We start from the raw sequence: 55,195 nt of genomic DNA, 5'->3' as shown, positions 1-55,195 counted from the left end.
GCCTGAAAGCGATCGATCGATTGCGATGTGGGGTGGAAGCCACTCCATGACAGGATATCGGAAAGGCCAAGGCATGGCGAACCGGCGCAAAGAGCCGCTTTCCAGAAAAATCTCATTTACAAGGTCTATGAACCGCCGGCGGTCTCGCTCAACTCGTTTCAAAGTTTGCGAACGAATATAAGCCCGGGGGATTCGTCGCTCCTTCAGCGCTAAGACAGCCTCCGCGATGGATCGAGGGTCGGGTGGAACTGTAAGCGAATATTCGTCATCGAGATAAAGGTCTCGACCACCATGGTTCGGGGTCGTGACAACAGGTAGCCCCGCGAGAAGATACTCTGTGCTGGCGAACATTGGTCCCTCTATTGCAGAGAGACAAATTCCCACGGCTGCACGATTTAGATGCATGTTCACATGAGCCGGCGCCAATCGAACAGGTTTGCCGGTGCTGTCAAACTCATTGATAAACACGTGACCCGGCGCGAGCTCCCTGTGCCGATTTACCCGCGCCCTTTCCGACTCCGTCGTGGATGACCCCACTGAATCACGATAAAAGACAAATGCACAACGCTCGATGCCAAGGGACAAGTCGTGGCGTTTCCACGAAGCCAGTTGCGCATTGTATATTGCATCAAATTCTACAGGGATGTCCTCGAGGGGCCTGAATATGTATTCGGATGTTGTTGAAGTCTTGTTGTGCAGGACGGCGGCCTCACCGGACTGATTCAAGAGATCAGCCTCGGCTTGTGTGTTGGATAGGAAGATTAGCGAGTGACGGGGGTTCCCAAGTCTATGCAGGACGGCATAGGTCCGGATCATTTTGACGCTGGAATTGTTTTCGATGGACCAGGTTGGCGAGATGAGAAACCAGGCACGGTGACTGCGTGGAAGGAGAGGCATGTGACTTGCCAATCCAAGGGGCGTACCGGACATTCCCGAATAGGATATGAACGGATCGTCCGACAGCAAACTTGCCTGAAGAGCAGGTTGCGACTTCGCGGAAGAGTACCACCCTTTCCGGAGATAGCGGCGATGACGCAACATTGCTCCGACAATCTCGGATGCGGTAGGAGGCCGATATCCGTGCTGCAGAGTCAACATGCGGCAATTACGCGGCCGACTTCAGCCGCTTCCCCTCAACGCAATCCCAGAACAGGCTGGCGATGTCGGCGCCGCCAAAGCGCTGCACTTCGCGCACGCCGGTCGGCGAGGTGACGTTGATCTCGGTCATGTAGTCGCCGATCACGTCGATGCCGACGAGGATGAAGCCGCGCTCCCTGAGCGCCGGTCCGATGCGGGCGCAGATCTCGCGCTCGCGCTCCGTCAGCTCGGTCTTCTCGGCGCGGCCGCCGACATGCATGTTGGAGCGGGAATCGTGCTCGGCCGGCACGCGGTTGATGGCGCCGACCGGCTCGCCGTCGATCAGGATGATGCGCTTGTCGCCCTTGCGCACGTCCTTGAGATAGCGCTGCACGATATAGGGCTCGCGGAACAGCTGGCCGAACATTTCGAGCAGCGAGGCGAGGTTGCGGTCGGCCTCGTGCAGATGAAAGATGCCGGCGCCGCCATTGCCGTAGAGCGGCTTGACGATGATGTCGCCGAACTCCTTGCGGAAGGCCGCCACTTCCTGGGGGTCCTTGGTGATCAGCGTCTCCGGCATCAGGTCCGGGAATTCGGTGACGAAGATCTTTTCCGGGCTGTTGCGCACCCAGGCCGGGTCGTTGACCACCAGCGTCTTCGGATGGATGCGCTCCAATATGTGCGTGGTGGTGATGTAATTCATGTCGAAGGGCGGGTCTTGCCTGAGCAGCACGACGTCCATCTCGGAGAGGTCGGTGCGCACCTTCTCGCCCAGCGCGTAATGGTTGCCCTTCTCGTCGCGCACCTGCATCTCCTCGATGCGCGCGAACACCTTGCCGCCCACCATCGACAGCCGGTCGGGCGTGTAGTGGAAAAGCTTGTGGCCGCGCCGCTGCGCCTCCAGTGACAGCGCGAAGGTCGTGTCGCCGGCGATCGACACGGTGGAGACATGGTCCATCTGGACGGCGATCTTCAACGGCATTTGCGGTCTCCGGGGAACTCAGACGCCCGATATAAGGAAATCGGCGGCGCCTGCCAATCGTGCTCGCTTGGTGCAGAGGCTCAGCGGTCGAAGACCAGCCTGGAGTAGCCGAGGAAGGACAGCGCCATCGCGACGATCGAGGCAAAGGCCAGTGCCGCCAGCGGCGGCAGGGCAGGCAGCGCGAAGAGCAGAGCGCAGTAGACCAGGTAATTGACGATGCTGGTGGCGATGCCGACGCTGCCATAACGCACGCCTTCCTGCGCGATGCCCCGGCTCGACGGCGCGAAGGTCAGATGGCGGTTGATCTGCCAGGTGACGCAGAGCGCGAAGCCGATCGACAGCAGGCGCGCCGCCATCGGGCCGAGCGGCGTGGCGGCAAGCAGCAGCCAGAGCGCCGCGGCGTCGGCGACGAAGCCGATGCCGCCGGCAAGGGCGAAGCGGACGAGGCGATCCACTATGCCGCCCGCGAGGCCTTGCCCGGTTCGCCCTTGGGCGAGGCCTGCCCGGATATCCCGCGCTCGGCGCGGCCGGAGGAAATCGACAGATAGAAGATACGCTTCTGCTCGGCCCGGCCGCGCGAGACGGAATCGAGGATCAGCCCGGTCATCATCGACAGCATGGCCAACAGCAGCATGCCGATCGACAGCACCCAGGTCGGCATGCGCGGCACCAGCCCCGTCTGCGCGAACTCGACCAGCACCGGGATCATCAGGCCGATGCTGGCCGCCAGGAAGAACAGCGCGAACGTGCCGAAGAAGCGCAACGGCTGCGTCTCCTTCACCAGCATGGCGAACATCCACAGTATCCTGGCGCCGTCGCGGAAGGTCGACAGCTTCGACGACGAGCCTTCCGGGCGGCGGCCGTAATCGAGCGCCATCTCGCTCACCGGCAGCTTGAGCTGCGAGGCATGCACCGACATCTCGGTCTCGATCTCGAAGCCGCCGGAAACGGCCGGAAAGCTTTTGACGAAGCGGCGCGAAAAGACCCGGTAGCCGGAGAAGATATCGGTGAAGTCGGTCCCGAACAGACCTTTGTAGAGGCGGTTGAAGATGCGGTTGCCGAAAGCGTGGCCGTTGCGGCCGGCATCGTCGCTCACGCCGCGCCTGGTGCCCACCACCATGTCGGAGCGTTCGGTCTGCAGGACGTTGATCAGCTGCGGCGCATCCTCCGGCGCATAGGTGCCGTCGCCGTCGGCCATCACATAGATATCCGCGTCGATGTCGGCGAACATGCGCCGCACCACATTGCCCTTGCCCTGGCGCGGCTCGCGCACGACGACGGCGCCGGCGGCGCGGGCTTTCAGCGCGGTAAGGTCCTTGGAATTGTTGTCGTAGACATAGATCGCGGCCGAAGGCAGCGTCTCGCGGAAGCGCCGCACGACGTCGCCGATCGTCAGCTCCTCGTTGTAGCAAGGCAGGAGCACGGCGATGACCGGCTCGTGGCGGACTGCATGCGGCATGTCTGTCTCCGGACGCCCGATCCAGCCTCCGGCCGTGCTCATGCCGGCCCTGTCGAGCCGTTTTACTATTTATTGAAGCCGTTAAGGCTAGGTTTAAAAACCGATCCTCTCCCTTCAAAGGCCACCGCAATGGGCACAGCCGAGACCGGCGCCGCCGCCTGGAAATCCGATCTGGCGCTGGCGCTGCTTGCGGCCCTGCTCGCATTCGCCATCGATGCATGGGCCGGGCTTGGCCAACTGACCGACGCCGGCGGCGACAACGACAATCTGCTGCGCCTCGTCGAGGTCCGCGACCTGCTCGCCGGCCAGGGCTGGTTCGACCTGCACCAATACCGGATGGGGCTGGAAGACGGCTTCGTCATGCACTGGTCGCGGCTGGTCGACGCGCCGATCGCCGCCATCGCATTTGCGGCCTCGGCGCTCACCGGCAGCAGGCCGCTCGGCGAGGACGTGGCGCAGGTGATCTGGCCGGCGCTGCTCTTCTGGTCGACCTTGTTCTTCACCGCCCGCGCGGCGCGCAGCTTCGGCGGTGGCGGCGCGGTGCTGCCCGCCATCCTGATCGGCGCCGCCGGCTATTATTTCATCGGCATCTACGACCCCGGCGCGCTCGACCACCACAACGCCCAGCTGACGCTCACCATGGCGAGCCTCGCTTTGCTGCTCGAGGCGCCCTCCCGACGCTGGGCCGCGTTGTTGTCCGGCCTCTGCGCCGCGCTGACGCTCGCCGTCGGCATGGAAACCGTGCCCTATGTCGCCACCATCGGCGTGTGCGTGGCGCTGCTGTTCGTCGCCGATCCAGGCGGCGAACGGGCGATCGCCCGGAATTTCGGCCTTGGCTTTGCCGGTGTCGCGGCGCTTGTCTTCGCCGTCACCGTTCCGCCTTCCGCATGGGGCGTGGCGCAGTGCGACGCCTTCTCGGTCGCGCAGTTTGTCATCGCGGCCATTGCCGGCGCGGGGCTTGCCGCTATCGCCTCCGTCGAGCCCGCCGCCGGCAGCTGGCCGCGCAGGCTGGGGTCGCTTGCGCTTCTGGGGGTCGTGCTCGGCGTGGTCGTGGCGGTGCTGTTCCCGCAATGCCTCTCCGCGCCTTATGCCTCCCTCGATCCGCGCCTCAAGGAACTGTGGCTCGACCATATCGACGAGGCCCAGTCGCTGTTTGCGCTGCTTGTCCGCGATCCGGCTCGCGTGGCGGCGCGTTACGCGACGCCGCTGGTCGCGATCGTCCTGATGGCACGGCCCTTGCGCCGCGGCGGCTGGCGGCGGCAGGACAGCCTCGTTGCGGCACTGCTCGTCGTCGCCTTCGCGGTCGGCGCGTGGCAGGTGCGCGGCACCACCTTCTCGATCGCCTTTGCCGTCGTTCCGTTGTCGGCCTGGATCGCAAAATGGCGGGCGCGGGCCGAAGCCAGCTCCTCGCTCGGCGTGGCGCTGCGCCTTGCGGCCGTCTGGCTGGTCTCGATCAACCCGGTCTGGACGGGCGTCGCCGCGGCCGCCTCGGTGGCGTTCGAGAAGGGCAAACCCATTGCCGACGGCGGCGCCATGGACAAGACTTGCCAGAAGAAGGCCAGTTTTGCGCCGCTCGGCGGCATGGCCGATACCACCGTGCTGACGATCTCCAATCTCGGAGCGCCGGTCCTCGCTTATAGCGGCCATCGCGTTTTCGCCGGCCCCTATCACCGCAACGTCGCCGGCAATCTCCTGGCGCTGGACGCCTTTCTCGGCTCGGCCGATGACGCGCGGGCAATCGTCGAGGCGCATCGCGTCGGCCTCGTCGCCATCTGCCCCGGCAATGTCGAGACCCTGATCCTGACCCGGAAGGCGCCGCAGGGTTTCCTTGCCGGCCTGCTGCGCGGCTCCGTGCCGGACTGGCTCGAGCCGATCGGCGAGAAAGGCAGCCCGATCGAGCTCTATCGCCTAAAGCAAGCTGGCTAAAGCAATTCCCGAAGGTGCGAAACGACGTTTGCTGCGCAATTGCATCCCAGAAGAGACCGTTCGATACTTATATTAGCAATTATGCATAAATGAATATTGGAGGTGGGGCTGCCATTTCTTGTCCAAAGCTGAGCCGGCGACGTGCCAAGCAGCTTCTGGACGATGGAAAAATCGATTTTCCGATACTTTTCCTAAACGCTTTGCTGCCACTCTGGCCATAAATACCGACATCAGAACAGAGGCATGATGCAAACGACGTTTGGCACCGGCCAGCCAGGCAAGGAAAATACGGATCTGGCCTTCACGGATTCGTTGACCGGGCTCGGCAACCATCGTCGCTTCTTCGACAAGGTCGATCGCCTGATCAGCGACCGCGCCGACGATCCCGCGCCCTTTACCGTCGGCATCCTCGACCTCGACGGCTTCAAGCCGATCAACGACCTGTTCGGCCACAAGGCCGGCGACGACATCCTGATCCAGGTGGCGATGCGGCTGCGCGCTTCGATGGATGGCTATTCCACCGTCTGCCGCATCGGCGCCGACGAGTTCGCCTACCTCTATCCGATGGTGTTCTCGGAGGAGCAGGCGGCCGAGACGTCGCGCATGCTGATCGAGATATTGTCGGCGCCCTATGATGTCGGCGAGCGCACCGCAAGGCTTTCGGCCTCGGTCGGCTGCTCGCTGTTCTATTCCGGCGACGAGACCACCGAGATCCTTCTCAACAAGGCCGAGACTGCGCTCTATCACGCCAAGCGTTCGGGCCGCGGCCGCGTCGTCGTCTACACCCGCGAGATGGAAGAGGCGGCCAAGCGCGTCACCCGCATCGAGCAGGCGCTGCGCCGCGCCGTCTCGGCCGGCGAGGTCGAACCGCATTTCCAGCCGATCGTCGATTTGAGCAGCCGCCGCACCATCGGCTTCGAGACGCTGGCGCGCTGGACGGACCGCGACCTCGGCGTCGTGCCGCCATCCGTCTTCATCCCGATCGCCGAGGAACGCGGCATCATCGGCCCGCTGTCGCAGCTGGTGCTGCGCAAGGCGGCCGAGGCGGCGCGCAGCTGGCCGAAGGAGCTGTTCTTGTCCTTCAACCTGTCGCCCTCGCAGCTCGTCGACCAGAACACCGGCCTGCACATCCTGGCCATCCTCGACCGCACCGGCTTCGATCCGCGCCGGCTGGAGATCGAGATTACCGAGACTGGCCTGATGAACGATCCGGCCTCGGCCGAGAAGATCGTCGAGGACCTGCGCCGCGTCGGCATCCGCGTCTCGCTCGACGATTTCGGCACCGGCCAGTCGTCGCTCGGCCGCCTGCGCGAGTTCCATTTCGACAAGCTCAAGATCGACCGTGCCTTCGTCTCCTCCATCCTCGACGACCGGCCGTCGGAGCACATCATCCGCGCCATCCTCGCCATGTGCGAAGGGCTCGGCATGGATGTTGTCGCCGAAGGCATCGAGGACGAAGCGCAGGCCGACCGCCTCGTCCAGTTCGGCTGCGCCGGCGGGCAGGGCTATCTGTTCGGCAAGCCGGCCGATGCCGACGCCACGCTCGGCTATCTGCGCGATTCCTATCGCGGCGCGCTGCACGCAAAGGCGATCTGACAAGTTCCCCAGCACAGGGGATTTTGACCGATCGGCTCTGTTTGCGTTGATCGCATGCGCTGGAGATTGGCCGAAACGCCCATCGCGATCGTCATTCCAGGGCGGAGCAGGAGCGAAGCTCCGTCGCGAAGACCCTGGAATCCATGCCGTTACCATCGCCAAGGATCGCAACGGAGCAGAACTTTTGCACCGTGGCGGCGCTTCCAAGTCACGGAATGGATTCTACGGTCTGCGCGCGTCGCTTCGCTCCTTGCTCCGCCATAGAATGACGAGGTTGGGGCGGCTTCAACCAATCCCCGGCGTTTGTGCTGATTTCACGGAAATGAACGGAAAATCTTGCACCAAGACAAACGGCAACCTTTCAAATCCCTATGTCGGGGAACTAGAGCTTTCCGGCTGTTCGGAAGACCGGCCGCCGCCTGCGGCGCGTCGATCATTTGTCGGACATAAGCTACCGAAACCGCCATTTCGTCCTTGCTCCCGGGCCCGGCGTGGCTAGGATGCGCGCCGGCAAAACGGGAGAACGGATCATGATGCCATCGGCGCGTTTCGCCGACCTCGACGGCGCCTCGGTGCTGATCACCGGCGGCGGTTCCGGCATTGGTGCTGCGCTTACCGAAGGCTTTGTGCGGCAGGGCGCCAAGGTCGCTTTCATCGACATCGCCGACGAGCCAAGCACCGCCCTTGCCGACCGGCTGGAGAAGGAGCTTGGCCGACGCCCACTCTACCTCAGCGCCGACCTGCGCGATATCGCGGCGCTGCGCGCCGCCGTTGCCAAGGCGGCCGAGGCGCATGGCGACGTCACGGTGCTGGTCAACAATGCCGCGCTCGACGAGCGTCACGCAGTGGAAGACGTCACCGTCGAATTCTGGGACAACAACCTTGCGATCAACCTGCGCCCGCATTTCTTCACCGCCCAGGCCGTGGCGCCCGGCATGAAGCGGGCCGGCGGCGGCTCGATCATCAACTTCACCTCCACCTCCTATCTGATCAACCACCCCGATATGCCGGCCTACACCGCGGCCAAGGCGGGCATACTGGGCCTGACGAAAGGTCTCGCCGGCAAGCTCGGCGCCGACCGCATCCGCGTCAACGCGGTGGCGCCAGGCTGGGTCATTACCGAACGGCAACGCAAGCTCTGGGTCACTGACGAGGCGCTCGCCGCCCATGTCGCCAAGCAGTGCATCAAGGATGTCATGCAGCCCGACGACATGGTGGGCACGGTGCTGTTCCTGGCGTCGGACGCCTCGCGCATGCTGACTGCCCAGATGCTGATCGTCGATGGAGGTTTCCTGTGAGCCCGGCACCAGCGGTCGCTGCGCTCGACTGGGGCACGACCAGGCTCAGGGCTTGGCTGCTCGACGGCTCGGGCAAGGTGCTTGCCGAGCGGCGCGGCGATGACGGGTTGATCACCGCCCGCGAAAAAGGTTTTGCCAAGGTGCTGGAAGGCCATCTTGCCGCCATGGGCGCGCCGGAGGCGCTGCCGGTCATCATCTGCGGCATGGCCGGTTCCCGGCAGGGCTGGATCGAGGCGCCTTACGTCACCGTGCCGGCGCCGATCGGCGCGATCTTGCGCGGCGCCGCCCGCATCGAGGCGTCGGGCCGCGACATCCGCATCGTGCCCGGCCTCGCGCAGCGGCTGGCCGACGCGCCCGACGTGATGCGCGGCGAGGAAACCCAGCTTGCCGGCGCCGGTTTGCCGGCAAAGGGACGCCACCTCGTCTGCATGCCCGGCACGCATTCGAAATGGGTCGCGGTCGCGGACGGCGCGGTCACGGGCTTCGGCACCTGGCCGACCGGCGAATTGTTCTCCGTGCTGGCAACGCACTCGATCCTGAAACACTCGCTGGGCGAGCATCCCGCTCCGGTTGCCGCGGGCAGCCAGTTCTTCCGGCAATGGTGCGAGCGGGGTTTGGGCGAAGGCGGCGATGTCACCTCGAAACTGTTTGCCATCCGCGCCGCCGGGCTTCTGCAGGATCTGCAGCCCACTGACGCGGCGGCCTGCCTGTCCGGGCTTCTGATCGGCGGCGAGATCGCCTCGGCAAGGCGTCGCTATGGCGCTAGCGATGCGCCGGTGGCGCTGATCGCCTCCGGCGCACTGGCCGAGCTTTATGGCGCAGCGCTGGGCCTCGCCGGCCTTGCCTTTCGCAGCGTGGACGCCGATGAAGCGGTGCGCGCCGGCCTCGTCGAAGCCGCGCGCGAGAACGGCATGATTGGAGGCGCTTCATGAGCCAGACCGCACCCTTCCCGAAACTGAAGTGCGGGCTTGTCGCCATCCTGCGCGGCCTGAAGCCGTCCGAGGCGGTGGCGATCGGCCGGGCGGTCCACGATGCCGGCATCGAGGCGATCGAAGTGCCGCTCAATTCGCCGGAGCCGTTCCTCTCCATCGCCGATCTGGTCAAGGCGCTGCCGAAAAGCGCGCTGATCGGCGCCGGCACGGTGCTGACGGCGACGGACGTCGATGCCTTGCACAAGGCCGGCGGCAAGTTGCTGGTCAGCCCCAACATCGATGCCGAGGTCATGGGCCGCGCCATGCAATACGGCATGGTGACGATGCCGGGCGTGTTCACGCCGACCGAAGCCTTCCAGGCGATCCGCCTCGGCGCCTCGGCGCTGAAATTCTTCCCGGCAAGCGTGCTTGGATCGAGCGGCATCGCGGCGATCCGCGCCGTGCTGCCGGCAACGACGCTTGTCGGCGCCGTCGGCGGCGTTTCCGACAAGGATTTCGCCGGCTACAAAGCGGTCGGCGTCAGTATCTTCGGGCTGGGATCGAGCCTCTACAAGCCGGGTGCGAGCGTCGAGGACGTGGCGCAGCGCGCCCGCGCCGCGGTCGCCGCCTGGGATAAAGCTTTCGGAGTGGCGTGATGAATGGCGTTTCGGTTTTTTCCGACCATATCTGCGAGCTCGGCGAGGGTCCGAGCTACGATCCCGCCACCGACACGCTGTTCTGGTTCGACATCGTCAACGGCAAGCTTCTGGAAAAGCCGCTCGCCGGCGCGCTGAAAGTGCATGATCTAGGCGTCATGGCCAGCGCCATTGCGGTCATCGACGCCGACCGCCAGCTGATCGCCACCGAGGTCGGCCTGCAAGTCCGGGACGTCAAGACCGGCAAGCTGACGCTGCACACGCCGATCGAGGCCGACAATCCGCTGACGCGCTCCAACGATTCCCGCGTTCATCCCTGCGGCGCCTTGTGGACCGGCACGATGGGCAAGGACGAGCAGAAGGGCGCCGGGTCGATCTACTGGTTCTTCAAGGGCGAATTGCGCCGGCTGTTTTCGGGCATCACAGTCTCGAATTCCATCTGCTTCTCGGAGGACGGCAAAATCGCCTACTACACCGACACCGCGACCGGGCTTCTGATGCGCGTTGCCTGCGATCCGGCGACCGGCCTGCCGGCCGGCGAAGTGAAAGTGTTCGTCGATCATCGCTCCTCGAAAGGCTATATCGACGGTTCGGTCGTCGACCGCGACGGCGTGCTGTGGAATGCCGTCTGGGGCGGCAAGGCGGTTAAGGCCTATGCGCCAGACGGCACGCTGTTGCGCGAGATCGCCATGCCGGTGACGCAGGCCTCCTGCCCCGCTTTTGTCGGTTCAAAGGCCGACCGGCTGGCGGTGACCTCCGCCTGGAAAGGCAAGGACGAGAAGCAGCGCGCGCTCGACCCGCAGGCCGGCATGACCTTCCTGCTCGACATTCCAGTCAAGGGGCGCTTCGAGCCGCCCGTGCTGATCGCATAATTCCTCGACACAGGGGTTTTGAAAGCGTCCTGGTTGTCGGCAGGCAAGGTTTTCACCGTTCATTCCATGAAATCAGCGCAAACGCCGGAGATTGGCCGAGCCTCTCAACTCGTCATTCCAGGGCGAAGCAGCCGCGAAGCGGCGTCGCGGAGACCCTGGAATCCATTCCGTGACCTCGGCCGAAGGGCGCAGCGGAACAGAATTCTGCACCGTGAGCGGCGCTTCGACGTAACGGAATGGATCCTCGGGTCTGCGCGCGTCGCTTCGCTCCTTGCTCGCCCGTGGATGACGATCGTGATGGGGGTTTCGGCTAATCTCCAAGGCCGCTCCCCAAGGCAAACATAGCCCGCGGTCGAATCCGTGCTGGGGTATTGGGAGCAATCTTCGCCGGAGTGTTCCATCCGGAATTGCATCAAGACAAGAGATGCGGCGGCCGGCTTACTGTCGCGCAATCGCCTCGGTTCGGTCGGTTTCCCGCAAGCCGGCCACTTCGGGCATGCGATGGTACGCGCCTGATTTCCCGGAGCTTTCGATGCCGCAGCCGACCTTGATCCTTGTCTACGAACCGGAAACGGCCTGTTTCGACCGGCTGGTCGCCCAGGGTTATCCAGCGGAGCGCGCCATCGAGATCTCGTCCTATCTGGCGCAGTCGACCGACTTGGCGCCGGAATTCAACCAGCTTGCCGAGGCTTGCGAAAGGCGCGGCCTCGCCTTCAGGCCTGTCGAGCTCGACAACGCGGCGCCGGTTCTGGCGGGGGCCGATCCGGCAACGACGCTGGTCTGGACGCTTACCGACGGTATCGCCTACTTCCGTGGCGGCGCAGCGCCGGCGCTGGCGCGACTGAACAGGCTGCGCACCGTCGGCGCCGACGATTCGCTGTTCGCGCTCTGCCAGGACAAGCTGCGTTCTGGCGCCGTGCTCGGCGCGCTCGGCCTGCCGGCGCCGCAGGCCGGCCTGGCGCGCAACGGCGAATGGCTGGTCGAGCCGCCGGCCTCGCCCAAGGGCTGGTTCGTGAAACCCAACCGGCTCGGCGCCAAGATCGGCATCTGGCCGGATTCGCGCGTCAGCGATCTCGGCCACGCGCTGGAGCTTAGCCGGCGTGTTTTTTCGCATTATCACGACGATGTCGTCGTCCAGCCCTATGTCGCCGGCCGCAACGTGCGGGCGAGCTTTCTTGGGTTGAAGGAAGAAACCGGCGTCGAGGCTTTGGGCATATTCTTCGTCGGTTCCGGCGGCGACTTCCAGACCATGGCCGACTCGATGGCACTCTATGGCCAGACCGGTCAGGCGGCGAAGGATGCTGGCACCTATGCCGAGCCGGAACTTGAGGCCGTGGGCGCCAGTCAGCCTGAGGCGGATCGAAAAATCCGCGCCATCGCGCAGAAGCTGATAAGCGCTCTGGGCCTGGGGGACGTCTTTTCCGTCGACTTCAGGGTCGAGGCCGACGATACCGTGCACCTCATCGAGTTCGAAGTCTGCCCCGGCCTGCCCTGCTTCGATTTCCGCGACTATTGCCGAAAGCAGTGGGGCATGGAACTCGCCGATGCGATGGCGGAGACGGCGGCCAACCGGCTCTTCGGCTAACAGGTTGAAGTCGTGACCTTCATGATTGGCTGAGCCCTAACGACTTCGTCATTCCAGGGCGGAGCAAGGAGCGAAGCGACGCGCGCAGACCCTGGAATCCATGCCGCTACCTTGGCCACGGAGTGCAGCGGAGCAGAATTCTGGACCGCAGCGGCGCGTTGAAGTCACGGAATGGATCCTCGGGTCTGCGCTGCGTCGCTACGCTCCTTGCTCCGCCCGTGGATGACGACAGCTGGGCGTTTTCGGCAATCTCCAATGTAAGCCGCGCAGCAACAGCCGATCTGCCTGCTTTGCCGAACCTAGACGCCCTCGACCAGCACGATCTCGCCATCGGCCACTTTCTGGCGGATGGCGGCGGCGCGCTGGTAGTCCGGCGAGTGGTAGCAGTCATGCGCCACGGCCAGCGATTCGAACTCGATGATGACGTTGCGGGCGCGCCCCGGCCCTTCGGCCTTTTCGTGCTCGCCGCCGCGCGCCAGGAACTTCGCGCCAAAGCGGTCGAAGGCGAGCTTCGCGGCGGCGACATAGTCCTTGTAGCCTTCGGCGTCGCGCACATCGACACGGGCGATCCAATATCCCTTCGGCATTCTTTTTCTCCTGTTTGTTTTTCGCGAAAGAGGGCCGGTCCTCAGGCGGATTGCATTTCGGCGAGGATCGCCTCGGCCGCGGCGCGGCGGTCAGGCGCGGCGACGATCGGCCGGCCGACGACAAGGTGGCTGGAGCCGTTGCGGATCGCCTGCGCCGGCGTCACCACGCGTTTCTGGTCGCCATGGGCGCTGCCGGCCGGCCGGATGCCCGGCGTCACCACCGCCAGATCGGGTCCGACGATGCGGCGCACCGCCTCGGCCTCCTCAGCCGAGCAGACGATGCCGCCCATGCCGGCATGCAGCGCCTGTTCGGAGCGCCTGAGCACCAGCGTGTGCGGGTCGTATTCATAGCCGGCGTCGATCACGTCCTGCTCGTCCATCGAGGTCAGCACCGTCACGCCAAGCAGGCAGAGCTCGCTGCCCCTGGCCGCCTCGACAGCCGCTCTCATGGTTTTTGGATAGGCATGCAGCGTCAGCATCGTCATGCCCATCTTGACGATGTTCTCGACGCCCTTGGCGACCGTGTTGTCGATGTCGAGCAGCTTCATGTCGAGAAACACCTTCGTGCCGCCGCTGGCGAGCTCCCGCGCGAAGTCCAATCCGCCGGCGAAGGCGAGCTGGTAGCCGATCTTGTAGAAGGAAACGGCGCCTTCGAGCTCGCGCACCGCCTTCTCGGCCTCTTTCAGCGTCGGCAGGTCCAGCCCAACGATCAGCCTGTCCCGCATAGTGTCGGCCTCCGCGAAATTGATCACGCCTCGATCCGGGTGGACAGCATGCGCGAGGTTTCGATCAGTGTACGGCATAGGCGCTCCATCGATTGCTGTAGTCTGGCGTCCCTGAATTGTCCGTCCTCGGCGAAGGCTTCGCCGGCCTCGGAGACCGAGCATTCGGGCGTGATCACCTCCATCTGGCAGCGCACCAGCACTGCGCGCAGATGGTTGATGCAACGTATGCCGGCGAACTTGCCCCCTGAGGACGAACAGAGCCCGACAGGCTTGCCGGCAAGCGGCCTAAACGTATGGCTGCCCTCGCGCCGTACCCGGCTCACCCAGTCGATCGAGTTCTTGAGCAATGGCGGGATCGAGCCGTTATATTCGGGCGTCGCGATCAGCAGCCCGTCATGCGCGGCGATCTGCCGGCCGAGCTTGATGGCGTTTTCGGGGATGCCTTTTTCCTTTTCCAGGTCCTCGTCCATGATCGGCAGAGGATAGTCGCCGAGCGAGATGCGCGTCACCTCCGCGCCCTGCATGGCTAGTTCCTTCTGCGCCACGTCGGCGGTCCGGCCGCTGAAGGCGCCGGTCCGGACCGAGCCGGCGAAGACGAGGATTCTTGGGATCACGGGCATTGCTTCGCAAAAGGCAGTGGGGAATAGGCATTAGGAGAGTGGTTTCCTGACTATTCCCTACTGCCTACTGCCTTATCCCTCCCTTCGGTAGATCCACAGCTGCGTCGGCGGGATGTTGCGGAAGATGAAATCGAAATGCTCGACCGTGTAATCGCCGCGCCCGGCTGGGATCGGCGACAGCGGGCCATAGGTCAGCTGCACGATCGGCCGTCCGGCCGGAATGCGGTCGAGCAGGCTTTCGATATAGGCGATGCGCTGGGCGACGGGGAAATTGAGCAGCGGCACGCCGGAGACGACCGAATCGAACACCATGTCGCGCTTGTCGCCGAGCGTGGCATTGAGATTGAAGGCGTCGCCCTCGATGACGTTGACGCCGGGATAGAGCCCGCGCAGATGGCGCACGAAGTCGGTCGAATATTCGACCGCGTAGAGGTTTTCGGGCTTCACGCCCTGGGCCAGGATGGCGCGGGTGATGACACCGGTGCCGGGCCCGACCTCGAGCACCGGCAGGCCCGATCCCGGATTGACGATCGACGCCATCTTGCGGGCGGTGACGGAACTGGTGGGAACGATCGAGCCGACCGTTTTCGGCTTGTCGATCCAGCCTTTGAAGAACTTAAGCTCGTCGTCGAATTTTTCGGCCAGCGCTTTGCGCAACCCGGGACTACGTGCCATCACGAGCTCTCCTCAATGCTCAGCCTCCCGCTCCGCTACTTAGCAGGTGGGTGGGACAAGGCAAGGCGTCAAGCTGGCATAAGGTGTTGATGACGCTTGGGCACCGGATCGCCCCGATGCCGTGCGAAATGCGCGCCTGCGGCAATCAGTTTTCGCCGAACGACTCGAAGAAGTCCTTCATGCGCGCGAAAAAGCCGCTCGACTGGGGCGAATTGTCCTTCGAGGAGATCTGCTCGAACTCTTCCAGCAGTTCGCGCTGGCGGCGCGTCAGGTTCTGCGGCGTCTCGACCGCCGTCTGGATGTAGAGGTCGCCGACATTGGGCTGGCGCAGCACCGGCATGCCTTTGCCCTTCAAGCGGAACTGGCGGCCGTTCTGCGTGCCTTCCGTCACCTTGACCTTGGTCTGGGTGCCATCGAGCGTGGTGACCTCGAAGGAGCCGCCAAGGGCTGCCGTCGTCATCGAGATCGGCACCTTGCAATAGAGATCGGCGCCGTCGCGCTGGAAGAATTCGTGCGGCTTGACCGCCAGGAAGATGTAGAGGTCGCCGGGCGGTCCGCCGCGCAGGCCCGCCTCGCCCTCATTGGCCAGCCGGATGCGGGTGCCGTCCTCGATGCCGGCCGGGATGTTGACCGACAGCGAGCGCTCCTCGGTGACGCGGCCCTGGCCGGCGCATTTCGGGCAGGGGTCCTTGATCGTCTGGCCACGGCCCTGACATTGCGGGCAGGTGCGCTCGATCGAGAAGAAGCCCTGCGTGGCGCGCACCTTGCCGTGGCCGTGGCACATGGAGCAGGTCACCGGCTGCGTGCCGGGCTTGGCGCCGCTGCCGGAGCATTCCGAGCAGGAGATCGAAGCCGGCACGCGGATCTGCGCCGTCTTGCCGGAGAAGGCTTCTTCCAGCGTGATTTCCATGTTGTAGCGCAGGTCGGCGCCGCGCTCGCGGCCGCCCGACGAACGGCGCTGGCGGCCGCCCATCATGTCGCCGAAAATATCCTCGAAGATGTCGGCGAAGCCGCCGGCGCCGAAACCGTGCGCTGCGCCGTTCATACCGCCCTCGAAGGCGGCGTGGCCGAAACGGTCATAGGCGGCGCGCTTCTGCGGGTCCTTCAGCGTCTCGTAGGCTTCGTTGATCTCCTTGAACTTGTGCTCGCAGGCGTGGTCGCCGGGGTTGCGGTCGGGATGGAACTGCATGGCGAGCTTGCGGAAAGCGCTCTTGAGTTCCTTGTCGTCGGCGCCTTTTTGCACGCCCAGCGTTTCGTAGAAATCAGCTTTCATTTTTTCCCGCTGTCCGGATGCTCAATGTCTTCAAGCATTGTTGGCGACGTTTGCCGGCACGTTCTTGGATTTAGGAGCGATGTTTCCCGGATGCTAGTACTAAGCCGGGCCGCTCTGGGTTTTTCTGTCACTTTTTCGACTGGGGTTGCAAAAAAGCCCGGCCTTCCGCCGGGCTTTTCGCATGATCCGCCGTCGGCCGGCTCAGGCCGACTTCTTCTTCTCGTCGTCTTCGTCGATTTCCTCGAAGTCGGCATCGACCACGTCCGAATCCTTGGCGGCGTCCGCCTTGGCGTCGGCTTCGGCCGCTTCCTTCTGCGAGGCCTCGTACATGGCCTGGCCGAGCTTCATCGACACTTCGGCGAGCGACTGCGACTTGGCCTCGATGTCGGCCGGGTCGTCGCCCTCGGCTGCGGTCTTCAGCGCGGCGATCGCATCCGAGATCGCGGTGCGATCAGCCTCCGAGACCTTGTCGCCATAGTCCTTCAGCGACTTCTCGGACGAATGCACCAGCGCTTCGGCCTGGTTGCGGGCCTCGACGAGGGCACGGCGCTTCTTGTCCGCGTCGGCATTGGCCTCGGCGTCCTTCACCATCTTCTCGATGTCGGCGTCGGACAGACCGCCCGAAGCCTGGATGCGGATCTGGTGCTCCTTGCCGGTGCCCTTGTCCTTGGCCGAGACGTTGACGATGCCGTTGGCGTCGATGTCGAACGTGACCTCGATCTGCGGCACGCCGCGCGGGGCCGGCGGAATGCCGACGAGGTCGAACTGACCGAGCATCTTGTTGTCGGCCGCCATCTCGCGCTCGCCCTGGAAGACGCGGATCGTCACCGCCGACTGCGAATCCTCGGCGGTCGAGAAAGTCTGGCTCTTCTTGGTCGGGATCGTGGTGTTGCGCTCGATCAGCCTGGTGAACACGCCACCCAGCGTCTCGATGCCCAGCGACAGCGGCGTCACGTCGAGCAGCAGCACGTCCTTGACGTCGCCCTGCAGCACGCCGGCCTGAATGGCGGCGCCAAGCGCCACGACCTCATCCGGGTTGACGCCCTTGTGCGGCTCCTTGCCGAAGAACTGCTTCACGATCTCCTGGATCTTGGGCATGCGGGTCATGCCGCCGACCAGGACCACCTCGTCGATCTCGCCCGCCTTCAGGCCGGCATCCTTGAGCGCCGCCTTGCAGGGGTCGATCGTGCGCTGCACGAGATCCTCGACCAGGCTTTCGAACTTCGCCCGGGTGAGCTTCATCGTCAGGTGCTTCGGGCCGCTGGCATCGGCGGTGATGAAGGGCAGATTGATCTCGGTCTGCGTCGTCGACGACAGCTCGATCTTGGCCTTTTCGGCCGCTTCCTTGAGGCGCTGCAGCGCGAGCTTGTCGGCCTTGAGGTCGATGCCCTGCTCCTTCTTGAACTCGGCCGCCAAGTACTCGACAAGGCGCATGTCGAAGTCCTCGCCGCCGAGGAAGGTGTCGCCATTGGTCGACTTCACCTCGAAGACGCCGTCGCCGATTTCGAGCACGGAAATATCGAAGGTGCCGCCGCCAAGGTCATAGACGGCGATGGTCTTGCCGTCCTTCTTCTCCAGGCCGTAGGCAAGCGCGGCGGCCGTCGGCTCATTGATGATGCGCAGCACCTCGAGGCCGGCGATCCTGCCGGCGTCCTTGGTCGCCTGGCGCTGGGCGTCGTTGAAATAGGCCGGAACGGTGATGACCGCCTTCTCGACCTTCTCGCCGAGATAGGCTTCCGCCGTCTCCTTCATCTTCTGCAGGATCATGGCCGAGATCTGGCTGGGCGACTGCTTCTTGCCGCCGGCCTCGACCCAGGCGTCGCCATTGTCGCCCTTGACGATCTTGTAGGGGACAAGCTTCTTGTCCTTCTCCGTCACCGGGTCGTCATAGCGGCGGCCGATCAGGCGCTTGACCGCGAAGATGGTGTTTTCCGGATTGGTGACCGCCTGGCGCTTGGCCGGCTGGCCGACGAGACGTTCGCCGTCGCTCGAAATGGCGACGATGGAAGGCGTCGTGCGCGCGCCTTCAGCATTCTCGATCACCTTGGGGTCCTTGCCATCCATGATGGCGATACACGAGTTGGTGGTGCCGAGATCGATACCGATAACTTTTGCCATTGTTCTAATCTCTCCTCTAAGCAGGCTCTCTGGACCCTTCAAAAGGCGTTCCGACGAAAGCCCCTGTTCACAAGAAATCCCGTCATGGTCCCCGCTTTTTAGGGCTGGACGGCTGGCGCGTATATAAGAACAGGCGACACAAGGCGCAAGCATCCTGCGCAAGCTGTCCATCGTCTCGGCAGCGAGCCGGAAGAGACCCGCAGCGCTCTGCGCCCGAGCCGGTCTGAGGTCGATCTATCTCACTGTTCCAGCTTGGTTTTTTTGAAACGGCGTCGCTTAGGGCACACAGATCTGCCGACCGCGAAGGTCAGGACTTGCTGTTTCGGGCGTGACTTTCGGTCGCGAAAGAGCGGAAAACCAGCACTGCGGCGACGCTTCGCGCATCCAGCGGCAAGCTGTGGGGAGCGCCTGGCGCTCGGGCAAACCCCTGCCGGGCGCGTGGCCCGGCAGGGGTTGCGGACTTCAAGCAATTCCACGAAAAGCCGCAGTGGTTTTCCGTTCGGAATTGCGTCAAACAGAACCTAGAGCCCGTTGTCCTTCAGGATCTTGGCGGCGTTGTCCTTGGTGATCTTTTCCGTCGGCAGGGTGATGGTCTTCTCGACCTTCTCCCCTTTCAGGAACTTGATCGCCTGACGCAGGCCCTCGGCGCCCGGCGTCACATAGGTGAAGGTCGCGGTCAGCTCGCCCTTGTTCACCATCTGCACGCCTTCGTTGGGCAGGCCGTCGATGCCGATGAACTTGATGTCCTTCTCGCGCCCGACATCCTTGGCCGCGAGATAGGCGCCATAGGCCATCGGATCGTTGTGGCCGTAGACGAGATCGATCTTCTCGTTGGTCTTCAGCGCGTTGGCCATGATGTTATAGGCCTGGTCCTGCTTCCAGTCGCCCGACTGCTGGTCGAGCAGGTACTTGATGCCCGGCTCCTTGTCGGTGAATTCATGGAAGCCGTCATGGCGGTCATGCGCCGGCTGCGTGCCCATGCCGCCCCAGATCTCGACGACGTTGCCGGCCGCCTTGCCCTTGCCGCCCAGGAGCTCGACAGCATATTCGCCAGCCGCCCGGCCGATCAGCTTGTTGTCGCCGCCGACGAACTGCGTGTAGTCCTTGGTTTCGACATTGCGGTCGAGCACGAAGACCGGGATCTTGGCGTCGATCGCCTGCTGCACCACGCCGGTCAGGCCGGCCGATTCCTTCGGCGAGACCAGCAGCGCGTCGACCTCCTGGCGGATCAGGTTCTCGACGTCGGCGACCTGCTTTTCGGTCTTGTCCTCGCCGTCGGTGATGATCAGCTCGACCTCCGGGTGCTTGGCGGCTTCCGCGATGATGTCCTTGTTGAACTGGGCGCGCCAGGGTTCGATGGTCGTCACCTGCGAGAAGCCGATCTTCCACTTCTTGTCCTGGGCAAAGGCATGGTTGCCGGAAAAGAGCGCGGTGGTCGTCACAAGCGCCGCCGCGAAGGTGGCGAGCTTCAGCATATCACGTCGTTTCATGGTCCTGTTTCCTCCGGATTATAGAGACGAGGTCTCCTGTGACGGCCGCTTTGCCGCGGCCGTTTCCTTTTGCGCCGCCCGTCCGCCGGGCAGGCGCAGATAGCTGAGAAGATCGCCGGCGTTGCGCTCCTGCACGAGCACGGTGCCGATGATGATCGCCCCCTTCAGCACCAGCTGAAGGTTCGAATTGATGTTGTGCAGCTGCAAGATGTTTGACAGCAGGCCGAAGATCAGCACACCGCAGAAGGTGCCGACCAGGCTGCCGCGCCCGCCCATCAGGCTGGTGCCGCCGATGACCACGGCGGCGATGGCGTCGAGCTCCAGTCCGGCGCCGGCATCGGGCTTGCCTTGGCGGTATTGGGCCACGTAGAGCACCGCCGCGATGCCGGCGAGCAGGCCCGACACCGCATAGGTGGCGATCTTGACGCGCCCGGCGGCGATGCCGGAAAGCCGCGCCGCCTCCTCATTGCCGCCGATGGCGTAGACATAGCGGCCGAAGGGCGTGAAGCGCAGCACCGCGCCGTAGATCACGACCGCGCCGAGGAAGAACAGGCCCGGCATCGGCACGATGCCGAACACCAGCGAGCGCAGGATCTCGAAATCGGCGGTGGCGTTCGAGGCGGTATAGACCGGCAGCACCGCGTTGTTCTGACCGGCGGTGAGCCTGGCGATGCCGAGCGCCGTCACCATCATCGCAAGTGTCACGATGAAGGGCTGCAGCCGGCCGGCGACGATGATGAAGCCGTTGATGGTGCCGAACAGAAGGCCGACGCAAGGCGCCACCAGCAGCACGCCGAGCACGCCGAACTTGGCCTCGACCTGCGGCAGCAGGTACCACAGCGAAAGGCAGCACAGGATCACGCCGGCGACGCCCGGAATGATCAGCCCGCGCGCCTTGTCCAGCCGCGCGTCGCGCCCGGCTTCCGCCCCGGCGCGGGATTTCTCGATGTTGAGCAGGATGAAGCGGGTGGCCAGTACGCCGAGGCAAAGCGCCGCCAGCGCGGTCGTCGGCACGCCGAGCGCCGCCGACGGTGTGACGCCCGGCACGGTGAGCAGCATGGCGCAGACAACCGAGCAGATCGCCATCAGCGAGCCGACGGAAAGATCGATGCCGCCGGTCAGGATCACCGCCGTCATGCCGGTGGCGATGAGGCCGGTGGTCGACACCTGGCGCAGCACGTCGAGCAGGTTGCCGTAGGACAGGAAGATGTTGTTGCCCTTGGAGCTGATCGGCGAGCCGAACACGCCGATCAGGAAGATGGCGATCAGCCCCCAGTAAAGTTTGGTGCGGGAGACAAGGCTGATGAGGTTCATGCGGCTGGTCTCGCTGCCCGTCTTGGTGTGGCAAGTCTTGGCGCGGCAAGCCGCATGATCGCCTCCTCGCTGGCCTCGGCGCGGGACAGGATTCCACGCTGGCGGCCCTCGGCCATGACCAGGATGCGGTCGGCCAGATGCAGAAGCTCGGGCAGTTCGGAGCTGATCACGGCAATCGCCAGCCCGTCGCCGGCCAGCTTGAAGACGAGGTCGTAGATTTCGCGCTTGGCGCCGACATCGATGCCCCGCGTCGGCTCGTCGAGCAGAAGCACGCGCGGCCGGGTCGCCAGCCACTTGCCGATCACCACCTTCTGCTGGTTGCCGCCGGACAGCGTGCCGGCGGCCTGCTCGATGGTTTCGCAGCGTATGCCGAGCGCGCCGACCGCGTCGCGTGCCAGGCCGCGCTCGCCGGAGCGCGAGCGCAGGCCGAAGCGCGCCAGCGCGCCGACCAGAGGCAGCGCGACATTGTCGGTGATCGAGGCTTGGAGATGCAGGCCTTGCGTCTTGCGGTCCTCAGTCACCAAAGCAATGCCGAGCCGGCGGGCCTCGCGCGGCGAGCCGATCTCGACCGGCACGCCGTCGAGCCGAATCTCGCCGCCGGTGCGGCCGTCGCTGGAGCCGAAGATCGCCTCCAGGATCTCGGTGCGGCCGGAACCCAGCAACCCGCCGATGCCGAGGATTTCGCCGGCCGCAAGGTCGAAGCTGACGCCGTCGATCATCGTGCGCCAGCCATGCCGGTCGGGCTTCGACAGCGACAGGTCCCTGACCGAGAGCACCGCTTCGCCGCCGGGGGTGCGCTCATGATCGGAGGAAGCGAGAAGGTCGCGCCCGACCATGGCCGTGATGATGGCGTCTTCGTCCAGCCTTGCCATGTCCCGCGTCAGCACGTGGCGTCCGTCGCGCAGCACCGTCACCCGGCTGGCCAGATGCATGACCTCGTCGATGCGATGCGAGATGTAGACGATCGCAACGCCGCTTGCCGCGAGCTGGCCGATGATGCGGAACAGTCTCTGGCACTCGGCCGGCGACAGCGCCGAGGTCGGCTCGTCCATGATCAGGATGCGCGCCGACTTCGACAGCGCCTTGGCGATCTCCACCAGCTGCTGCTCGCCAACCCTCAGCGTGCCCACACGTGCCTCGGGATCGAGCTCGATGCCGAGACGCTGCAGCAACGCGCTGGCAGCGCGGCTGCTCGCCTTGCGGTCGATGACTAGCCCGGCGATCAGCTTTTCGCGGCCGAGGAAGATGTTGTCGGCGACGCTGAGCTCGGGGACGAGGTTGAGCTCCTGGTGGATGATGGCGATGCCGGCGTCCTCGGCGTCGCGGACGCCGGTGAAGCGGACTGCCTGACCGTCGATCGCCACGGCGCCTTCGTAGTCGGTATAGACGCCCGACAGGATCTTCATCAGCGTCGACTTGCCGGCGCCGTTCTCGCCCATCAGCGCATGCACCTCGCCGGGCCTGAGGTCCAGGCTCACATCGGACAGCGCGGCGATGCCGCCGAACCGCTTGGAAATGCCGGTCGCGCTCAGGACGACGGTTGGACCGTCGGCGGCCGCATTGCCAGTCGTGGTGGAATCAACGCGCTGCATGGCAAAGGACGGCCTCCCTCCGTCGTCTTCGATTGTTTGAACGCTAATCTAAACGTTTCGAATGTGTCAAGCGCATATCTGGTTGCTGAGGATTGATGCATTTCAATTCTTGCGAAAAAAGCCGGGTTTGCGTAGGTTTGGCCAAATAGGGGCAGTTAAACGTTTCGAAAATGACGGTGTCAGGGCGGAAAAAACAGCGGAAATCCACGGCGCCGACCATGCTGCATGTGGCTGAGGCGGCGCGTGTGTCCGTGGCCACCGTATCGGCAGTGCTCAACGGCACCGCCACCGTCAGTCCGGAGCTTACCCAGCGCATCGAGCAGGCTATCCGCGACATCGGCTACAAGCGCAACGCCATTGCCCGCAGCCTCAAGATGGGCACCACGCGGACCATCGGCCTGACGGTGCCGCATATCACCAACCCGTTCTTCACCGATGTCGTTTCGGTCATCCAGCAGGCGTTCGACCGCGCCGGCTATGCCGTGATGCTGTGCTGCACGGACGAGGACCTGAACACGCAGGACGACCAGATCCGGCTGCTGCTCGACCGCATGGTCGACGGGCTGATCGTAGCGCGCGTCGGCGACGGCGGTATCCTGAAGGGCATCGTCGGGGACGCCAACGTGCCGGTGGTGCTGCTCGACCGCCTCTGCGAAGGCGTCGACACCGATGCGGTGGTGCTGGACAACCAGCGCGCCGTGTTCGACGCCGTCACCTATCTGATCCATCTCGGCCATCGCCGCATCGGCTATATCACTGGCGCCTCCGACATATCCCCCATGCATGACCGCATGATCGGCTACCGCGAGGCGCTGCAGGCTGCCGGCCTGCCCGTGGCGGAGGAGCTCATACGCTCCGGCAATTTCCACGAGATCGACGGCTATAACGCCACAATGCAGCTGCTTTCGCTGCACGACCGGCCAAGCGCGATCTTCTCGGCCAACAATCCGATGGTGATCGGCACCATGAAGGCGATCCGCGACATCGGCCTCAGCTGCCCCGAAGACATTTCGGTCGCCTGTTTCGACGATTTTCCCTGGTCGGACGTGTTCGTGCCGCAGCTGACCACCGTGGCGCAGCCGGTGCAGGCGATCGGCGAGCAGGCGGCGAACCTCCTGCTCGACCGGCTGGCCGGCAACAGGGAGGCGCCGCCGCGCAAGCTCGTGCTGAAGGGCCGGCTGATGATCCGCAATTCCTGCCGGCCGCTGGGCGCGCTCGCGCAGAGCGTCAGCGCGTAAATCCGAAGGAGCTCTCGCCTAGCAGCTGCAGCCTTGGAAAGATGCCCCGGCCGCCGGCGACCACACGGGTGCCTTTGCCGATCACCGTCTTGGGGTCCGCTTTCAGCACCGTGCCGCCGGCCTCTTCGACCAGCAGCATGCCGGCTAGGCAATCCCAGGCGTTCATGTGCTCCTCGAGATAGCCGAGCAGCCGGCCGGCCGCCGCATAGGCAAGCATGAGCGCTCCGGAAGCATTGCGGTAGAAGACGCCGCCCTCGCCCATGATCAGGCCGATGAGAATGACGACATTCGTGGTGGAGGCGCGGTTGGAGAGCCCGGTGCCGACGGCGCCGTCGGAAAGCGACGCCGCATTGCTGGCCTTGATCGGCTTGCCGTTAAGGAAGGCACCGCCGCCGCGGCGGGCGTAGAACGTTTCGTCGGTCGAGGGTTCGTGGATAACGCCGACGATCGTCTCGCCATCCCTGGCACAGGCGATCACCACGCACCAGGCGGGAATCCCGCGCACGAAATTGGCGGTGCCGTCGATCGGGTCGATCACCCAGACATGTCCGGTTGTTCCGGTCACCGCCGCGTGCTCCTCGCCGACGATGCCGTCTTGCGGATAGGCCTCGGCGATGGCCGCGCGGATGAACAGCTCGACCTCGCGGTCGGCCTCGGAAACCAAGTCCTGGTGGCCCTTGCTCTCGACGGCCAGGTTGTCGAGGTCGCGAAAATATTTCAGCCCCAGCTCGCCGGCGCGCCGCGCCAGGTCGATGGCAAGATGCATGCGGTCGTCGAGATCATGGGTCATGTGCAGGCTCGCGCGTTGGCGGTGAGCCTGCCCTTAACAGATGGGTATGTCAGAAGCCATGGCGCCGTCAGGCCGCCTTCGACATCGATTTGTGCACGTCAGCGAGGATCTCGAAGGAGCGCACGCGCGCCGCATGGTCGAAGCACTGCGCCGTCACCATCAATTCATCGGCGCCGGTGCGGCTTATGAAGGCGTCGATGCCTTGGCGCACCGTCTCCGGCGAGCCGACGACGGCGCAGGACAGCGCCTGGGCAAGCATGGTTTTCGCCGCAGGATCGAGGTCGCGGTCGTAATTCTCGACCGGCGGCGGCAATTGGCCGGGCCGGCCGCTGCGCAGATTGACGAAGGCCTGTTGCAGCGAGCTGAACAAAAGCTTCGCCTCGGCGTCCGACGGCGCGGCGAAGACATTGAGGCCGAGCATGACATAGGGCTTGTCGAGTTGCGCCGACGGCTGGAAGCGCGTGCGATAGACCTCCAGCGCATGATCGAGCTCGGCCGGGGCGAAATGCGAGGCGAAGGCGTAAGGCAGGCCGAGAAGGGCTGCGAGCTGCGCGCCATAGAGGCTGGAGCCGAGGATCCAGACCGGCACGCTCTGGCCCTCGCCGGGCACGGCGCGGATGCGCTGGCCTTCCTCGGCCGGCTGGAAATAGCCCATCAGCTCGACGACGTCCTGCGGGAAATTGTCGGCGCTTTCGAGATTCCGCCGCAGCGCCCGCGCGGTCAGCATGTCGGTGCCTGGCGCGCGGCCGAGGCCGAGATCGATGCGGCCGGGGAAAAGTGCGGCCAGCGTGCCGAACTGCTCGGCGATCACCAGCGGCGCATGGTTGGGCAGCATGATGCCGCCGGCGCCGACGCGGATCGACTTCGTCCCGCCGGCGACATGCGCGATCACGACGGACGTCGCCGCGCTCGCAATGCCCGGCATGTTGTGGTGCTCGGCCAGCCAGTAGCGCCGGTAGCCCAGCCGCTCGGCATGGCGGGCAAGGTCGAGCGAATTGGCAAGCGACTGCGAGGCGGTGCTGCCTTGCGTGATCGGCGACAGGTCGAGAACCGAAAGGGCCGTCATTGGTCAGGTCTCCACGATGCGTTTTTCCCGCAGTCTCGCCTCGAAGGCAGCGCGGTCGGGAATGACGATGGCGAGCTGGCTCTCCAGCACGCCGGCGAGCTCAGCGGCCGTCGCGATCTCGCGCTGCTCGCTGCGGCCGCCGGCATGATGTGTCGACAGCCGGTTGTTGCGCAGCGCATAGCGCCGGTCGGGCAAGGCGAGCGCGGCCACCAGCGTGGTCAGGAAATGCGAGCTCGGATGCGTCGACAGGAAATGGCTGCCGACCAAGTAGTCGACCTCATAGGCCTGGCTCATGTCGAAGCGGTAGAGCGTGCGCCAATCGCTGCCAATGCCTGCTTGCAGGCGAAGATCGTCGCCGGTCTCGACGATGCGGAAGGCCTCGTGCGGTGTCTGCTGCACCAGCCCGGGCTCAAGCAGCAGCGGCGCCGTCAGCGTCAGGCCGCCGAAGCCGACATCGGCAATATAGGTGCGGCCGCCGAGCTCGACGCGCAGCAGCATATGGCTGCGCGCGGTGACGGCATCGTCGGGCTGGCGCCACAACACGCGCGCCGCCAGCCCGCTGGTCGTGAAGCCGAGCGCCTTCAGCGCATGCATGAAGATGAGATTGTGCTCGAAGCAATAGCCGCCGCGGCCCTGGCCAAGAATCTTGTCCTGCAGCGAGGCGATGTCGAGCCCGACGGAAACGCCCATCAAGGCGTCGATGTTCTCGAACGGGATCGCCTGCGGGTGAGTTGCATGCAGCGCCTGCAGCGTGGCGAGCGAAACGTCGGTCGGCCCGTCATAGCCGATGCGGGCGAAATAGCCATCGAGATCGAAGTCGCTCATTCAGGGGCAGGTCCGGCTTGACCGGCCCGATATAGGCACTGCCCGCCAACGCCGCAAATAACGGCCACGCTTTGCGATTGGGCCACATGCCAATGCATGTCGCCCGGAAGTGCGCAGCGGTTCTGGGACCCCGATGAAACAGGTCCCCAGAGCGCGTCGCCCGAATCCAGTTCAGCGCGACGTGCTTCAGGCCGGTTTGTGATTGTTTTCGGCCGGCTCTTCCTCGATGGCCATGGACTGCTGCGCCGCCAGGAAGTTGCCGACATGGCTCAGGCCCTCGAAATGGTCGCAGAAGACCTTGATGACGACCAGCAACGGCACCGCCATCAGCGCGCCGACGAAGCCCCACAGCCAGGACCAGAAGGCGATGGCGATGAAGATCGCCACCGCATTGATCTCGAGGCGCCGCCCGACCACCGTCGGCGTCACGAACTGGCCTTCGATGATGTCGCACAGCACCACGAAGGCCGGCGCCAAGAGCGCATAGGCGATCGTGTCGAAGCTGATCAGCGCGATGATGGCGACGATCACGACCGTCATCAGCGCGCCGACATAGGGCAAGAAATTCAGCAATGCCGCCATCGCCCCCCAGACGAGCGGGTTGGGCATGCCGAGCCCCCACAAGCCCAGCCCGATCACCGTCCCGAGACTTACATTGATGATGGAGACCGTGAGCAGATAGTGCGAAATCTCGCGCTCAACGTCATAGACGATGCGCAGCGCCCGCTTCTTCTGCGTCATGCTGGCGAAGGATTGGACGATCTTCTCGTAGAACAGCGTGCCGGAGGCGAGCAGGAACAGCGACAGCACGAAGACGATGGTGATCGCGGTGCCTGCTTCCAGGATGTTGCTGGCCGCCGTGGACAGGATGCCGGAAGGCGCTACCGCGACCCGCTGAAGGCCGGGTTCCTGAGATGTCTCCGTCAGCGCCTCCAACTGATGTGAGAGGTCCGTCATTCGTTCGAGCGGCCGCTTGAACGGCGCCAGCCGCTCTGTGAGCTGCTGGCCGATCGAATAGCTGTTGTTGATGAGGTCGATGACCGGACCGCTGAGCAGATAGCCTGCGGCGGCGAAGACGAAGATCGAAAGCAGCACCAGCAGCGTCGCCGAGACAACCTCAGGGATGCCGTGCTTGCGCAGCAAACGCACGATCGGCGTCAGCGTCAGCGCCAGCAGAAAGGCGAGTATCACCGGCATGAAGAAGGCGCGCGCGAAGTACAGGGCCGCCGCCGTCATCAGAATGAAGATCCCGATCACCAGCGACCGCATCAGGCGGATATCGGCGCGCGCACCGGCGCGCGCGTCATGGCTTTCGGCAGCGCTCGCGTCCGAAGCGATCGGCTCGGTTTTCATCCGTTCCCTCAGGAGCACCGCAACCGGTGCAATCGCCGGGAAAACGTGCCCGCCACGCCAAGGTTCCCCTAGCAGGTCCTTGGGCGGCCGCTGTTCAGGCTACCGGCGCCCCGATGGCGGGCGCGGTTTTGGCCGTCTCCTTGCGCACGATCGGCGCCACCCTGGTGCCGTAAAGCTCGATAGCCTTCATGATCTTGGCGTGCGGCATGGTGCCGATCGCCATCTGCAGCAGGAAGCGGTCGTTGCCGAAGATCTTGTGCTGGGCGACGATCTTTTCCGCCACGGCCTCAGGATTGCCGACGAAGAGGGCCCCACTGGGACCCCGCGCGTGATCGAAATGCGCGCGCGAGGTCGGGCCCCAGCCGCGCTCGCGGCCGATGCGGTTCATCACCTCGGCCTGCGGTCCGTAGAAATCGTCGGCCGCCTGTTCGGTCGTCTCGGCGATGAAGCCGTGCACGTTGATGCTCGTGGCGAGCCTGGCCGGATCGTTGCCGCCGCGCCGCGCCGCCTCGCGATAGATATCGAACAACGGCGCGAAACGCGCCGGCTCGCCGCCGATGATGGCCAGCGCCAGCGGCAGGCCGAGCACGCCGGCGCGCGCGGCGGATTGCGGCGTGCCGCCGATGGCGATCCAGACCGGCAGTTTTTCCTGCAACGGACGCGGATAGACGCCGCGGCCGTTGATCGGCGCGCGCAGCTTGCCCTGCCACGTCACTGTCACCTGGTCGCGGATAGCGAGCAACAGGTCGAGCTTCTCGGCGAAGAGCTCGTCATAGTCCTCGAGATTGTAGCCGAACAGCGGGAAGGATTCGATGAAGGAGCCGCGCCCGGCCATGATCTCGGCGCGGCCGCCGGACAGAAGGTCGAGCGTCGCGAATTGCTGGAAGACGCGCACCGGATCGTCGGAGGAAAGCACCGTGACCGCGCTGGTCAGACGGATGCGCTTCGTGCGCTCGGCCGCCGCGGCCAGCGCCACCACCGGCGCCGAGGCGGCATAATCTGGACGGTGATGCTCGCCCAGGCCGAACACGTCGAGGCCGACCTGGTCGGCCAGCTCGATTTCCTCGATGAGGTTGCGCAGCCGCTCATGCGGGCCGATCGCGCCGGGGCCCGGCTCCGGGCTGACATCGGCGAAAGTGTAGAGACCGAGTTCCATCTGGTTGCGTCCTCAATGTTCATGTCGGCATTTGTTGTCGGCGCTAGAGGTAACCATCCGCCGTTCTGCCCGCCAGACGCGCGGTCTGTGAACAGTGCATCGCGCTGCCGGGCCGTATCCCTGCGGCAACAAGCCCGGATTTTTCATGGCTGCCATACCGTTTTGGCGCTTGAACTTAGCGCTTTCACGCGTATGTAAGCGTCGCGAATAGACTGCAGGGAAGTACACTTGGCTATCTACAGGGAAAAAGACATTTTCGAGCGGCGCAATGCCGCGAACGAGGCAAAGAAGGCGCTGCTCGAGCGCTTCAAGGCAAAGCCGGCGGCGGATGATCCGACAGTGCTGGCTCGCCAGGCCGAACGCAAGGCGATCCTTGAGGCCCGCGCCATCCGCGAGGCGGAAAAGGCAAGGCTGAAGCAGGAAAAGCTGGCACGCGAAGCGGCCGAGAAGGCCGAGCGCGAGGCGATTGCCGAAGCGGCGCGTCTCGCGGCGGAAGCGGCGGCGGCCGAAGAGGCCAAGCGCCGCGAGGCCGAGGAATCCGAGCGCATCGCTTTCGAGCTTGCCGATGAGGCCGCGCGCAAGGCCAAGCGTGACGCACGCTACGCCGCCCGCAAGGCACGTGTCGGCCGTACGCCTCCGGGCTTCTCCGCCCGCTAGGTTTGGATTCGTTGGAAATTAAGTCAGGGTCGCCGAAAGCGGCCCTGAATGCGTTTGTGCTACGGATAGTAGGCTAGGCGACCAGTTTAAGCCCGACGATGCCGCAGACGATCAGGCCGATACAGGCGAGCCGGACGATCGTCGCCGGCTCGCCGAGCAGCCAGATGCCGAGCAGCGCCGTGCCGACGGTGCCGATGCCGGTCCACACCGCATAGGCCGTGCCGACAGGCAGCGTCTTCAGCGCCAGCCCGAGCAGGCCGAGGCTTACGATCATCGAGGCGATGGTGAGAAGGGTCGGCAGCGGCTTGAAGAAGCCGGCGGTATATTTGAGGCCGACGGCCCAGCCGATCTCGAACAGGCCGGCGAAGAAAAGAAAAATCCAGGACATCGAAGACACTCCGTCATTCCAGCATCGCCTGAGATGCTTGGCGGCGGGTCGTCCCGGCCGATTTTCGGGGAAGCGAGGTCGTCCTCGCCCTTTGATATGGAGTAGCCTCGATCAACAAAACACCGGCAGCATTGTCATGCCGCCGGTTCAAAGTCAGCATTGAGCCGGGTCGACCGAATTCGGCCGCTTACTTTTCCTTGATACGCAACGCCTTGACCGGCGGCGCCTTCGGAGCCGGGGCCGCGGCGGGCTTCTTGGCGTCCTTCTTCGGCTTGCGGGCTTCCTTGCCCGCCTTCATCGCACCTTTAGCCATGATTCGCTCCTCCGATTGTGGACGTGCGAGTGAAACAAGAGAAATGCCCGGCTGCAAGAGGCTGTGCCGCTTTGCGAAGCCGGTCGACCGGCTGTCAACCGATTTCCGGGCACAGCGCGGTTCGAAACCTCGCAGGGGCTGGTGCATTGTCTGTGAGGCGGGCCGCTAGGCTCGGGCGCGGGGCAGCTCGGAGATCGGATGGCAGGACATAGCGGGTCGAGACGGGTGATCTACGCCGCGCTCGCCGGCAATTTGGCGATCGCGGCGACCAAATTCGCGGCGGCCGCCCTCAGCGGTTCGTCCGCCATGCTGTCGGAAGGTGTGCATTCGCTGGTCGACACCGGCAACGGCGCGCTGCTCCTCCACGGCATGCGCCGCGCCGCACGGCCGCCCGACCGCACCCATCCGCTCGGCCACGGACGCGAGCTCTATTTCTGGAGCTTTATCGTGGCGCTTCTGGTGTTCGCGCTCGGCGCCGGCGTCTCATTCTATGAAGGCGTCATCCACATCATGGCGCCCGAGCCGTTCGTCGACGCCAAGGTCAACTACATCGTGCTTGCCCTTTCCTTCGTCTTCGAAGGCAGCTCATGGCTGTTAGCGCTGAAGGAGTTCCGGCAGCAGAAGGGCAAGCAGGGCTGGCTGCAGGCCGTGCAATCGAGCAAGGATCCCAGCGTCTATACGGTACTGTTCGAGGACAGCGCCGCGCTGCTCGGGCTGGCAGTCGCTTTCGCCGGCATCCTGTCGGCCCAGCTTCTGGAAATCCCCGAGCTCGACGGCCTCGGCTCGATCGGCATCGCCATCATCCTCGGCGCGACCGCCATCTTCCTGGCGCGCGAGAGCAAAGGGCTGCTGCTGGGCGAACCTGCCTCATCCGAAGTGCAGAAGAAGGTGCTGGCGATCGTCCAGGACGATCCGGCGGTGCAGCGCGCGAACGGAATCCTGAGCGTCCATATCGGGCCGGAGGAAATCGTCGCGGGCTTGAGCATCGAATTCGAGGATCATCTCAGCGCGCCCGATATCGAGGCCTGCGTCGAGCGCCTGGAAGCCAGGCTCAAGAAGGAAATGCCGCAAATATCGAGGCTCTTCGTCAAGCCGCAAGCAACTGGCACATGGGAGCGGCGGCGCAAGGCCATGGCCGAGACCTCGGAGGAGGGATAGGTTTTGACAACGCGAACTTGTCAGGAGGAAGGCTATGAAGATCGACGGCGGATGCCATTGCGGCGCGATCGCCTATGAGGCGGAGGTCGATCCGGAAAAGACCTCGATCTGCCACTGCACCGACTGCCAGCAGCTGACCGGCACGGCCTTTCGCGTGACCGTCGGCGCGCCGGAAGAGCATTACCGGATTACCAAGGGCACACCGAAAGTCTATATCAAGACCGGATCCAGCGGGGCCAAGCGCGCGCAGGGGTTTTGCGGCGAATGCGGATCGCATCTTTATGCGACGTCGGTTGGCGATGGACCGAAAATCTATGGCATTAGGGTGGGCACGGCGCGCCAGCGCGACCAACTGGTGCCGAGAAGACAAGTCTGGCACCGCTCGGCGTTGCATTGGCTGCCGGAGTTTGAAGGCATGGCGACCATCGAGGAGCAGTAGCACTGTCGGATCGGCCCGTTGACGGAAGCCTCGGCGATTGGCTGACTGTTTCGCGCCTTCGTCATCCTCGGGCATGACCCGAAGATCCATGCCGTGACCGATATGAGGGGCTCGGCGGAGCAAAATTCTTAGCCGTCTCAATGGCTTAGCGTCACGGCATGGGATTCCAGGGGCTGCGCGCGTCGCTTCGCTCCTTGCTCCGCCCTGGAATGACGAAGTGATCGGCGTTCCAGCCAATCTCCAAGGAATGCGACCTCGCCAGCGAAGGAAGAATCGGTCTTCCATCGTCGGCGTCGAGCGACTACTCGTCGCCTTCGACGACGCGCAGCCTGAGCTGACCCGTCTTGGAGTCTGCTACCCGCGAACCGCCTTCGGCCTTTGGCGCGGCACCTCGCGCGGCCTCGGTCTCGCCTTCCGCGAATTCCAGCGCCTCGATCTTCTGGCCGCGCTTGGTCACCTTCGACGTCGACACCAGGATGTCGTCGATGTCGCGCGCCGCCTGGCCGAAATGTGTCTGCAGCCGACGTACCCGCTCGTCGACCCGCGCCACATCCTCCATCAGGCGGATGACCTCGCCCTGGATCAGATGCGCCTGCTCGCGCATGCGGGCGTCCTTGAGGATCGCCTGGATCACCTGGATCGACAGCATCAGCAGCGAGGGCGAGACGATGACGACGCGGGCGCGATGCGCCTTCTGCACCACCGCCTCGAAATTCTCGTGGATCTCGGCGAACACCGATTCCGACGGCACGAACATGAAGGCGGTGTCCTGTGTCTCGCCCTGGATCAGGTATTTTTCGGCGATATCGCGGATATGCACCTCGATGTCGCGGCGGAAAGCCTGCGCCGCCGCCTTCTGCATGGCCTCGCCCTCGGCGGCGCGGATGGCGTTCCACGCCTCCAGCGGAAACTTGGCGTCGATGGCGAGTGACGGCGCGCCGTTGGGCATCCGCACCAGGCAATCGGGCCGGCTGCCGTTGGAGAGGCTGGCCTGGAACTCGTAGGCGCCGTGCGGCAGGCCGTCGGCGACGATCGCCTCCATCCGCGACTGGCCGAAGGCGCCGCGCGTCTGCTTGTTGGAGAGGATCGCCTGCAGCTGCACGACCTGGCCGGCCAAGGACTGGATGTTGCCTTGCGCGGTGTCGATCACCGCCAGCCGCTCCTGCAGCTTGGCCAGGCTCTCATGCGTCGACTTGGTCTGCTCGGCCATGGTCTGGCCGAGACGCCCGGTCATGGCGTCGAGCCGTTGTCCGAGCGACTGGGTGAGCTCGGCCTGCCGCGCCCCGAACACCTCGGCGATCGCCCCCATGCGCCCCTGCATCTCGGCCTGCGCTTGCATGATGTCGGCCATCCTCGCCTCAGCATCGCGGGCATGGTCGGCGGCTTCGGCGGCCGCCGCCGCGCGTGCCCCGGCCGCGCGCCACAAGGCGACGACGAGCGCCACGGACAGCGCAAGCAGAAGGATCGCGCCGAAAGCCAGCGCCTGGCCAAGCGTCACGGTCGTGGCGCCAAGCCGCGCGATGGGCTCGGAAAGGACGGAGGTCATGTCGTTCATTTGGGCAGCATAACCGATTCGGCCTCCTGGCACAGATCAAAACGTGAACAGGTCGAAGATGCCCCGGTTGACGCTTTTCAAGCGAGGTCTTAGGTGAGACGCCATGTCGATCAAGCCGCTCATCATCCTTCCCGATCCCGTCCTGCGCCAGGTTTCCAAGCCGGTCGAGCGCGTCGATGCCGATTTGCGCAAGCTCGCCGACGACATGCTGGAGACCATGTATGACGCGCCGGGCATCGGCCTCGCGGCGATCCAGGTCGGCGAGCCGCGGCGGCTGCTGGTCATCGACCTTGCCAAGGAAGGCGAGGAGCCTCAGCCGCATGTCTTCATCAATCCGGAAGTGCTGGAAAGTTCCGACCAGCGGTCCGTCTATGAGGAAGGCTGCCTGTCGATCCCCGACTATTACGCCGAGGTCGAGCGCCCGGCTTCGGTGCGGGTGAAGTATCTCGACCGCGACGGCAAGCTGCAGGAGATGCAGGCGGAAGGCCTGATGGCCACCTGCCTGCAGCACGAGATAGACCATCTCAACGGCGTGCTGTTCATCGACCACATCTCGAAGCTCAAGCGCGACATGGTGGTGCGGAAGTTCAAGAAGCTCGCCAAGGACAAGGCGCCGGGCAAGATGGTGGGCTAGGCGACGCCTTTCCGCGCCTGAAAGAACCCTGGATCATGATACCAGCGAAGGTTTCGATGGGCGACACCCCGATCAGCAACATTCCTGAACCTGGCCCAAAGCCACAAGTCTCCACATGGGATGCGATCCGCAGCGCATTCGTGTCTGAAGACGCGATCAGCGACGAATTTGCCGATATGATGAATGAGATCGAGGCTCAGAGGAAGCGCGATTTCGGCCGCGATTTCGACGATTGATCGAGATTCGCGAAAGCAAGCGCCAAAGCGGGCGGTAGGAAGAGGAGCACATCCGTCATGCCGCTTCGCGTCATCTTCATGGGCACGCCGGATTTTTCCGTGCCGACCTTGCGCGCCATCGCCGAGGCCGGCCATGAGATCGCGGCCGTCTACACCCAGCCGCCGCGCGCCGCCGGCCGGCGCGGGCTGGAGCTGACGCCCTCGCCGGTGCAGCGCGAGGCCGAGCGGCTGGCGCTCGACGTTCGGACGCCGGCATCGCTGAAAAGCGAGGCCGAGCAGCAGGCTTTTGCCGGCTTGCAGGCCGATGTCGCGGTGGTCGTCGCCTACGGGCTGCTGCTGCCGAAAGCCGTTCTGGACGCGCCAAGGCTGGGCTGTCTCAACGGCCATGCCTCGCTTTTGCCACGCTGGCGTGGTGCTGCTCCCATCCAGCGCGCCATCATGGCCGGCGATACCGAGACCGGCATGATGGTCATGAAGATGGAAGAGGGTCTGGACACCGGGCCGGTGGCAATGGTTGAAAAAGTCGCCATCGCGCCCGACATGACAGCCGGCGAATTGCATGACCGACTGATGGTTCAAGGCGCCTCGCTGATGGTTGAGGCGCTCGCGCAGTTGGGGATAAATTGTCTGACATTTACCCAACAGGCAACGGTAGGGGTGACCTACGCCCGAAAGATCGATAAATCGGAGACACGCGTAGACTGGACGCGGCCTTCTGGCGAAGTCCACAATCACATTCGCGGCCTCTCGCCCTTTCCGGGCGCGTGGTGCGAGGTCGACATTGGCGGCCGCATGGAGCGGCTGAAACTGCTTCGCTCGACGCTCTCGGATGGCGTCGGCGAGTCGGGAGGAATTCTCGATGACCGGCTGACGGTCGCCTGCGGGACAGGCGCGGTCAGGCTGGTCGAAGTTCAACGGGCGGGCGGAAAGCCTGCCACTGCGCAGGAGTTTTTGCGCGGAGCCAAGATCGAAAAAGGAACGAAACTCACATGAGCATGATGTCGATACGCGCGGCGACGCCGCGGGATCGCGAGGCGATCCGCCTCGTCGAAGAACATGCCTTTGGCCAGCAGGCGGAAGCCGGCCTGGTCGACGCGCTTGTCACCGGCGGCGATGCTGTCGTCGAGCTGGTTGCAGAGGAAGACGGGCAGGTCGTCGGCCATATTCTTTTCTCGCGACTGTTCGTTCAGAACGGCACCAAGCAGTTCGCCGCCGTCGCGCTGGCGCCGCTGGCGGTCGAGCCGTCGTTCCACGGCACCGGCATCGGCGGCGCGCTGATCCGCGAGGCGCATGTCCGCCTCAAGGAAGCCGGCGAGATGCTGGCAGTGGTGCTGGGCGATCCGGTCTATTACGGCCGCTTCGGGTACGCCCATGCGCGCGCCGCGGGATTCGAGAGCGAGTATCAGGGCGAGGCGCTGCAGGCGCTGGCCTGGGGCGACGCGCCCGAGACCGGCAGGCTGGTCTACGCTTCCGCCTTTACCGCTTTAGCCGCCTAGGCGAGCGGCAAGCGCCGCAGCATGCCGCGTTTTCGGCTCGATATCGAATATGACGGCAGCCAATTCGCCGGCTGGCAGCACCAGGCCGACCAGCCCTCGGTGCAGCAGGCGATCGAGAAGGCGATCGAGAAGTTCTGCGGCGAAGAGGTAAGAATACGTGCCGCCGGCCGCACTGATGCCGGCGTGCACGCCACTGCGCAGGTCGCCCATGTCGACCTGGCCAAAGCGTGGTCGGGCGACAAGGTGCGCGACGCCGTCAACGCGCATCTGCATGCGGCCGGCACGCGTGTCGCCATCCTGAAAGCTGCCGTCGTCGCCGACGGTTTCGACGCGCGGTTTTCCGCCACCGGCCGGCATTATCTTTATCGCATCCTCAACCGCCGGGCACCGGCGGCGCTGGAAAAGGGCAAAGTCTGGTGGGTGCCAAAGCGGCTCGACGCCGAGGCCATGCATGAGGCGGCCAAGGTGCTGCTCGGAAAGCATGACTTCACCACCTTCCGCTCAACCCAGTGCCAGGCCGAAAGCCCGGTCCGCACGCTTGATCGCCTCGACGTCAGCCGCGATGGAGACTTCATCGAGCTGCGCAGTTCGGCGCGCTCTTTTCTGCACAACCAGGTTCGCTCTATGGTCGGCTCGCTGAAGCGCGTCGGCGACGGCTCCTGGAGCGCCGCCGATCTCAAGGCGGCGCTCGAAGCGCGCGACCGCGCCGCCTGCGGCCAGGTAGCGCCGCCGGACGGGTTGTTTCTTGTCGGGGTGGATTATCCGGAGACAGAGACGGCCAAGTGAAAGCCTCTCATTCTGCCAAAGACGCGAGGAAATTGTTTCAGCTTCGAACTTGTGCTGGAGACGGGAATTGTCGGCGTCGGCGCTGCCCCTCATCGCCCTGCCGGGCACTTCTCCCCGTATAGTGACGGGGAGAAGGGGCTGGCCGCAGCGCCGGCTTCCTTCCTGCACCGTTAGCAATTGGCGAAGCCGCGGATGACAGCGCCCCTCTCCCCGTCACTCTACGGGGAGAGGATGCCGGCAGGCAGGTGATGGGCAGCGCTGACTTTGAATGGTGAAAAACGAGGGTGGATTCAATCCGAAGCGACTGTTCTGGAAACAGCCGCCCCCGCTGCAACGTCAACCCGTCGTGCCGTCCGGTATGTCGATGCCGAGCAGCGCCTGCAGGCCGAACAGGACCAGCAGCGAGGCAACGAACATGCCGATGAACACGGCCGTGCCCACCGCGGCGCCTTTGCCGATGGTTGTATTGGTCATGCGCCAGGTCAGCACCATCGACAGGGCGAACAGCGCCAGCGACACGAGACTGCTGACCTCGCTGGCGGAAGGCAGGAGCAGCCTGAGCAGCGCCGAGGGCAGCATCAGCCAGGCGATGATCGCCGACGCCCAGTTGGACGCGACGACATAGTGGACGAAGCGGCCGCCGATGCCGGCGCGGGGCGCCACCAGCGCAAGCACCACCAGCGGCAGCACCCAGGAGCCGATATCGACGGTCGCCAGCCTTACCAGCATGCCGAGGCGCCCGGCGAAGGCATCGGGGTCGCCGACCTCATTGGCTATCCCGACCCAGCCGACGATCAGCGCCGGCGCCGCCACGACGATGGCAAAGAAGGAATTCCAGAAACCGTCGGCCGAAAGGTCGAGCAGGCGCAGGCCATCAGCCTTGCCGAACATCAGCCGCCAGGCGCCGGCCAGCGAAGCATAGGTTTCGTCTGCCGAAAGCATGGTCACGAAAGGCCTTGTCCGAACCAGTCTTCGATAAAGCGTTCGTAGATTTGCGTCAGCGTCTCGAGATCGGCAAGCGCGACGCGCTCGTCCACCATATGCATGGTCTTGCCGACCAGCCCGAACTCGACCACCGGGCAATAATCCTTGATGAAGCGCGCGTCCGACGTGCCGCCGGAGGTGGAGAGCGCTGGCCTCTTGCCGACCACCGCCTTGACCGAACCGCTCAGCGTATCGATCAGCTTGTCGTCGCGGGTGAGGAAGACATGGCTCGGCCGGTCGCGCCAGACAAGCTCGTAGTCGACCGGCGCCTTCTTGCCCGGCCGGTATTTCTTGCGCCCGGCGGCCTGGTCGAGCCGGTTGTGGATCTCGGCCTGGACCGATTCGGCGTCCCAGGTGTCGTTGAAGCGGATGTTGAAAATGGCCGTCGCCTTCGCCGGGATGACGTTGGTCGCCGCATTGCCGACATCGATCGACGTCACTTCGAGGTTGGTCGGCTGGAAATCCTTCGTGCCCTTGTCGAACACCGGATGGAGCAGCGCGTCGACAAGACCGATCAGGCCATGCACCGGATTGTCGGCTAGCTGTGGATAGGCGGCGTGGCCCTGGCGGCCGTTAACGGTCACGCTGCCCGACAGCGAGCCGCGCCGGCCGATCTTGATCATGTCGCCGAGCGCATCGGGATTGGTCGGCTCGCCGACGATCGAGGCGTCCCACTTCTCGCCCTTGGCCGCTGCCCAGTCGAGCAGCTTGGTGGTGCCGTTGATGGCCGGACCTTCCTCGTCGCCGGTGATCAGCAGCGACACCGAGCCTTTCGGTCCGCCATTCTGCGCGACATGGCGCGCCACCGCGGCGATAAAGCAGGCGATGCCGCCCTTCATGTCGACGGCGCCGCGGCCGTACATCTCGCCATTGGCGATTTCGGCGGCGAAGGGCGGATGCGTCCAGGCCGCCTCGTCGCCCACCGGCACCACATCGGTATGGCCGGCAAACATCAGATGCGGGCCGTTGCCCGAGCGCCGCGCATAGAGATTTTCGATGTCCGGCGTGCCGTCTTCCGAGAAGATTGGACGCTCGACCGAGAAGCCGAGCGGCTTCAGCATATCTTGCAGCGCGGCAAGCGCGCCACCCTCGGCGGGCGTCACGGACGGGCAGCGGATCAGGGCGGCAAGATTCGCGGCGGGATCGGTAGGCAATGTCATGGGCAAAGCGATAGTCGAAAGCGTTTGTCGTGTCACGGTGGCAGATGATCGCCGCTCATGCCGCCGACAATATGGTTTTCATGACGGTAAATGCATGTCGCCCGCAAGTGTGCGGCAGTTCTGGGAGAACGACATGCCTAATAGTAAGGTGGCGGCCAAGCGAGGACGAGTGCATGGCCCGTGACACGAGGACGATCGCGATAGCCGGCGCCGGCAGCATCGGCTGCTATGTCGGCGGCTGCATGGCGCTCGCCGGACGCAAGGTCGTCTTCCTCGGCCGCGGCCGTGTCGTCGCGGCCATGCGCGAAAGCGGGCTGCGCGTCAGCGATCTTGATGGCCGTGAACGCGGCATCGAAGCGCAAGCGATTTCGGCCACCGACGATCCGGCGGCAGCGCTCCCCGATGCGGATGTCATCCTGGTGACGGTGAAGAGCGGCGCGACCGGGGAGATGGCCGGGCTGGTCGCCGCCCACGGACCCCCTGATGCCGTGGTGGTCAGCCTGCAGAACGGCGTCGACAATGCGGACAGACTGCGCGCCGCGCTTCCTGGACGGCGGGTGCTGACCGGCATGGTGATGTTCAACGTCGTCCTGTCGCCCGATGGCGAGGCGCCGTTGCGTGCGCACCGCGCCAGCCAGGGCGAGGTGATGATCGACCACGGCGTCGACGGCCTTGTCGATCTGCTCGACGTCGACGGGCTTGCCGTCGAAGCGCGCGCCGACATGAAGGCGGTGCAGTGGGGCAAATTGCTGATGAACCTCAACAATGCCCTCGTCGCGCTTTCCGACCTGCCGCTGGCGAAGCAATTGGCCGACCGAAGCTGGCGCGTCATCCTGGCCGGCCAGATCGACGAAGCGCTCGCCGCTATGCGAGCGGCGGGCATAGCGCCTGCGCGCATCACCGGCCTGCCGCCATCGCTGCTGCCGAAAGTGCTGCGGCTGCCCGACTGGCTGTTCGGGCTTCTGGCGCGTCGCATGCTTGCGATCGACCCTCAAGCGCGCTCGTCGATGTGGGACGACCTGAAACGCGGCCGCCCCACCGAGATCGACGAATTGCAAGGCGCGATTATTCGCCTGGCCAGGCAAACAGGCATCCCGACGCCGATCAACGAACGCGTCACCGCGCTGTTGCGTCAGGCGGAAGCGGAAAAGCGCGGTCCGCCCGGTCTCGGGCCGGAAGCGGTCGGCGGCGGTCGTCGATCAGCGTGATCTTCTGCCAGATCTTGCGCGACAGGTTGGAGCTAAGATTCTCGATATCGTTGACGGCATTGACGACGACATCGTCATTGACCGATTGCGCGAACAGCGCCGCGATCTTGCCGGCGATCGACAGCATTTCGGAGCAATAGTCGAGATAGCGCGCCAGGTCGGCCGCATCGGTGATGCGGGCGGGCGAGTGCGAGGTCGGCTTGAAATCGGCCGACAAGGTTGCCGGATCCTTGGTCAGTTGATGCATGTCGATGACATGGATCAGCGAGCGCAGCCCGTGCAGCTGCCGGAAAACCTTCTTGCGCTTGATCCGCTCCTCGGTGCGGATCAGTGCCAGCAGCCCGAGCGCCGCGAGGATGACCGTGTTGATCGTCGCCTCGATGCCTTGCATCGACTGCACGGCATCGTCGGCGCCTGAAATGCGGTCGAGCGGCAGGATGGTGCCGACGAACAGGAACATCGCCACGCCGGCGACGAAGGCCGCGACGATAACGCCGCGCAGCCACCAGATCGGCGCTTCCAGTTCCTTGGCGGCCTTGGCGAGGTCTTGCGACAGCGACACCAGTTCGGCGGCAACGGCGCGCAGGCCCCTTTCCGGGAAACGCTCCGCGACCCGCTCCTCCAGCCTTTGAGCGGTCTCGATGATCCGCGCCGGGTCGAGCGTGCGATAGCGCATGCGACCTCAGCTATCGCCCGGCGCGTTGGTGCGCCTGCCGTAGCGGTTCGGTCCGGGATCGCTGCGGAAACAGGAAAGGATGATGAGCAGGATGGGACCGATGATGAGCGAGATCAGTGCAAAATAGGTCGGCTTGCCGAAATCATGAAAGCGCTTCGCCGTCACCGCGAAGGTGGCCCAGGCCGAGATCAGCAGCACGCCCCAGCACATCATGGCCCAGTTCTGGCTGGCGGTCGTGTTCAGCTCCACCCGCGCGAACTGATAGAACGGGAAAAACTGGACAAGGACCAGCAAAATCCCGGCCAGCGCATAGGCGACCGGGCTCAGCCGCCCCGAAAGGCTGAAGAACAGCCAGAGGAATTGCGATCGTTCAGCCAATGGCGTCCGCTCCGTCGTGGAGGATCAATCGCGCAGCAATTCGTTGATCGAGGTCTTCGACCGGGTCTTGGCGTCGACGCGCTTGACGATGACGGCGCAGTAGAGGCTCGGGCCCGGCTCGCCATTGGGCAGCGGCTTTCCGGGCAGCGATCCGGCGACGACCACCGAGTTCGGCGGCACCTCGCCGTAAAAAACCTCGCCGGTGGCGCGGTCGACGATCTTGGTCGACTGGCCGATGAACACGCCCATGCCGAGCACCGAGCCTTCGCGCACGATGCAGCCTTCGACCACTTCGGAGCGGGCGCCGATAAAGCAATTGTCCTCGATGATGGTCGGGCCGGCCTGCATCGGCTCCAGCACGCCGCCGATGCCGACGCCGCCGGAAAGATGCACGTTCTTGCCGATCTGGGCGCAGGAGCCGACCGAAGCCCAGGTATCGACCATGGTGCCGGTATCGACATAGGCCCCGACATTGACGAAGGACGGCATCAGCACGGCGCCCGGCGCGACATAGGCCGACCGGCGCACGATCGAGGACGGCACGGCGCGGAAGCCTGCCTTCTCGAAATCGACGGCGCTCCAGCCGTCGAACTTGGACGGCACCTTGTCCCACCACACAGCCTGGCCGGGACCGCCCTTGATGATCTCCATCGGGTTCAGCCGGAAGGAGAGCAGCACCGCCTTCTTCAGCCACTGGTTGACGTGCCACTTGCCGTCGTCCTGCCGTTCGGCGACGCGGGCGACGCCGCGGTCGAGCAGGTCGAGCGCCGACTGGATGGCGTCGCGCGTCTCGCCGCGCGTCGCGGTCGAAATCGCGTCGCGCTCCTCGAAGGCCTTCTCGATGGTTCTTTCGAGGCTCGCCAGATCGGGCTTCGACATGATTTCGCTCCATTACCAAGCTGTTAAGGGGCCACGCCTTAACCTGTTTAAAAGTCGCGCGGACCCTATGTTAAGGCTCAATGGGGGTCAATCGCGCCTGCGGCACCGGACGGCGCAAGTGAAGGAATTGGACGGGTGGATTCGATGACTCCCATGGAAAAGGCAGGGTGGACACCGCTGCCGCATTCGGACGAGGATCTGGAGCGCTCGAAAGGCGTGCCGGATACCCCGCAGACGCGTGCCGAGACCTACCGGCTGGCCTGGAACGATCCCGAGTTCATGACGCGTCGCGAATTGCGCGCCGTGCGGCTGCAGCTCGAGCTCCTGAAGCCGGAAATGATCCTGGCCGAACGCGGCATTCATTCGACCGTCATCCTGTTCGGCGGCGCCCGCCTGCCGGAACCCGGCGGCGAAGCCTGGGCGGCCAAGAACGAGACGCAGAAGAAGAACCTCGAGGCGAACAGCAAATATTACGAAGAAGCGCGCAGATTCGCGCGTCTGTGCTCGCAGCAGTCGGCCACCTCCTATTATCGTGAATACGTCGTCGTCACCGGCGGCGGGCCCGGTGTCATGGAGGCCGGCAACCGCGGCGCCGACGATGTCGGCGCGCCGTCGATCGGCTTGAACATCGTGCTGCCGCACGAGCAGGCGCCCAACGCCTATGTCACGCCGGAGCTGTGCTTCAACTTCCACTACTTCGCCGTCCGCAAGATGCATTTCGTCATGCGCGCCAAGGCGGTCGCGGTGTTTCCGGGCGGCTTCGGCACGATGGACGAGTTCTTCGAGACGCTGACGCTCATCCAGACGGGACGCATGGAGCGCGTCCCAGTCATCCTGTTCGGCAAGGCGTTCTGGCAAAGGGCGATCGATCTCGATTTCCTCGCCGAGCAGGGCACGATCTCGCCCGGCGACCAGGACATCATCGATTTCGTCGACACGGCCGAAGAGGCCTGGGAGATCATCCGCCGCTTCTACAAGCTTTAAGGGCGGGAAGACAAACCTGCCCGGTCTGCCTACGCCGGCAGCTCGACCAGCCAGCCATTCGAGTGCGCGAAACGCACGATGGCCGCCCGTGAGTGCAGCGCGAGCTTCTCGGTTGCCCTGGTGCGGTAGGTCTCGATCGTCTTTATGCTGAGGTTGAGCTTGGACGAGATTTCCTTGTTGCTGTAGCCGAGCGCCACCAGCTGGATGACCGACCGTTCCCGTTCGCTGAGATTGCCGGGATCGCCCTGGGTGGCGCCGCGCGGGCTCAATATACGCGCGGCGAGCGCCGGATCGACATAGTTGTCGCCGGCCAATACGCAGCGGATGGCCTGCAGCAGGTCCGTCGCCGTCGACCGCTTGACCACGAAGCCGCGGCCGCCGGCCGCAAGCACCTGGCGCAGGCAGCCTGGGTCCTCATGCGCCGTCAGCGCTATGCAGCTGACCTCGGGAAAGCGTTCGCCAAGCCGTTCGATCAGCGTGACCCCGTTGACGCCGGGAAGCGATATGTCGACCACGGCGACATCGGGTAACGTCTTGCCGATCCCTTCAAGTGCATCCTCGGCGTTTCCGGCCAGTCCGACGATCGTCAGATCGTCCTGGCTATCGATCATCGCGCCGACTCCCGAGAGGATGATCGGATGGTCATCGACCACGAATATGCGCCTGCAGCACACCTTAACCTCCATCAGTCTGCCAGAGGCCCTGTCACGCGGAAAGGGTCCTCTTGTCCTTGATGGTCTAGGCAACTGGCCCGCCTGGCGCGGGACGCCCGTCTGTTCTGGCGGCCTGAACGGCCGCAACGGGTAAGCCATCCCCCGCCTAACCCAATGAAGCCGGACTGTAAGCCACCGCTAATGTCCGGGATGTGCAGCGCTTCACGTAACCCCACCTGACGCCAAGATGCCGTTTCAGACTTGTTCGCGTCTTGTCGGCCGGACCGTCGATCAGCCGGCCAGAGGCACATCGGCGTAAATGGTGGTCCCCTTGCCCCTGGCGGTTTCAACCGACAATTTGCCACCGACCAGCGCCAGCCGCTCCCTCATTCCGGCAAGGCCCAAATGGCCCGGACCGGGTTCGGCGCTGGCGTCGAAGCCGCGGCCGTCATCCTCGATCGTCAGGCGTATCCGATCGTCCTGGATGTGCGCCGTGACGCTTACGCGGCTCGGCGCGGCATGCTTGCCGATATTGGTGAGCGCTTCCTGCGCAATGCGGTACAAAGTGAGCGCGATCTCGGCAGGCGGCGGGCTCGACAGGGCTTCAAGATCCATCTCGCATGCAATGCCAAGTTGACCGCAAAGCATGGTGGCCAGGTCCTCGACCGAAGCTCTGAGGCCTTGGTGATCGAGGTCCGCGGGTCGCAGGCTCCAGGCGGCGTCATGCACCCTGGCGCTCAGCTGGTCGATAAGCATCGCGGCGCGCTCGAGGCGGACGTCCATCTCCGGCGAGCCGGCGCGAACGATGTGCAATTCGAGCGCGACGCTGGCGAGCAGCTGGCCAAGATCGTCATGCAGCTCGCGCGACAGGCGCAGGCGCTGCTCTTCCTGCACGGCAACCAGATGCCGCGCCAGACCACGGCGCTTTCCCGAGCTTTCACCTTTGCCGGTGTCGATGCCACCCTCCACCGTCAACGCCGCGCCCGCGAGAAGAGGCACAAGGTTGATACTCCGCGCAATATACACCCGGCATACGCCTTTATGCCTGTCAGTTTTTTCCCGATTGCTTCAACTTTTCCTGACACGGGGGTCAGCAGAAAAACCGGCCGCACCTGCCGATCAGCCCGAATTCATGGGCGCTATTTCCGCGTGCATCCTTAGAGCGTCCTCCCGGTCACCTTGAACTGGCCGGGAAGCTCAACACCAACCAAGGAGAACGTCATGAGAAAGATCATCCTGGCCGCGGCCGTGCTGTCGGCTCTGACCGGTTCGGCATCCGCATTTTCGGTCGGTAGCGGCAACGGCAACGGCAACGGCAATGTCGGCGTCGGCAACGGCAATGGCAACGGCAACGCCAACACCGGCGCCTTCAACGGCAACTTCAACGGCAATGGCAATTTCGGCTTCGGCAACGGCAACGGGAACGGCAACGCCAATATGGGCGCCTTCAACGGCAACTATAACGGCAATCTCAATGCCGGCGCCGCCAACGGCAACGGCAACGGCAACGGCAATTTCGGCCTCGGCAACGGCAACCTGAACGGCAACGGGAACTGGGGCATCGGAAACGGAAGCGCCAACGGCAACGGCAACGCCGGTGTCGGCAACGGCAACGGAAACGGCAACGGGAACCACTAGTCCCCCAACCGCCGGCGTCGCCAAGCTTCAGCTTGGAAAGACGCCGATGGCTCTGGGACCGTCGAGCCAAGCGCCCGTCCCCCGCGCAAGGCTACCGCGACATGTCGCCGGCGGTCCCAGTCCTTTTCGCCCAATCCTTTTTGAAACAGATCCCAATTTCAAAAGCTAAGCCATGGAAGGAGCTCGCAGATGAAACGCTACGTCATACCGGCGCTATGCCTGGGGTTGTTGAGCGCAACCGCGGCGAAGGCTGACACCACGACCGGCAGCCAGGCCTTCGGCATGTCGGCCGTCCAGGGAGCGGTCGGCAAATACGGCCAATCCATCGGCGCGAACGTCAAGGGCATGAACCCGCTCGGCAATTTCGGCGGCAATGTCGGCTACAAGAACAGCGGTACGGGCAATGTCGGCGCCTTCAACAGCGGCACCGGCAATGTCGGCGCTTTCAACGGCAACAACAACACCTCGCCGACAAGCGGCAACGGCAACATTGGCGCTTTCAACGGCAACTCCAACACCGGCCAATACAACGGCAACAGCAACATCGGTGCCGGCAATGGCAACTTCAACGGCGGCAGCTTCAACGGAAACGGCAATGTCGGCGCCTTCAACGGCAACTCCAACGGCCGGGGAAACCGCTGATGACCGGCTTGAGCTCATCCACCCGGCCTCGCAGGCGCCGGGTGGCGGCGAGGCTGCTTGACGGCAACGGCCTCGCGCTGGGCACGCTGCTTGCCGCGTTCCTGGCCGCCGACGCCTCGACCCTTGTCAGGATTGCCGACCTTCCAATCGGGGCCGGTGTCGCCAACGGTCTTGGCAATACCGGAAATTTCAACGGCAACGGAAACTCCGGCAACTTCAACGGCAATGGCAACAGCGGCAATTTCAACGGCAACGGCAATGCCGGAAGTTTCAGCGGCAACTTCAATGGCGGCAGCTTCAACGGCAACGCCAATTGCGGCAATGGCCATGGCAATGGCTATGCGTCGGACGGCAATGGCAATAGTACGAGAGCAGCAGGCAATCCGGACCTGTGCCGGTTTTTGAAGGAGCTGAACGGCCGACTGGGACTGCCGCCCGGCACGATTCCGGATTTCGATTAGAGCAATTCCAGGAAAGTGCGCAGCGGTCTTCCGCCCGGAATTGCGTTTCGCCGTTCCGTGAAACGGCCCTAGGTCTTCGATACAAGGTCGCAGGCCTAGGCCAGATATTCACCGCCCATTTCCGAAATCAGCGCAAACGCCGGCGATTGGCTGAAGTCGCCCGAACCTCGTCATTCCAGGGCGGAGCAGCCGCAAAGCGGCGTCGCGGAGACCCTGGAATCCATTCCGTGACCCTGATCAAAGAGTGCAGCGGAGCAGAATTCTGCACCGCGGCAGCGCTCATACGTCACGGAATGGATCCTCGGGTCTGCGCGCGTCGCTTCGCTCCTTGCTCCGCCCGTGGATGACGATCGCGATGGGCGTTTCGGCCAATCGCCAAGGCATGCCTATGCAAACATCGTTAGGCCACGACGTCGACGATCGCGGTCAGGAAACCGGCGAGGTCGTCGGTGACGAAATCGACGTCGTCCTCGTTTGCGGGGTCGCGTTCCCAGATCTCCGAGAAGGTCGGCTCGAAATTGCGCGGCACCACCAGCACGGTCGTCATGCCGAGCGTTTTCGGCACGGCCAGATTGCGCGCCAGATCCTCGAACATCACCGCATTGTGCCCGGTCACCGAGTGCAATTCGGCAAAACGCTCATAGGTCTGGCGCTCCGGCTTGGGGTTCAGCCCCGCCGCGACGATGTCGAAGATGGCGTCGAAATGTTCCAGTATGCCGAGCTGGCGCGCGGTGCGTTCGGCGTGCCTGCGGTCGCCATTGGTGAAGATGAACTTGCGCCCGGGAAGCTGGCGGATCGCCGCGCCCAGCACCGGATCCGGCACCAGCCGCGAATAGTCGATGTCGTGCACCTTCTCGAGGAAATCGTCGGGATCGATGCCGTGCCGCTTCATCAGCCCGTTCAGCGTCGTGCCGTATTCCAGGTAGAGCTCCTTCTGCAGCTTGCGCGCGTCGTCGCGCGAAAGCGTCAGCAGCTCGCCTACATAGGCGGTCATCTTCACGTCGATCTGCGCGAACAGGTTCGAGTGATGCGGATAGAGCGTGTTGTCGAGGTCGAATACCCAGTCCGTGACATGGGCGAAGCGGGCGGGATCGGGTGTCGTTGTCATGGGTTTCTTATGGCATGCCGACGCTGGATTTATCCACAACTTATGCGCGTCACGAAATGTGAAAATGGCGCCTCGCTTCAAATTTTAAAAGTCCTGGAAAGGTCGCCTTTAACGCTTGCTGGCACACAAGCTGACCCTTGGGAGCAAGTGATGAGTCGCATAATTTTGAGGGCCGCTGCCGTGGCGTTCGCTTCGGTCGCTGCCTCGCTGTTGTTGACGCTGATTGTGATGCCGGCGATGGGCTTTCCGATGAGCCGCACGGTCTGGCTGGCGTCGACGGTTTGCCCGCTCGTCCTCGCCTGGGCTGCCAGCGCCAGCAGCTTCTGGCAGAGCGATCGGTTGCAGAATGCTCATCGCGAGCTTGCCCGGGCCCACGCGCAGCTCGCGGCGGCGCACAGGCGCCTGTCGGAAAAGGCAAGCCGGGACGACATGACCGGCATGCTCAACCGCGAGACCTTTTTCGCCGCGCTCGACGGTTCGCGGCGCAAGAGCGATCGCGGCGCGCTGCTCATCATCGACGCCGATCACTTCAAGAGGATCAATGACAGTTACGGTCATCTGACCGGAGACGAAGCGCTGCTTTTGATCGCCGGCGCCATCGAACGCGGCATTCGCAGCGGCGACCTGCTCGGCCGCATAGGCGGCGAGGAATTCGCGGCTTTCCTGGTTGGCGCCAGCGAACCGGAAGCCAAGCATATCGCCGAACGCATCCGCCGCGAGGTCGAGCTGATCCGTTTCCGCCCGGTCGACGAGCGGACCGTGCCGCTCACGGTTTCGATCGGCGGCATCTGCTGCGGCGAGAGCGCGACCGTATCCGATTTGATGCGCGCCGCCGACCGCAGGCTTTACGAAGCCAAGAGCCGCGGCCGCAATCTTTCGATCCTCGACCGCGAATTGCCCGAGGCGGCATGAAGCCTCGCCGCAGGCGTTAGGAATGCCCTAACCATGTCCATATTCAACCGCGCTAAACTTCCTGGTGTAACGCCGTTTTCACCTGGGTCTGGCACGGAATTGGCCTCCCAGGCGGCATATGTGCCGTTGAGGAACGGCATGCGTGGATCGAGGCCCCAGTCGAGAGCAGGTTCATGAGAAAAATGTCGCGCCGCGCGATCGTGCACGCGCTGATCGCGCTGCCTGCCCTGTCGCTGTTCCGCAGCCAGCAACCCGTGGTCGATGCCGATGAGATCGTCGAGATCAATGGCTGGATCCTGCGGCGAAGCGACCTCGCATGATCTTCGACAGCTACGAGGCCTACAAGCAGGCCGGCTTCAGACCCAAGGCCTGCATCCTCGGCTCCGGCCCGGCCGGCACGACGATCGCCAGGAAGCTCGGCGCAGCCGGCATCCCGGTGGTCGTGCTGGAGGCGGGTTCGCGCGAGTTCAGCGATGAGTCGCAGGATTTCTACCGCGGCAAGACGGTTGGCGATTTCTATTTCGACCTCGACATCACCAGGCTGCGCTTCATGGGCGGCTCGTCCAATCACTGGGCCGGCTGGTGCCGCGTGCTCGACAAACAGGACTTCGAGCCCAAGGCCTGGGCGCCGGACACCGGCTGGCCGATCGGCCGCGCCGACATCGAGCCCTATCTTGGCGAAGTTCACGATATCCTCGAGCTGCCCGATTTCCGTCCCGACGTCCCGGTTTCGGACGACATCCGCTGGGTTCAATTGATCAAGAGCCCGGCGGTTCGCTTCGGCGAGAAGTTCGCCGACGAGCTCGACAGGAGCAGGAACATCGCCGTCGTGCTCAATACCTACGCGACCGAGCTCACCGGCGACGGCAAGCGCGTCACCGGCGCGAAGCTCTGGTCGAACGGCCAGGATGCCGGCACCTTCGCGGCGGACTATTTCGTCACCTGCACCGGCGGGCTGGAGAACTCGCGGCTGCTGTTGTGGTCGAATGAGCGCTCGAATGGCGGCGTGGTGCCGAACGCGGCGGCGCTCGGCCGTTACTGGATGGAGCATCCGACCTTCCAGGGCGGCAATGCCATCCTCGCCAATTACTCGGAGTTCGAGGTCGACGCCTCGAAAGAAGCCTTCTTCTCGCCGACGCTTGCCGCGATGGAGCGGCTGCAGATCATGAATTTCGGTATCCGCCTGATCGAGAGCCCCTATCCCAATGTCAAGAAATTGATCGCCGATCTCGCCTGCACGGCGCCTAATATGGCGGAATGGATATCTTCCCAGCTGGACCAGAGGCTGCACTGCGCCGCCCAGCTTTACGTCGCCTGGGAACAGGCGCCGCTTGCCTCCAACCAGATCGCGCTGTCGAAGTCCGATGTCGACAACGCCGGCGTGCCGCGCATCGAATTGCACTGGAAGAAATCGCCGCTCGAGCGCCGCACGCTGCTCGAAGGCCTCAGGCTTTTCGGCACGACCACGGCGCAGAAGAATCTCGGCCGCGTCCGCATCGACGACTGGATCGGCAATGGCGGCGATTACCCGACCAATGAGGAAACGGCCGGCAACCACCATATGGGCGGCACCCGCATGGGCACCGACGTCTTGAAGAGCGTCGTCGACGCCAATTGCAAGGTGCACGGCATGGACAATCTCTATGTCGGCGGCTCGTCGGTGTTCTGCACGTCGGGCCAGTGCAATCCGACGACGACCATCACCGCGCTCGCCTGCCGCCTCGGCGAGCATCTGGGCAAGGTGATCGCCGTCTGATCTCGACCGTGCTGCGCATTCATCAATGCGGCACACGCCCTGCAGAGCGAGCAGTTGGCCAGGATCAAGGCCGAGCCTGACAAGGCATAGCCAGAGGATCAGCGCAGGATTTTGAAAAATTGCCGTTTATCGACGGGCACGATTTTCACCGTTTCTTTCGGTGACGTTGGCGATTGGCGGAAGCCTTCCAACCTCGTCATTCCAGGGCGGAGCAGCCGCGAAGCGGCGTCGCGGAGACCCTGGAATACATTCCGTGGCTCTGACCAAAGAGTGCAGCTGAGCAGAATTCTGCACCGCGGCAGCGCTCATGCGACACCGAATGGATCCTCGGGTCTGCGCGCGTCGCTTCGCTCCTTGCTCCGCCCGTGGATGACGACTGGGTGGGCGTTTCGGCTACCGCCAAGGCATGGCATCTGCCAACGCAAACATAGCCAACCGGTCAAAATCCCTGTGCTGGGGAACTAATTGCAAAAAGGCACAAAGCGGCCCAGCCGCCTGTCGGCAGCTGAACCGCGCTGAATGTCGGTTGGGCGAAAACCGACCTCAGATTGTTGACGGGTCGAGCGCCGGCTGGCCCTTGAACCGCGCCACGATGCCGGCGAGGTCGCCATGGGCGAAAGCATCGCGCAGCGCATCAAAGGACGGCAGCACGAAATAGGCGCGCTGGAACTTGTCGATCTCATAGCCGGTGCGCATCACCGTCTCAAGGTCGAACGGCACATGGTGGGCGTCCTTGCTCTCGACCGCGAATTGCAGCTCGGTGAAGGACGACATCAGCCCGGCGCCGAAAGCTTTCAACGGCTGGCCGGCTTCCTGGATGAGGCCGTATTCGGCGCTGTACCAGTAGAGCCTTGTGATCATCTCGTCGCCGCCGAGCGCAATCAGATCTTCCGCCTTCCGGCCATACATCTGCATGAAATCGGCGAACACCGGCTGGGTCAGGATCGGCACATGGCCAAAGAAATCGTGGAACATGTCCGGCTCGACGATGTAGTCGAGCTCCTTCTTCGTCCGCAGCCAATTGGTCACCGGGAAACGCCGGTTGGCGAGATGATCAAAGAAGGGGCCGGCCGGAATGAGGCCGGGCACCGCAACGATCTCCCAGCCCGTCAGCCTGGCGAGCTTTTCGCTGACGGCATCGAAATCCGGAATCCTGTCGAGCAGGCCGAGCGCCGCGACGCCGTCCAGATACGAGCGGTGCGCGAGCTTCCGCGTCAGCTTCGTCTGGCGGTCGCAGAGCGTGCGCCACACCGCCTGCTCCTCGGCGGAGTAGCCGTAGCCCTGCGCCACGGTGAAATCGCTGCGGCAGACCGAATAGTCGCCCCGCAGGCCCTGCGCCGCGCATTCGGCGGCATAATCGGCAACGCTGATCGTCATCATATCCTCCTCAAGATCGTGATCGGCGGATCGTGAAGGGGAGTTTAGAAGCGACCGCTGAGGCAAATCAGCTTTGTTTATGGCACGCCAGCTGATTTGGAGGTAAAGACGCTCACATCAACGCGAGTCTGAGAAAAAATGCCTCAGTTTGACGATTTCGAAATCAAGATGCTCGACATCCTGCAGCGCGATGGCCGCAAGCCCGTCTCGGAGCTGGCGCAAGAGATCGGCCTGTCGACCACGCCTTGCGCGCGCCGCTTCGAGGCCCTGCAGGAAGCCGGTATCATCAAGGGCTTTGCCGCCGTGCTCAGCCGCCGCGCCGTGGGCCTGACCGTCGAGGTGTTCATCCAGGTGCGGCTGGTCAGCCACAGCGATGGCTCGCCCGAAAGCTTCATCGCCGCCGTGCAGCGCATGGACGAGGTCTCGTCCTGCTGGACGATGACAGGCGACTACGATTTTCTGCTGCATGTCTTGGTGCCGTCGGTGGACGACTTGAACGCCTTCGTCATGCACCGGCTGATGCGTCTGCCCGGCGTGCGCGACGTCCATACGCAACTGGTGCTGCAGAACATCAAGGGACCCGGCCACGTGCCGCTCAGCCATCTGCGGCGCTGATCCGGTCAAATCTGGCGAAAAGCTGCGTGGAAACTGCTGAACCGCGCCAAGGCGGCTTCGGCATCTGTCATTAGCACAAGCGGACCAATATGGAGGTCCGCCTTGAACATCGTGCTTATCAATCCGCCGCACACCGCCATCGGCAGCCGTGTGCCCGACGACCACCTGCCGCCGCTCGGTCTTTTGGCCATCGGCGGGCCGCTGATCGATTCCGGCCATCAGGTACGCCTGGTCGACGCCGAGTTCGGTCCGATGCCACTTGCGGCGGTGGTGGACGAGGCGCTGCGCGACGATCCGGATTTCGTGCTGATCGGCCATTCCGGCTCGACCTCGGCACATCCGACGGCCTTGAAGATCGCCGAGATGATCAAGGCCCGCGCGCCGGGTGTCGTCGTCATCTATGGCGGCGTCTTCCCGACCTATCATTGGCGCGACATTCTCGCCGCGACCGACGTCTTCGACTTCATCGTGCGCGGCGAAGGCGAGGCGACCGCGACGGCGCTGGTCGAGGCAATCGAGATGCGCCAGCCGGTGGCGAGCGTCGCCGGCATCGCCTATCGCGACGATTTCGGCCGTCCTGTCGCGACGCAGGCGGCGATGACCATAGCCGACCTCGATGCCTGGCGCGTCGGCTGGGAGCTGATCGATCACCGCCGCTACTCCTATTGGGGCGGCAAGCGGGCCGTGGTCATGCAGTTCTCGCGCGGCTGCCCGCATCTGTGCAACTATTGCGGCCAGCGCGGTTTCTGGACCCGCTGGCGCCACCGCGACCCGGTCAAATTCGCCAGGGAGATCGCCTGGCTGCATCGCGAGCACGGCGTCGAGCTGATCAATCTGGCCGACGAGAACCCGACTTCCTCGAAAAAGGCCTGGCGCGCCTTTCTCGACGCCATGATCGCCGAGAACGTGCCGGTGCTGATCGTCGGCTCGACCCGCGCCGACGATATCGTGCGCGATGCCGATATCCTGCATCTTTATCGCAGGGCCGGCGTCATCCGCTGGCTGCTCGGCATGGAGAACACCGACGAGCAGACGCTGTCGCTGATCCGCAAGGGCGGCAGCACGAAGTCCGACCGCGAGGCGATCCGGCTGCTCAGGCGGCACGGCATCCTGTCGATGGCGACCTGGGTCGCCGGCTTCGAGGACGAGACCTTGCGCGATCTCTGGCGCGGCTTCCGCCAGCTCATCGCCTACGACCCCGACCAGATCCAGGCGCTCTATGTCACGCCGCATCGCTGGACGCCGTTCTTCCGCATCGCCAAGGACCGCAAGGTGATCCAGCAGGACGTGCGCCTGTGGGATTACAAGCACCAGGTTCTGCACATGACCAGGCTGAAACCCTGGATGCTGTTCTTCGCCGTCAAGCTGATCGAGGTCGCGGTGCAGTCGCGGCCCAAGGCGCTGGCGCGCATCCTGTTCCACCCCGATCCCGAGCAGCGCCATTCGATGCGCTGGTACACGAAGATGGGCCGCCGCGTCTGGTTCCGCGAGGTCTGGAGGTTTCTGGTCCGCGACGGCCGCATCACGGATGGGCCGACATTAGCCGAATTCTGGGGCGCGCCGCAGGACGCCGAGGAGGAATCGATGATCGTCGGGCGTCAGCCACGCAAGTCCGTCGCGCCGGTCATTGAAGATCGACGCGCGCCTGCGGCAACAAAGTTAGCCGGCTGACATGGCGGTTCACCATTGCATGGAAATGGTGAAACTTGCCTTCCTTACGGAACGATCAGCGTGCCGGCGCCGTGCTCGGTGAACAGCTCGAGCAGCACCGAATGCGGCGTCTTGCCGTTGAGGATGACGACGCCTTCGACGCCGCGCTCGATCGCCTCGATGCAGGTCTCGACCTTCGGGATCATGCCGCCCGACACCGTGCCGTCCTTGATCAGCGCCCTGGCCTCGGCGACCGTCAGCTCGTCGATCAGCTTCTTGTTCTTGTCGAGGACGCCCGGCACGTCGGTGAGGAAGAGCAGGCGCGAGGCGCGGCAGGCGCCGGCGATGGCGCCGGCAAAGGTGTCGGCATTGATGTTGTAGGTGTGGCCGTCGCGGCCCGGCGCCACCGGTGCCAGCACCGGGATCATTTCCGAGCGCGCCAGAAGGTCGAGCAGCGTGCGGTCGACCTCGACCGGCTCGCCGACGAAGCCGAGATCGAGCACCCGCTCGATGTTGGAATCCGGATCGACCATGGTCTTGCGCGCCTTTTCGGCGAACACCATGTTGCCGTCCTTGCCGCAGAGCCCGATCGCCCACTCGCCCTCGGCGTTGATCAGCGCCACGATCTCCTTGTTGATCGAGCCGGCCAGCACCATCTCGACGATCTCGACCGTCTTCTGGTCGGTGACGCGCAGGCCGCCCTCGAACTTGGATTCGATGCCCATCTTGGTGAGCATCGCGCCGATCTGCGGCCCGCCGCCATGCACGACGATCGGGTTGACGCCGGATTGTTTCAACAGCGCGATGTCGCGGGCGAACGCCTTGCCGAGCTCGGTATCGCCCATGGCATGCCCGCCATATTTCACCACCACCGTCTTGTTCTCGTAGCGCTGCATATAAGGCAGCGCGCGCGAGAGCAGCGCGGCCTGCATTTCGGCGGTGGCGGCGATGTCCGTCATCGGTATCGATCCCAGCTAGCGTGAATGGCGGCCTCTTAGCTGGAATTGCCGCAGGGAGCAAACGGCTTTGCGGTCACAATAACGATATCTGCCAGTTCCCCAGCACAGGGATTTTGACCGGCCGGCTGCCTTTGCGTTGCAAGCGGCATGCCTTGGAGACTCGCCGAAACGGCCCTGCCTCGTCATCCACGGGCGGAGCAAGGAGCGAAGCGACGCGCAGACCCGAGGATCCATTCCGTAACGTCCGAGCGCCGCCGCGGTGCAGAATTCTGCTCCGCTGCACTTTTGACTAAGGTCACGGAATGGATT

Annotated in this window: 56 protein-coding genes and 1 pseudogene (1 of these 57 cut by a window edge); 26 read left to right on the top strand and 31 right to left on the bottom strand. The window is 64.3% G+C overall.

The window, feature by feature from the left end; genetic code table 11:
* From LB525_RS28750 to LB525_RS25995, 4 genes are all read right to left on the bottom strand, one after another.
* Positions 1-405: the 5' portion of a glycosyltransferase gene (locus LB525_RS28750; protein ID WP_411971050.1), read on the bottom strand. Its footprint begins 96 nt before the window's first position; 405 of the gene's 501 nt are visible here — the first part of the coding sequence; the start codon lies at positions 403-405; its stop codon lies off the left edge, out of view.
* Between the two features lie 700 nt (positions 406-1,105).
* The gene (gene gshB, locus LB525_RS26005; protein ID WP_095769440.1) at positions 1,106-2,059 is read right to left on the bottom strand and encodes a glutathione synthase; all 954 of its coding nucleotides are present in this window, start codon (positions 2,057-2,059) and stop codon (positions 1,106-1,108) included.
* Between the two features lie 80 nt (positions 2,060-2,139).
* The gene (locus LB525_RS26000; protein WP_140845295.1) at positions 2,140-2,514 is read right to left on the bottom strand and encodes a GtrA family protein; all 375 of its coding nucleotides are present in this window, start codon (positions 2,512-2,514) and stop codon (positions 2,140-2,142) included.
* Positions 2,514-3,518: a glycosyltransferase gene (locus LB525_RS25995; RefSeq protein WP_224548892.1), complete on the bottom strand. Its 1,005-nt coding sequence runs from the start codon at positions 3,516-3,518 to the stop codon at positions 2,514-2,516. The genes LB525_RS26000 and LB525_RS25995 overlap by 1 nt, the downstream gene beginning before the upstream one ends.
* A gap of 129 nt (positions 3,519-3,647) precedes the next feature.
* On the opposite strand from LB525_RS25995, the gene LB525_RS25990 reads away from it, so the two are divergent.
* The 7 genes from LB525_RS25990 to LB525_RS25960 all read left to right on the top strand — a co-directional run bounded on the left by LB525_RS25990 (position 3,648) and on the right by LB525_RS25960 (position 12,362).
* Positions 3,648-5,444, top strand: a complete 1,797-nt coding sequence (locus tag LB525_RS25990) for a GtrA family protein (RefSeq protein WP_224548890.1) — start codon at positions 3,648-3,650, stop codon at positions 5,442-5,444.
* A 246-nt stretch (positions 5,445-5,690) separates the two neighbouring features.
* Positions 5,691-7,040 carry a putative bifunctional diguanylate cyclase/phosphodiesterase gene (locus LB525_RS25985; protein WP_140635945.1) on the top strand — a complete coding sequence of 450 codons (1,350 nt, stop codon included), beginning with the start codon at positions 5,691-5,693 and terminating at the stop codon, positions 7,038-7,040.
* Between the two features lie 530 nt (positions 7,041-7,570).
* A complete protein-coding gene (locus LB525_RS25980) occupies positions 7,571-8,338 on the top strand; it encodes an SDR family NAD(P)-dependent oxidoreductase (protein WP_224532188.1) in 768 nt (255 codons plus the stop codon).
* Positions 8,335-9,270 (top strand): 2-dehydro-3-deoxygalactonokinase, encoded by a 936-nt coding sequence (locus LB525_RS25975; RefSeq protein ID WP_224548888.1) that lies wholly within the window; start codon positions 8,335-8,337, stop codon positions 9,268-9,270. Before LB525_RS25980 ends, LB525_RS25975 begins: the two co-directional genes overlap by 4 nt.
* Positions 9,267-9,905: a 2-dehydro-3-deoxy-6-phosphogalactonate aldolase gene (locus LB525_RS25970; RefSeq protein WP_224548885.1), complete on the top strand. Its 639-nt coding sequence runs from the start codon at positions 9,267-9,269 to the stop codon at positions 9,903-9,905. Before LB525_RS25975 ends, LB525_RS25970 begins: the two co-directional genes overlap by 4 nt.
* Positions 9,905-10,777, top strand: a complete 873-nt coding sequence (locus LB525_RS25965; protein ID WP_224548883.1) for an SMP-30/gluconolactonase/LRE family protein — start codon at positions 9,905-9,907, stop codon at positions 10,775-10,777. The genes LB525_RS25970 and LB525_RS25965 overlap by 1 nt, the downstream gene beginning before the upstream one ends.
* 532 nt (positions 10,778-11,309) lie before the next feature.
* Positions 11,310-12,362 carry a D-alanine:D-lactate ligase-like protein gene (locus tag LB525_RS25960; protein ID WP_224548880.1) on the top strand — a complete coding sequence of 351 codons (1,053 nt, stop codon included), beginning with the start codon at positions 11,310-11,312 and terminating at the stop codon, positions 12,360-12,362.
* A 299-nt stretch (positions 12,363-12,661) separates the two neighbouring features.
* On the opposite strand, the gene LB525_RS25955 is transcribed toward LB525_RS25960, so the two are convergent.
* The 9 genes from LB525_RS25955 to LB525_RS25915 form a co-directional block, all read right to left on the bottom strand.
* Positions 12,662-12,949, bottom strand: a complete 288-nt coding sequence (locus LB525_RS25955) for a DUF1330 domain-containing protein (RefSeq protein WP_224548878.1) — start codon at positions 12,947-12,949, stop codon at positions 12,662-12,664.
* Positions 12,950-12,990: 41 nt separating this feature from the next.
* A complete protein-coding gene (gene pyrF, locus LB525_RS25950; RefSeq protein WP_224548898.1) occupies positions 12,991-13,674 on the bottom strand; it encodes an orotidine-5'-phosphate decarboxylase in 684 nt (227 codons plus the stop codon).
* A 23-nt stretch (positions 13,675-13,697) separates the two neighbouring features.
* On the bottom strand, positions 13,698-14,294 hold the full coding sequence (locus LB525_RS25945; RefSeq protein WP_224548876.1) for an NADPH-dependent FMN reductase: 597 nt from the start codon (positions 14,292-14,294) through the stop codon (positions 13,698-13,700).
* A gap of 72 nt (positions 14,295-14,366) precedes the next feature.
* Positions 14,367-14,969 (bottom strand): phospholipid N-methyltransferase PmtA, encoded by a 603-nt coding sequence (pmtA, locus tag LB525_RS25940; protein WP_224548874.1) that lies wholly within the window; start codon positions 14,967-14,969, stop codon positions 14,367-14,369.
* Between the two features lie 145 nt (positions 14,970-15,114).
* A complete protein-coding gene (gene dnaJ / locus LB525_RS25935) occupies positions 15,115-16,242 on the bottom strand; it encodes a molecular chaperone DnaJ (protein WP_095769451.1) in 1,128 nt (375 codons plus the stop codon).
* 201 nt (positions 16,243-16,443) lie between these two features.
* Entirely contained in the window at positions 16,444-18,360 is a 1,917-nt protein-coding gene (gene dnaK / locus LB525_RS25930; protein WP_140845306.1) for a molecular chaperone DnaK, read from the bottom strand.
* A gap of 521 nt (positions 18,361-18,881) precedes the next feature.
* Positions 18,882-19,850: a substrate-binding domain-containing protein gene (locus LB525_RS25925; protein WP_095769453.1), complete on the bottom strand. Its 969-nt coding sequence runs from the start codon at positions 19,848-19,850 to the stop codon at positions 18,882-18,884.
* Between the two features lie 18 nt (positions 19,851-19,868).
* On the bottom strand, positions 19,869-21,164 hold the full coding sequence (locus LB525_RS25920) for an ABC transporter permease (RefSeq protein WP_224548872.1): 1,296 nt from the start codon (positions 21,162-21,164) through the stop codon (positions 19,869-19,871).
* Positions 21,161-22,756, bottom strand: coding sequence for a sugar ABC transporter ATP-binding protein (locus tag LB525_RS25915; protein ID WP_224548870.1), 1,596 nt, complete (start codon positions 22,754-22,756; stop codon positions 21,161-21,163). The genes LB525_RS25920 and LB525_RS25915 overlap by 4 nt, the downstream gene beginning before the upstream one ends.
* Before the next feature lie 218 nt (positions 22,757-22,974).
* Here LB525_RS25915 and LB525_RS25910 point away from each other — a divergent pair, with 218 nt between their 5' ends.
* Complete coding sequence (locus tag LB525_RS25910) at positions 22,975-23,994, top strand: LacI family DNA-binding transcriptional regulator (RefSeq protein ID WP_095769456.1); 1,020 nt, start codon at positions 22,975-22,977, stop codon at positions 23,992-23,994.
* On the opposite strand, the gene LB525_RS25905 is transcribed toward LB525_RS25910, so the two are convergent.
* The 5 genes from LB525_RS25905 to LB525_RS25885 all read right to left on the bottom strand — a co-directional run bounded on the left by LB525_RS25905 (position 23,984) and on the right by LB525_RS25885 (position 29,184).
* On the bottom strand, positions 23,984-24,784 hold the full coding sequence (locus LB525_RS25905; RefSeq protein ID WP_224548868.1) for an inositol monophosphatase family protein: 801 nt from the start codon (positions 24,782-24,784) through the stop codon (positions 23,984-23,986). The genes LB525_RS25910 and LB525_RS25905 overlap by 11 nt on opposite strands.
* 67 nt (positions 24,785-24,851) lie before the next feature.
* On the bottom strand, positions 24,852-25,850 hold the full coding sequence (locus LB525_RS25900) for an LLM class flavin-dependent oxidoreductase (protein WP_224548866.1): 999 nt from the start codon (positions 25,848-25,850) through the stop codon (positions 24,852-24,854).
* 3 nt (positions 25,851-25,853) lie between these two features.
* Entirely contained in the window at positions 25,854-26,675 is an 822-nt protein-coding gene (locus tag LB525_RS25895) for an arylamine N-acetyltransferase family protein (protein WP_224548864.1), read from the bottom strand.
* A gap of 186 nt (positions 26,676-26,861) precedes the next feature.
* Complete coding sequence (locus LB525_RS25890) at positions 26,862-28,028, bottom strand: AI-2E family transporter (protein WP_224548854.1); 1,167 nt, start codon at positions 28,026-28,028, stop codon at positions 26,862-26,864.
* A 94-nt stretch (positions 28,029-28,122) separates the two neighbouring features.
* Positions 28,123-29,184 carry an LLM class flavin-dependent oxidoreductase gene (locus LB525_RS25885; RefSeq protein ID WP_224548852.1) on the bottom strand — a complete coding sequence of 354 codons (1,062 nt, stop codon included), beginning with the start codon at positions 29,182-29,184 and terminating at the stop codon, positions 28,123-28,125.
* Positions 29,185-29,412: 228 nt separating this feature from the next.
* On the opposite strand from LB525_RS25885, the gene LB525_RS25880 reads away from it, so the two are divergent.
* The gene (locus LB525_RS25880; protein WP_095769468.1) at positions 29,413-29,841 is read left to right on the top strand and encodes a DUF6481 family protein; all 429 of its coding nucleotides are present in this window, start codon (positions 29,413-29,415) and stop codon (positions 29,839-29,841) included.
* Positions 29,842-29,914: 73 nt separating this feature from the next.
* Here the strand turns inward: LB525_RS25880 and sugE are convergent, their stop codons facing one another.
* Positions 29,915-30,229 carry a quaternary ammonium compound efflux SMR transporter SugE gene (gene sugE / locus LB525_RS25875; protein WP_224548850.1) on the bottom strand — a complete coding sequence of 105 codons (315 nt, stop codon included), beginning with the start codon at positions 30,227-30,229 and terminating at the stop codon, positions 29,915-29,917.
* 187 nt (positions 30,230-30,416) lie between these two features.
* Complete coding sequence (locus LB525_RS28610; RefSeq protein ID WP_095769470.1) at positions 30,417-30,542, bottom strand: hypothetical protein; 126 nt, start codon at positions 30,540-30,542, stop codon at positions 30,417-30,419.
* Positions 30,543-30,740: 198 nt separating this feature from the next.
* Here LB525_RS28610 and LB525_RS25870 point away from each other — a divergent pair, with 198 nt between their 5' ends.
* Together LB525_RS25870 and LB525_RS25865 are read left to right on the top strand one after the other, a co-directional pair.
* Positions 30,741-31,700: a cation diffusion facilitator family transporter gene (locus LB525_RS25870; protein WP_224548847.1), complete on the top strand. Its 960-nt coding sequence runs from the start codon at positions 30,741-30,743 to the stop codon at positions 31,698-31,700.
* A 34-nt stretch (positions 31,701-31,734) separates the two neighbouring features.
* On the top strand, positions 31,735-32,139 hold the full coding sequence (locus LB525_RS25865; protein WP_140845317.1) for a GFA family protein: 405 nt from the start codon (positions 31,735-31,737) through the stop codon (positions 32,137-32,139).
* Between the two features lie 301 nt (positions 32,140-32,440).
* Here LB525_RS25865 and LB525_RS25860 read toward each other — a convergent pair whose 3' ends face one another.
* Entirely contained in the window at positions 32,441-33,694 is a 1,254-nt protein-coding gene (locus LB525_RS25860; protein WP_224548845.1) for a DNA recombination protein RmuC, read from the bottom strand.
* 103 nt (positions 33,695-33,797) lie between these two features.
* On the opposite strand from LB525_RS25860, the gene def reads away from it, so the two are divergent.
* From def to truA, 5 genes and pseudogenes are all read left to right on the top strand, one after another.
* Positions 33,798-34,328 carry a peptide deformylase gene (gene def / locus LB525_RS25855; protein ID WP_040984875.1) on the top strand — a complete coding sequence of 177 codons (531 nt, stop codon included), beginning with the start codon at positions 33,798-33,800 and terminating at the stop codon, positions 34,326-34,328.
* Between the two features lie 107 nt (positions 34,329-34,435).
* A pseudogene (locus LB525_RS25850) lies at positions 34,436-34,564 on the top strand (plasmid stabilization protein); the annotation flags it as partial.
* 57 nt (positions 34,565-34,621) lie between these two features.
* Positions 34,622-35,557 carry a methionyl-tRNA formyltransferase gene (gene fmt / locus LB525_RS25845; RefSeq protein WP_224548841.1) on the top strand — a complete coding sequence of 312 codons (936 nt, stop codon included), beginning with the start codon at positions 34,622-34,624 and terminating at the stop codon, positions 35,555-35,557.
* Positions 35,554-36,060, top strand: coding sequence for a GNAT family N-acetyltransferase (locus LB525_RS25840; protein WP_095769476.1), 507 nt, complete (start codon positions 35,554-35,556; stop codon positions 36,058-36,060). The genes fmt and LB525_RS25840 overlap by 4 nt, the downstream gene beginning before the upstream one ends.
* Before the next feature lie 21 nt (positions 36,061-36,081).
* A complete protein-coding gene (truA, locus tag LB525_RS25835; protein ID WP_224548839.1) occupies positions 36,082-36,846 on the top strand; it encodes a tRNA pseudouridine(38-40) synthase TruA in 765 nt (254 codons plus the stop codon).
* 336 nt (positions 36,847-37,182) lie between these two features.
* Here the strand turns inward: truA and LB525_RS25830 are convergent, their stop codons facing one another.
* A complete protein-coding gene (locus LB525_RS25830; RefSeq protein ID WP_140845368.1) occupies positions 37,183-37,788 on the bottom strand; it encodes a transporter in 606 nt (201 codons plus the stop codon).
* Between the two features lie 2 nt (positions 37,789-37,790).
* Positions 37,791-38,990 (bottom strand): succinyl-diaminopimelate desuccinylase, encoded by a 1,200-nt coding sequence (gene dapE, locus LB525_RS25825; protein WP_224548837.1) that lies wholly within the window; start codon positions 38,988-38,990, stop codon positions 37,791-37,793.
* Between the two features lie 173 nt (positions 38,991-39,163).
* Here dapE and LB525_RS25820 point away from each other — a divergent pair, with 173 nt between their 5' ends.
* Positions 39,164-40,198: a 2-dehydropantoate 2-reductase gene (locus LB525_RS25820; RefSeq protein WP_224548835.1), complete on the top strand. Its 1,035-nt coding sequence runs from the start codon at positions 39,164-39,166 to the stop codon at positions 40,196-40,198.
* Here the strand turns inward: LB525_RS25820 and LB525_RS25815 are convergent.
* From LB525_RS25815 to dapD, 3 genes are read right to left on the bottom strand one after another with little or no spacing between them, the layout of a single operon-like run.
* Entirely contained in the window at positions 40,107-40,874 is a 768-nt protein-coding gene (locus LB525_RS25815) for a hypothetical protein (RefSeq protein ID WP_224548833.1), read from the bottom strand. The two genes, LB525_RS25820 and LB525_RS25815, sit on opposite strands and share 92 nt — an antisense overlap.
* Positions 40,875-40,880: 6 nt before the next feature.
* Positions 40,881-41,252, bottom strand: a complete 372-nt coding sequence (locus tag LB525_RS25810) for a DUF805 domain-containing protein (RefSeq protein ID WP_224548831.1) — start codon at positions 41,250-41,252, stop codon at positions 40,881-40,883.
* A 24-nt stretch (positions 41,253-41,276) separates the two neighbouring features.
* Positions 41,277-42,131, bottom strand: a complete 855-nt coding sequence (dapD, locus tag LB525_RS25805) for a 2,3,4,5-tetrahydropyridine-2,6-dicarboxylate N-succinyltransferase (protein WP_140845325.1) — start codon at positions 42,129-42,131, stop codon at positions 41,277-41,279.
* Between the two features lie 144 nt (positions 42,132-42,275).
* Here dapD and LB525_RS25800 point away from each other — a divergent pair, with 144 nt between their 5' ends.
* Positions 42,276-43,115, top strand: coding sequence for an LOG family protein (locus tag LB525_RS25800; RefSeq protein WP_095769522.1), 840 nt, complete (start codon positions 42,276-42,278; stop codon positions 43,113-43,115).
* 29 nt (positions 43,116-43,144) lie between these two features.
* Here the strand turns inward: LB525_RS25800 and LB525_RS25795 are convergent, their stop codons facing one another.
* Positions 43,145-43,801, bottom strand: a complete 657-nt coding sequence (locus LB525_RS25795; RefSeq protein ID WP_224548829.1) for a response regulator — start codon at positions 43,799-43,801, stop codon at positions 43,145-43,147.
* A 258-nt stretch (positions 43,802-44,059) separates the two neighbouring features.
* On the bottom strand, positions 44,060-44,767 hold the full coding sequence (locus LB525_RS25790; RefSeq protein WP_224548827.1) for a sensor histidine kinase: 708 nt from the start codon (positions 44,765-44,767) through the stop codon (positions 44,060-44,062).
* A 222-nt stretch (positions 44,768-44,989) separates the two neighbouring features.
* Between LB525_RS25790 and LB525_RS25785 the strand changes: the two genes are divergently transcribed.
* The 3 genes from LB525_RS25785 (at position 44,990) to LB525_RS25775 (ending at position 46,509) form a co-directional block, all read left to right on the top strand.
* The gene (locus LB525_RS25785) at positions 44,990-45,406 is read left to right on the top strand and encodes a hypothetical protein (protein ID WP_176477154.1); all 417 of its coding nucleotides are present in this window, start codon (positions 44,990-44,992) and stop codon (positions 45,404-45,406) included.
* A gap of 189 nt (positions 45,407-45,595) precedes the next feature.
* Positions 45,596-46,048: a hypothetical protein gene (locus tag LB525_RS25780; protein ID WP_224548825.1), complete on the top strand. Its 453-nt coding sequence runs from the start codon at positions 45,596-45,598 to the stop codon at positions 46,046-46,048.
* The gene (locus tag LB525_RS25775; RefSeq protein ID WP_224548823.1) at positions 46,048-46,509 is read left to right on the top strand and encodes a hypothetical protein; all 462 of its coding nucleotides are present in this window, start codon (positions 46,048-46,050) and stop codon (positions 46,507-46,509) included. The genes LB525_RS25780 and LB525_RS25775 overlap by 1 nt, the downstream gene beginning before the upstream one ends.
* A 400-nt stretch (positions 46,510-46,909) precedes the next feature.
* Here LB525_RS25775 and LB525_RS25770 read toward each other — a convergent pair whose 3' ends face one another.
* Complete coding sequence (locus tag LB525_RS25770; RefSeq protein ID WP_140725294.1) at positions 46,910-47,617, bottom strand: pyrimidine 5'-nucleotidase; 708 nt, start codon at positions 47,615-47,617, stop codon at positions 46,910-46,912.
* Between the two features lie 150 nt (positions 47,618-47,767).
* Between LB525_RS25770 and LB525_RS25765 the strand changes: the two genes are divergently transcribed.
* The 3 genes from LB525_RS25765 to LB525_RS25755 all read left to right on the top strand — a co-directional run bounded on the left by LB525_RS25765 (position 47,768) and on the right by LB525_RS25755 (position 50,285).
* A complete protein-coding gene (locus tag LB525_RS25765) occupies positions 47,768-48,529 on the top strand; it encodes a GGDEF domain-containing protein (protein WP_224548820.1) in 762 nt (253 codons plus the stop codon).
* 173 nt (positions 48,530-48,702) lie between these two features.
* Positions 48,703-48,849, top strand: a complete 147-nt coding sequence (locus LB525_RS25760; protein ID WP_224548818.1) for a hypothetical protein — start codon at positions 48,703-48,705, stop codon at positions 48,847-48,849.
* A complete protein-coding gene (locus LB525_RS25755; RefSeq protein ID WP_224548806.1) occupies positions 48,846-50,285 on the top strand; it encodes a GMC oxidoreductase in 1,440 nt (479 codons plus the stop codon). The genes LB525_RS25760 and LB525_RS25755 overlap by 4 nt, the downstream gene beginning before the upstream one ends.
* A gap of 543 nt (positions 50,286-50,828) precedes the next feature.
* Here LB525_RS25755 and phhA read toward each other — a convergent pair.
* Entirely contained in the window at positions 50,829-51,665 is an 837-nt protein-coding gene (gene phhA, locus LB525_RS25750) for a phenylalanine 4-monooxygenase (protein WP_224548804.1), read from the bottom strand.
* 135 nt (positions 51,666-51,800) lie between these two features.
* Here phhA and LB525_RS25745 point away from each other — a divergent pair, with 135 nt between their 5' ends.
* Positions 51,801-52,277 carry an Lrp/AsnC family transcriptional regulator gene (locus tag LB525_RS25745; protein WP_224548793.1) on the top strand — a complete coding sequence of 159 codons (477 nt, stop codon included), beginning with the start codon at positions 51,801-51,803 and terminating at the stop codon, positions 52,275-52,277.
* A 102-nt stretch (positions 52,278-52,379) separates the two neighbouring features.
* Positions 52,380-53,948, top strand: a complete 1,569-nt coding sequence (bchE, locus tag LB525_RS25740) for a magnesium-protoporphyrin IX monomethyl ester anaerobic oxidative cyclase (RefSeq protein WP_224548790.1) — start codon at positions 52,380-52,382, stop codon at positions 53,946-53,948.
* A 44-nt stretch (positions 53,949-53,992) separates the two neighbouring features.
* On the opposite strand, the gene argB is transcribed toward bchE, so the two are convergent.
* Positions 53,993-54,886 carry an acetylglutamate kinase gene (gene argB, locus LB525_RS25735; protein WP_095769496.1) on the bottom strand — a complete coding sequence of 298 codons (894 nt, stop codon included), beginning with the start codon at positions 54,884-54,886 and terminating at the stop codon, positions 53,993-53,995.
* Between the last annotated feature and the right edge of the window lie 309 nt (positions 54,887-55,195).

The organism is Mesorhizobium sp. CA16 (assembly GCF_020165175.1).
In the GTDB taxonomy this organism is placed as follows: domain Bacteria; phylum Pseudomonadota; class Alphaproteobacteria; order Rhizobiales; family Rhizobiaceae; genus Mesorhizobium.
The sequence above is the reverse complement of the archived record's forward strand: the minus strand, read 5'-3'. Positions and strand labels throughout refer to the sequence as shown.

Coding starts and splice junctions, on each gene's coding strand:
- LB525_RS25990 (WP_224548890.1), top strand. CDS start 3,648: ATGGGCACAGCCGAGACCGGCGCCGCCGCCTGGAAATCCGATCTGGCG.
- LB525_RS25915 (WP_224548870.1), bottom strand. CDS start 22,756: ATGCAGCGCGTTGATTCCACCACGACTGGCAATGCGGCCGCCGACGGT.
- LB525_RS25815 (WP_224548833.1), bottom strand. CDS start 40,874: ATGCGCTATCGCACGCTCGACCCGGCGCGGATCATCGAGACCGCTCAA.
- LB525_RS25780 (WP_224548825.1), top strand. CDS start 45,596: ATGAAACGCTACGTCATACCGGCGCTATGCCTGGGGTTGTTGAGCGCA.
- LB525_RS25820 (WP_224548835.1), top strand. CDS start 39,164: ATGGCCCGTGACACGAGGACGATCGCGATAGCCGGCGCCGGCAGCATC.
- LB525_RS25870 (WP_224548847.1), top strand. CDS start 30,741: ATGGCAGGACATAGCGGGTCGAGACGGGTGATCTACGCCGCGCTCGCC.
- LB525_RS25910 (WP_095769456.1), top strand. CDS start 22,975: ATGCTGCATGTGGCTGAGGCGGCGCGTGTGTCCGTGGCCACCGTATCG.
- dapD (WP_140845325.1), bottom strand. CDS start 42,131: ATGTCGAAGCCCGATCTGGCGAGCCTCGAAAGAACCATCGAGAAGGCC.
- LB525_RS25775 (WP_224548823.1), top strand. CDS start 46,048: ATGACCGGCTTGAGCTCATCCACCCGGCCTCGCAGGCGCCGGGTGGCG.
- sugE (WP_224548850.1), bottom strand. CDS start 30,229: ATGTCCTGGATTTTTCTTTTCTTCGCCGGCCTGTTCGAGATCGGCTGG.
- pyrF (WP_224548898.1), bottom strand. CDS start 13,674: ATGCGGGACAGGCTGATCGTTGGGCTGGACCTGCCGACGCTGAAAGAG.
- dnaJ (WP_095769451.1), bottom strand. CDS start 16,242: ATGAAAGCTGATTTCTACGAAACGCTGGGCGTGCAAAAAGGCGCCGAC.
- LB525_RS25765 (WP_224548820.1), top strand. CDS start 47,768: ATGAGTCGCATAATTTTGAGGGCCGCTGCCGTGGCGTTCGCTTCGGTC.
- LB525_RS25770 (WP_140725294.1), bottom strand. CDS start 47,617: ATGACAACGACACCCGATCCCGCCCGCTTCGCCCATGTCACGGACTGG.
- phhA (WP_224548804.1), bottom strand. CDS start 51,665: ATGATGACGATCAGCGTTGCCGATTATGCCGCCGAATGCGCGGCGCAG.
- LB525_RS25830 (WP_140845368.1), bottom strand. CDS start 37,788: ATGCTTTCGGCAGACGAAACCTATGCTTCGCTGGCCGGCGCCTGGCGG.
- LB525_RS25885 (WP_224548852.1), bottom strand. CDS start 29,184: ATGGAACTCGGTCTCTACACTTTCGCCGATGTCAGCCCGGAGCCGGGC.
- LB525_RS25840 (WP_095769476.1), top strand. CDS start 35,554: ATGAGCATGATGTCGATACGCGCGGCGACGCCGCGGGATCGCGAGGCG.
- LB525_RS25945 (WP_224548876.1), bottom strand. CDS start 14,294: ATGCCCGTGATCCCAAGAATCCTCGTCTTCGCCGGCTCGGTCCGGACC.
- LB525_RS25795 (WP_224548829.1), bottom strand. CDS start 43,801: ATGGAGGTTAAGGTGTGCTGCAGGCGCATATTCGTGGTCGATGACCAT.
- LB525_RS25955 (WP_224548878.1), bottom strand. CDS start 12,949: ATGCCGAAGGGATATTGGATCGCCCGTGTCGATGTGCGCGACGCCGAA.
- LB525_RS28610 (WP_095769470.1), bottom strand. CDS start 30,542: ATGGCTAAAGGTGCGATGAAGGCGGGCAAGGAAGCCCGCAAGCCGAAG.
- LB525_RS25755 (WP_224548806.1), top strand. CDS start 48,846: ATGATCTTCGACAGCTACGAGGCCTACAAGCAGGCCGGCTTCAGACCC.
- LB525_RS25920 (WP_224548872.1), bottom strand. CDS start 21,164: ATGAACCTCATCAGCCTTGTCTCCCGCACCAAACTTTACTGGGGGCTG.
- pmtA (WP_224548874.1), bottom strand. CDS start 14,969: ATGGCACGTAGTCCCGGGTTGCGCAAAGCGCTGGCCGAAAAATTCGAC.
- LB525_RS25970 (WP_224548885.1), top strand. CDS start 9,267: ATGAGCCAGACCGCACCCTTCCCGAAACTGAAGTGCGGGCTTGTCGCC.
- LB525_RS25760 (WP_224548818.1), top strand. CDS start 48,703: ATGAGAAAAATGTCGCGCCGCGCGATCGTGCACGCGCTGATCGCGCTG.
- LB525_RS25895 (WP_224548864.1), bottom strand. CDS start 26,675: ATGAGCGACTTCGATCTCGATGGCTATTTCGCCCGCATCGGCTATGAC.
- LB525_RS25860 (WP_224548845.1), bottom strand. CDS start 33,694: ATGAACGACATGACCTCCGTCCTTTCCGAGCCCATCGCGCGGCTTGGC.
- LB525_RS25745 (WP_224548793.1), top strand. CDS start 51,801: ATGCCTCAGTTTGACGATTTCGAAATCAAGATGCTCGACATCCTGCAG.
- argB (WP_095769496.1), bottom strand. CDS start 54,886: ATGACGGACATCGCCGCCACCGCCGAAATGCAGGCCGCGCTGCTCTCG.
- gshB (WP_095769440.1), bottom strand. CDS start 2,059: ATGCCGTTGAAGATCGCCGTCCAGATGGACCATGTCTCCACCGTGTCG.
- dnaK (WP_140845306.1), bottom strand. CDS start 18,360: ATGGCAAAAGTTATCGGTATCGATCTCGGCACCACCAACTCGTGTATC.
- LB525_RS25995 (WP_224548892.1), bottom strand. CDS start 3,518: ATGCCGCATGCAGTCCGCCACGAGCCGGTCATCGCCGTGCTCCTGCCT.
- LB525_RS25965 (WP_224548883.1), top strand. CDS start 9,905: ATGAATGGCGTTTCGGTTTTTTCCGACCATATCTGCGAGCTCGGCGAG.
- fmt (WP_224548841.1), top strand. CDS start 34,622: ATGCCGCTTCGCGTCATCTTCATGGGCACGCCGGATTTTTCCGTGCCG.
- LB525_RS25900 (WP_224548866.1), bottom strand. CDS start 25,850: ATGACGGCCCTTTCGGTTCTCGACCTGTCGCCGATCACGCAAGGCAGC.
- def (WP_040984875.1), top strand. CDS start 33,798: ATGTCGATCAAGCCGCTCATCATCCTTCCCGATCCCGTCCTGCGCCAG.
- LB525_RS25980 (WP_224532188.1), top strand. CDS start 7,571: ATGATGCCATCGGCGCGTTTCGCCGACCTCGACGGCGCCTCGGTGCTG.
- truA (WP_224548839.1), top strand. CDS start 36,082: ATGCCGCGTTTTCGGCTCGATATCGAATATGACGGCAGCCAATTCGCC.
- dapE (WP_224548837.1), bottom strand. CDS start 38,990: ATGACATTGCCTACCGATCCCGCCGCGAATCTTGCCGCCCTGATCCGC.
- LB525_RS25785 (WP_176477154.1), top strand. CDS start 44,990: ATGAGAAAGATCATCCTGGCCGCGGCCGTGCTGTCGGCTCTGACCGGT.
- LB525_RS25865 (WP_140845317.1), top strand. CDS start 31,735: ATGAAGATCGACGGCGGATGCCATTGCGGCGCGATCGCCTATGAGGCG.
- LB525_RS25925 (WP_095769453.1), bottom strand. CDS start 19,850: ATGAAACGACGTGATATGCTGAAGCTCGCCACCTTCGCGGCGGCGCTT.
- LB525_RS25890 (WP_224548854.1), bottom strand. CDS start 28,028: ATGAAAACCGAGCCGATCGCTTCGGACGCGAGCGCTGCCGAAAGCCAT.
- LB525_RS25960 (WP_224548880.1), top strand. CDS start 11,310: ATGCCGCAGCCGACCTTGATCCTTGTCTACGAACCGGAAACGGCCTGT.
- LB525_RS25985 (WP_140635945.1), top strand. CDS start 5,691: ATGCAAACGACGTTTGGCACCGGCCAGCCAGGCAAGGAAAATACGGAT.
- LB525_RS25800 (WP_095769522.1), top strand. CDS start 42,276: ATGACTCCCATGGAAAAGGCAGGGTGGACACCGCTGCCGCATTCGGAC.
- LB525_RS25905 (WP_224548868.1), bottom strand. CDS start 24,784: ATGACCCATGATCTCGACGACCGCATGCATCTTGCCATCGACCTGGCG.